Here is a 48,725-nt window from a genome sequence, read left to right on the forward strand (position 1 = left end):
GCGTTGTACTGCGACTCCATCCGGCTCAGCGCCTCCAGCTCGCCGTAGTCGAGGAAGATCCCACGACAGTTGTCGCACTGCTCGATGTGGACGCCGTTGCGCTCATAGGTCCGCATGTTCCCGCGGCACTTGGGGCACTGCATCGAAGTCGCTCTCCTTGACGTCGAGGTCTCAGGGTGAAACCTACCGCGCGCAACCCCGTCACGCCCGGACGATTCTGTTGCACGACTCGACCAACGAATACTCCACCTCATCCAGTTCCCGGCCCTCACCGTCGGCGTTGACCACGGCCACCGCCGCGAGCTGAACCGTCAGCGCGCGGGCGGGCGCGTCGAGCCGCGCCCACGGGTCGCCCTCCCCGAGCGCGGGCCCGCCGGAGGCGAGGTAGGCCCCCAGGAACCGCTCCCACACGGCCGGCTCGAGCAGTCCCGCCGCGTACCAGGCGGCCGGCCTGGCGAGGTCCCACGCCGGGTCGCCGACGCCCAGATCGTCGATGTCGATGAGCAGCCACCGGTCGCGGTGGACGAGCTGGCCCAGATGCCAGTCACCGTGCGTCAGCAGGCCCGGCAGCGGCGGCGCTGCCGGCAACTCCCCGAACGCCCGCCGGACGAGCTGCTCCACCGGCCCGTCGCCGGTCATGCGGCCCACCGCGCGGGCCGCCCTGGCGGGCCCACCGGCGACCGGCAGCCCCGGCACCACCGTGAGGGGGACGGCGTGCAGCCTGGCCAGCAGCCGCGCCCCCTCCTCCCAGGGCGCCGAGCCCGGGTCGTCGTGCGAGACCGGCCGGCCCGCCGGCCACACCGTCACCGCCCGCCCGCCGGCCGCCAGCACCTCGCGCTCCAGCGGGGCCAGCATCACGCCGCTCGCCGCCGCCGACGCCGCGGCCCGCAGCCTCGGCCGCAGCCCCTCGGGATCGTCACGCGCCGAATGAGCCTTGACCACGACCTCGCCCATGCGCAACACCACGACGTCCGTCCGCGTCGGATGTAAGACGGGCTCCCCCGCGCCGCCGTACGCCGCGGCGATCCCCTCCAGCTCACCTTCAAGACCCACTCGTACAGACTATCCGGCAGGTTTGTAGCCGATGCTCGCCGAACGCGGTCGCAGGACCATTCGGAATGGGCTTCGTGACCTGGGGTAACGGCGGGTCGCCTGCGTTCAGCGTGTGCCATCGTGTGCCGGTCCGTGTCGCTGAATGCCGCTGTCTGCGGAATGCACGCGGAATGATCTTCCCGTCTGCGACCCCACCGTCACCAGCCATGACGCCATGACGGCGGCGGCCACCGCGGGCCGCCCACGACAGCCCCAGCCCGGCACACCCTGGAGTGCCGTGCCTGTCGGAGCACGCCCGCAACAGCACCCGCTCAACCTCGCTGGTTCACCATCCAGAGCATTCATCGCCGCCGCGGTGCCCCGAGGCATGCGCCGGGCCGGCTCGCAGAAGGAGTGGCTGCGAACCCTGAAGGAGGACCTGGAGACCCTGGAACTCCGCTGCGACGGCTACGCGAACCTGACGCGGATCGCGAACCTGATCGCGTGGGCCGCCAACTGGTCCACGATGTGCTCCCGGCCGACGATCGCGCGACTGGTTGAGGTGACCGGCCTGTCACAGGCGACCGTGAAGCGGTGGGTCCGCTGGCTGCGCGTCCGGGGCTGGCTCGGCACGGTCGAGGAGGGCAGCACCTGCCAGTTCCGTAAGGGGACGGCGGCGGGCCTGCTCGATGACGGCCTCGGCAACCGTGCAGCCGTCTGGGTGCTGGCCGTGCCTCGCCGCTCACGCGCGGACCGTCTCCGTGATCATGATCCTCGCTGTGTTGACCTGCCTGAACGGACAAGTGAACCCCCTACTGGTTCTCTCCCTGAGAGAACCAGAGTTGATCCCACGCGCACGCGCGAGGAGAGATCACCAAGCAGGCCACGCGAACCACGCATCTCGCCGCACTGGCCACTGCACGCTACGGCGCGGACGAAACGCGACAAGATCGCCCTGTGCGAGCGGCTGCGCGCGGAAGCCCCGATCCTGCGCCGCGTCACGGCCTGGTACCTCCGGTGGTGGCTGAGCGCCTTCATCGACGAAGGGTGGACGGCTGCCGACGTGCTGCATGCGCTGGACTCGCGGGCCGACGACTCGCGGTGGACGTACACGTGGTCGAGCGTGTCGGAGATCAGGCATGTGCCAGGCTGGGTGCGGCATCGGCTCGCGGCGTGGCTGGACGGAGAGGGGCGGCCGGTGGCGTCGAGGTCGCAGCGGCGTGCGGCGGTGGACGCGGCCCGGCGTGCGGGGCAGGAGGCGCGGCGGCGAGAGTGGGCGGCGATGCGTGCCGCGGCCGGATGGGTGGAGGCGCCCGCGCCGGATGCCGTGACCGAGGACTGTCCCGTCGTTGCCGCCGTGCTCGGTGTCACGGAGGTGCCCGAGCAGCCGGCGGTCGGGCCTAATGCCGCGTTCGTGGCGGCGCGAGCAGAGATGGAGCGCCGCCGCCGGGAGAAGGAGGCGGCCGAGTTGGAGGCGCTGGCCGCCTGGCGGGCGCGGAGGTTGTCGTGATGGCGGATGCGAAGCAGTGGGCGGCGCTCGCGCGTGAGTGGCTGAAGGCGAGCTCGCCGCGGGTCGCCCGAGCGATGCGGGAGCGGGACCAGGACGCGGCCCGGCGTCGCCGAGAGCGGCGACCGGGGGAGGACCGGCGGGGGAAGCGCGCCGACGAGGAGGCCGCCCAGGAACTGGAGCGGATCCGGTGGGCGACGGAGCCCGAGGAGGTGGCCGGCCCCAGCGAGGAGGAGATCGAGCAGGCGCAGACTGCGCTGGCGCGGGAGAAGGCGCTGGCCAGGGCACGAGCGCGAGCCCGGCAGGAGCGAGATCACGAGATCGGTGGCTGAACTGGAGGCGCTCGCATCGGCGGGTGTGAGGGTGGTGGCCTGACTTCGTGTCGCTGCCGGGTCGGCGCGGTGCGCGGTGGCGCTAGAACGCGCGGAACGGTCTTTATGGTGGCCGCTCGCGGACGTTCGTGGTCGGTCTGGAGTTGACGGTACCGCCAACAATGATCTTGGCTCAGAATCGCGCACAGGCAAGATCATTAAGCGCCGACCTGCGGAGAAGTCTTACATATACATACGTGCGCGAAATGGTAGACTGGAACCAGTACCTAGCAAGATCAAAACAGGAAGTGACCAGCAGGAACACCCCAGGAGAAACGATGCACCAGCCCACCCCCGACCAGCGCATCCCCGCCGACCAGATCCACACCCTCACCCCCCGCGACCTTCTCTACGCCGCTGCCGAGCTCGACGTCAGCGAAGACCACCAGCGCGCCGCCGTCATTTGGGGCATCACCGCCGCACAGGTCGCCGCCGGGCTTGGCACCTTCAACGACCTCCACCCCGAGATCGCCGCCGAGTTCTGCGCGAACACCCTCGACCCCGAGACCGGCGACATCGACATGTGCGCCGTGGCCGCCGCCGCCTGCTACAACGAGACGTTCCCCCCGGCTGTCCCCGTCACCGCGATCCCCGCCAACGACATCGGCACCATCACCCCCTCCCAGGTCCTCGCCGACGCGCGGGCCGCCGGCGCCCGCCCCGACCACGCGCTCGACGCAGTTGCGGTTGCCATCGCCTCCGTCATGGAGCCGGTGACAGGCATCGACTTCCACCACCTGCTGCCCAGCTACGCCAACGACGTTCAGTCCTGGGCACACGGCTGGCTGCACCTCCACCACGGCTGCGACCCTCGCGTCGCGCCGATCGACTACGCCGTGCTGGACGACGATGTTGTGGCAGGGATGCTCGACCACATCGCCGAGCAGGCCCGCCGCTACGACCCCTTCGCCGATTAGCTCGTTGGCGGTACCGCCAACAGGCCCCCTCTGAAATGCGTTGAGCCGGACCCATCGCCACATGGGTCCGGCTCACCTGCTGACTTTGAACCCCCACCACCAAGAGGGAGTGCCTTGAACAGCGCTCCCAAGATAACGCACCGCGCGGGCCGAACCGCAACCCCCGATTCGATCACGATGCGATGGGAGATCAGCATGTCCTACTTCGCGGACGACTACGGCACCGACACGGAAGCCATCGAGACCCTCCAGCGGGACGCCGACCTGGAACAGACCGCGATGGAGCGGGAGGGCAACCGCCTCGCCGCTCTCCGCGCCAAAGGGATCTGCACGCACAGCTCCGGCGTCATGTACCGCGACCCGCCCGTCTACCCCGAGCAGGCCGGCCTCCGGCCGGGGCAAACGCGATGCACCGAGGGCACCGGCGGCTGCACCTTCGTCGCCAACTCCGACGAGGAGTGGAACGCCACGCAGGACGCACTGTGACCGCCCTGTTCGACCTCGGCGAGCCGTGCCCAAAGTGCCGCGCCGCCGCGGGCGTCGAGTGCGACCCCGGCTGCGTGCTCATGCAGGACCCCGCCGACTGGTTCGACGGCTTCGAGATTTCCGACGCCGACCCCGGCCTGTGACAGGGAGGACCGTGATGGACAAGCTGGTCGCAACCAGCAACCCGGACCTGGACGCCTACCTTCGCGCGTCGCGCGCCGTGCTGCCGCTCCAGCGGGGCCTTGACGACGCCGAGAAGCGGCTCGCGTCCGGCGCGTGGGACCGCAGCGTGTGGTGGGCGCCCTACTGGGACCCCGACCCGGACGCGCCGATGCCGTACGAGAAGGCCGACGTCATCACCGCCATCGCACCCGAGCTGATCGAGCAGGCGATGGACAAGGCCGAAGTGTTCTACAAGACCGGGGCCGCCATCTCGCCCCGGATCGCGGAGATCGCCGCTGACCAGATCGTCGTCATGTGGGAGTCGTGCGGCCCCCGCTACCGGGAGATCTGATGCCCGAGTGGATTCGCGACGAGCTCGTCAACCTGGCCGCCGTCATCGGGTCCGTCCTGGACGACCCGACCGCCGACCACACGTACATGCTGCGCCACGCCCACGAGGACCTGAGGCGCATCCTCGACGAGGACAAGCAGGACGGGCGATGACGGAGCTGGAGCCGCTCGCGCCGGGGGCCGTGGTCGTCTACTACGGCTCCCTGCCCGAGCAGTACGGCACGCACACCATCATCGGCCCGTGCCGCTACTGCGACCGCTGCGACGAAGTCTTCGACCAGATGTGGGACCAGTGGTACTGGAACCTGACCCGACGCGACCAAGAACGAGCGCGCGAACTGTTCGACCGTCAGTTCGGCCACCTGTTCCCCCGCTACGAGCTGGAGGGCGAGAACGGTGAGCGACTGCTGTGCGTCCGCCGTTCCAGCCTCACCCCCACCGACCCGATCGCGAACCGGAGTGACGCATGAACCTCACCTCGAAGATTGACGCGTGCGTGGCGCTCATTGAGCACCCCAACACCCCCGAAGAGGAGAAGGCGACCGCACAGCGTCTACTGGAACGGCTCCGGATCCGTGCCCAGCGGGAGGGCCAGGACATCAGCGAGAAGTCCGAGGAGTGGAGCGGCTACTACCGGCTGCCCCGGCGGCAGTACGGCTCCAAGTACGACGGTCGATACATCCCGTCCGCCGAGCTGACCAAGTTGGTCCGCAGCGACATCGCCCTCCTACGCAAGCTCGGGCGGCAGCCGGCCCGGCCGGGCGAGGTGAAGGTTCCAGAGCCAATCGGGGACGCGCCCGCGAGCATCAAGTTCTTCGTCCGGAAGGACGACAACACCTTCACCCGCTCGATCGACATCACGATCAAGGGTGTGCCTGCCGAGTGGTGGATCGACCGGGAGGACCCGTACGACCGGTCGAGGACGTGGCGGTCTGCCGGGCCGCAGCTCACCGCCTTGCGTGACGCCCTCAAGGAGATCACCTGGGCGTACAACTACGACGGCTCGGACCTGCTCACCGATTACCACGACCGCAACTTCTACGACCACTACCGGGCTGACGGCCACGGCGAGAGCGACTATCCGCGCGACATCTGACCTGCCGGTGCTGACGCGCCACCGTCAGCACGAGCACCCACCACCACCCCGAGCTCTGAGGGAGAGGGAGCATGAGCTACAAGCCAGATCTACTGACCACGCACGCGCTGCTGGCCCGCTGGGAATTCGCTCGCTGCGGAGAACGCGCCCACCTCGTATTCACGCTGAAGCGCGACGCCTGGACCATCCGCGTCACCTTCGAGGGAGACGAGCCGAAGACCGCCGAGCTGCTGCGGCCGGGCACCACCACGCCCGTAACCATCGACATGAGCGACGTCGGACGGTGGCTCAAGACCAGCCGCACCGAGGCGGCCCTGCACAAGGTGGGAGACCGGGTCACGGTCGCCGGCCGGGCCGGGACCATCGTCGGGTTCGAGCTGGAGGAGCGGCCCCCGGCCGCTGGTCCGTGGAAGTTCCGGCTGGCCGTCGTGTACGACGACGGTGTTAACGGCGACCCGTTCCCGGCCAGCGCGGCCACCCTCGACCCGGCCCCGGCCGAGGCGGGGGAGTGCAAGGGCTGGTTGTGCGGCGGCGTCGGCGCGGTGATGTGCCTGACCCGCGAGTACACCCGCGACGACAGCGCGCCGCTGGAGCGGAAAGTGCTGTGCGACTACCACGCCGAGTACGGGGACCGGCGGCTGGTCGTCGTCCGGGTCCTGCACGAGATCCCCGCCCCCGCCGCTTCGGCGGCCGTCGAGAAAGGCTGACCATGCCCAGCACCACGCGCAAGCCGGTCAAGTTCGGTATCCGGCTGCTGAACCACCCTGCCTACCAGGACCCGGACGGGTTCCACACCTACGTCACCACGTGGAACGACGGTCGGAGGGTGCTACACCTGCCCATCTGCCCCCTTGCCAAGGAAGCCGGGGCGAGCGACGAGCGGGAGACCACGTATCGGCGGGCAATGGACGCCGGGATGCGGCAGTGCCGACACTGCCTGCCCCACAGCATCCACCACGTCACCCTCCCGGACGGCACCAAGCGGTACCGGCCGATGAGCGTCATCTTCACCGGCGGCAACCTCGACGGTTACGAGTACGGCGAATACGCCCTGGTCGAGAAGACAAATGGCACCTGGCAGGTCCGCCGGTGGGCCGAGTCTGGCGAGGCAGCGGTCAAGCTGGCCGTCGAGCTCGGCGTGCCGTACATCCTCGGGCCGCGCCACGACTCGCTCGGGCTGCCCACGCCGATCCGCGAGGAGGACCTGTAACCGATGACCGACCTGCTTACCGCCCCGCCAGAGCCGACCCCGGCCGACCTGATCCGCGACGCCATCGACCTGATGCGCGCCACCTGGAGAGTGCGGGTGACTTCGTCATCGGCCGCCTCACCACCGGTCACGGCTTCTGCCCGGTCGGCGCGATCGGCGTGCTCGCCGGGGACGTGTTCGTCGCCGGGGCACCGCAGTGCCGGGTCCCGGTTGTCCAAGACACGTTGGCGTGGCTCGTGGATTTCCACCATCTGCCCCGCTCCAAGCCGGAGGTCGCGACGGGGCTGGACGACTCGCGCATGGCGTACGTGCGAGTCGCCAAATGGGCCGACACCTTCCCGGAGTCGGCCGAAGAGGAACTGTACGCCGCCCTGGAGGCCGCCGCAGCAGCGTGGCGGCCTCACCGCATGAAGTTGGCGGAACCGCCAACGAAGCCAAGGAGAAGATCATGACCGACAACAGCCGACCCGTCAACGCGCCCGCCACTCCGGCCCCGCCGTACTTCGGCTGGTTCGACTTCTACCAGCAGGGCTGGCAGACGGTCGTCGTCTACCAGCGCGACGAGAAGCCCATCGCGCACCGGCTCGGCGACGCGGTCCCCCTCGACCGGGCGACCGAGATGTGCCAGGTCCTCGCCGAGGTGACCGGCCTGCCGGTCGCGGGCGAGCTGAGCAAGCGCAGCTTCACTCCGATCGCCGACCAAGGCACCCCCGCCAACTGACCACTTCGGAGCTGGCCCGCAACGCCTGCGGGCCAGCTCCATCCCAACAGGAGGAACGATCATGACCAACTCGACCACCCACCTGCGCAACAGGTCGCTGCTCGCTGCCGTCATCGAGCGGATCGAGCACGACGGAACCCTCAGCCAGATCGAGAACGCCGAGGAGCCCGCCCCCAACGGGTTCACCTGCTGGAGCCAGGTCGGCTGGCAAAGCCTGATCCAGATGTCCGCCAACAGGTGCGGCACCTCGCTGTGCGCCGCCGGGTACACCGCTGAACTGGCCGATCGCAAGTGGCTGGTCACCATCAGCGCGGACGGCACCCCCCTCCTGGACGGCGAACCCACCAACTGGACCACCGCCTTCTACAACACGGGCTACGTGCTGGCCGACGAGTCCGACCCCGAGGGCGCGCTCGCGACCATATGCGGCCAGAAAGTCGTGCACGTTCGGGACGCCGCGCTGCGGCTCCTCGGGCTAGAGCCTCAGGCCGTGTTCAACGACAAAGGCAACCTGCTCGGTGTCCCGCATCCGCTGTTCGCGCCGGGCACCACGATCGCGGACCTGCGCGCGTGGCTGGACCGTCTCCCTGACTGACCCCCTGCTGGCTGGCCCGCGTCGTGCGGGCCAGCCACCTCACCACCAAGGAGGAACCACCGTGGCAAGAACCGACATGACCGAAGAAGAACTCGCCGCCTGGCGAGCCCGCAAGGACGCCGGCCGCGCCCGCGCATACGACGCCGAAGTGAAGACCGCGACCCTCCTCCGGGACCACCCCGAAGCGATCGACGGGTTCCGCGTCTTTTGCGCCCGAATGGGCGGCTTCTACTCGATCCGGAACTGCATGCGCATCTACGGCCAAAACCCGCACGTCGCCCACGTGCAGCCGCGGCGCTTCTGGGGCGGCTACGGATTTGGCCGCGAGGTGATCGACCCGAGCGCAGCGATCTGGATCCTCGCGCCGAAGGTCGAGCGGAAGTTCGTCAAGGAGGTCGAGAACACGCAGACGGGCAAGACGGAGGAGGTCGAGGACTCCTACCGGATCTGGCCGATCGAGGACATCTACCCGTCCGCGGCGACCGCGCCGAAGGACCGCCCCTGCGTGTTCTGCAACGGCCCCGCGGGCGACCCATGCCCCGACTCCTGCCCGATACGGCAGCCGCAGTCCGGTCCGCCACCCACGCGGGAAGACGTGGCCGAGGCGGTGGCCGCCGTCCTCAAGCAGCTCGGCGGGTTCGACACCACGGTGCTGTCCACGCTCGGGCCAGATCCGATGCAGGACGACTACGGCGACCCGTACGAGACGCCCGGCGTCCGCTGGGGGACCATCTCGGTCACGACGACCGCGACGAATCAGGGCGGCAAGCCGAAGAAGCGCAGCTACCGATACCTGCACACGGTAGACCTCGACCGGCCCGGCGTCCGGTACGCCATCGCCGGGCTCGGTGTCGTCTGGATCAGCCCGTACGAGCTGCGCAACGACGAGGGCGCGGGCTATGCGGCGGTCACCGTCCAGTACGGCGACGACGTGTCCGCTGCTGACCGGCACTGGGACAGCCGGTACTACCCCGCTGGGCCGCACGCCCTCATCCTCAACGGCATCACCTTCGCCGGAACGTCGCTCGTGTACCCGCACGAGGAGCGGTGGCGGTGGTTCTCCCCGCACCGGGCCGGCTACGGCGGCACCGTCACCGAGGGCGCGGCCGAGAAGATGGGCCAGATCCTCCGGCAGCTCCTCCCGCACTACCGCGGGCTCGTCGAGATCGACGCCATCGAGGAAGCCGGGTTCCGCAAGCGCGCCGCTCGCCGAGCGCGTGAGGCGGAGCATGAGGCCACGCGGCTGGCCGAGCGGGAGCGTGAACTGGCCGACCAGCGAGCCGACGCTGAGCGGCGGGCGGCCGAGCACCGCCACCAGGCCGTCAACCCGAACGAGCTGTAGAAGCGCGAGCCCGCGCCTATCGGGCTCGCGCCACCCCGATCGTACGGCCCGCCCGCCGGCGGGCGGGCCACCCTCCACCCCAAGGGAGCAATCATGAAACTCGCAGCAATCGCCATGGCGGCGGTCCTCCTCGCCGCCGAGCCCGCAGGATGCAGCGGGAGGGGCACCACCACCGACCCGTACAAGCCCGGCGCGCTGGGTTGCCAGCGGTACGTGCACATCGAGGCGGTCCGGATCGGGTCGGCTGAGCCGCGTGTCCGCGTCCTGGTCAACGAGGAATGCACGAAGCCATCCGGCGTGGCCACCCAGGTCCTGTCCATCAGCCTGGACTACCGGGAGACGCTGAGAGCGCCCCGGTTGACCGTCAACAGTGACAAGTTTTCAAGCATGACCCCGGATCACCGGTACGTGCTGACTCACTACCCGTGCCTGTCGGGCCGCTACTGGGCCGCGGTGGGGGTGGCGGGGACGTTCGACACCGGTAAGGAGTACCGGGCGAAAGTTGAGGAGACCAAGCGGATCAACTGCGACAAGCCTCGCGACATCTCCGCTTGGGACGCCGCCTAACACGGTTTCCACCAGCGAAAGCGGGCAGCTCGGGCGCGGAAGATCTTTTCGCCGTCCGGGTTGCCCCCATACGGGCAGCTCACCCGCAGCCTGGGGTGGGGCGGCACGACGCCGACTGCCCACCAGGACGCCGCATCGGGGGCGGCGTGGGTGATGTTGCTGGTGGTGTAGGCGGGCGCGCAGGTGCGATCCGGCTTCTCGCCTGGCCAGACGCCCCAGCCGTCGCCCCACCAGGCGACCGTCCACACCTGCTCATCTAGCGCATCCACGCATCTGATCGTACGCCCCGCCTCACGCTCCGGCGGGGGCGACAACCACCACCACCAGGAAGAACAGGAGGAGAACAGTGGCCAACGCTGCGATGCCCATCCACCTCATCCACGCGCCCACCCACAACGGGATGGTCATCCCGTACATCGCCCTTCGACACGCGGACAGCACCCCCGAGTTCGGGCAGGTCAGCCACGACCGGACCGCCAGGTGCTTCATCAAGCGGCGCTGCCAGCTCTGCGCCCGCGAACTCGGCGACGCCGCGGTGCTCATGGCCCGGCCGCAGGACTTCGGCCACGGCTACGGTCCCGAGCCCGCCCAGCATCCCGAGTGCGCCGCCTACTCGATCCGGGCCTGCCCGATGCTTGTGGGCCGGCTGCCTCGCCACCGTGACCGCACCCGGCCGCAGCGCCGCCAGTGCAGCCGCCCGGATGCCTGCTGGTGCGGTGAGCCGCCCGCGCCGCCGAGCGCGGACACCATCATCCGTTCAGGGCGGGCCGCGTCGCCGTGGTACTCGGTGCGCTTCTCAATGGCTGAGTACGAGGTGAACATGTCGGCGCGGAAGGGGCCCCGAGGGATCTCCCTGCGCGCCCTCACCCACCGCAAGGTGCGGCTGGTGACGTGGGGGCAACCGGAACAGGCCGACCTGGGCCGCGTTCTCATGTACGGCCTGCCCATGCCCACGGGCGGAGGCACCGGCTGATGTACGTCGTCTTCTCCTACGGGATGGGCGCCAACGGCACAGCGGCCCTTCTGCGTCTGCTGTTCGAGCCCGAGACTCGCCCGGCCGAACTGGTCGAGGACCTGTCCAACCTCATCGTCATCACCGCGCAGACAGGTGACGAGTTCCTGGACACCGCCGTCATGGTCGAGCAGCACATCTACCCCCTGCTCGCCAAGCGGCGGGTGCGTATGGTGCAGGTCGCCCGCGCGGGCCACTACGAGCGGGACGGCATCGTCGTCCTGGACGACACCCGCGAGCCGATCCTGTGCCTGACCAGCGGCGCGTACGCGCTGTTGGAGGAGCTGACGAGCAGCGCGACCGTAGCCCAGGCGAAGGATCGGAAACACAGCCAGAAGTTCAAGGGCTGGGTGATCGACCAGTGGTTCAAGACGAACATCGGCGACGAGCCGTACGTGCACATCATGGGCTACGACGTGAGCGAACCGGACCGGGTCGCCGGGGACCTGGCGCTCGGCCTCCCCAACAAGAGGCCCTGGTATCCGCTCGTGGACTGGGGCTGGGACTGGGGGGCCTGCGAGCGCTACATCTTCGCGCAGCTTGGGGTGCGATGGAAACGCAGCCACTGCTTCGAGTGCCCGTTCGCGTTCTCCGTCACCAAGGGCGGCCGGGAGCGCACCATCCCGCGCCTGCTCGCCCACCCCTACCAGGCCATGGGTGCGCTGACGATGGAGTACCTGGCCGTCGCCTGCAACCCCAAGCAGGGGCTGATCGCGGGCAAGCAGCTCTACGACCTGCTCGCCGACTGGCCGGGCGGCTTCGTCTTACTGGAGCTGTTCCACCACCACCTCGACGACGCCGAGTGGGCGGTGTACGACGTGCAGCGCGGCTTCGGCAGCAAGCCCGGCGACACGATGAAGCGCGGACGGCCGGCCCGGTCCATGCGCCCGCTCGTCACCGGCAGCCGCGCCGACATGCTCGCCCACCTGGAGCGCGCCGCCGGCCTGCTCGGGCGGCGGCTGGAGACGGACGGCCGCCACTGGCGGGTGTGGTGGCGGCGGCGCGGCATCTACTTCCCGACCGTCGAGCACCTGCTGACCGCCGCGCCCGCGCTGGCGCACGACAAGACAAATCCCGGATTCCCGAAGCTGTGGCGGGATGGCCTGAAGGCCACCCGGCAGCTCGAACTCGCCATCTGACCTGGAGAACCCCATGACATGCCACCACCTGTTCCACCACCCGCAGACCCCCAAGGAGCGTGACGCGGTCGTCAAGCAGTTGAACTACTGCCGCAGCATCGGCGACGACCAGGGCATGATGATCGTGCTCGTCCAGCTCACCGAGCCCTGCCTCGCGCCGGAGTCAAACGCTGGAGGGGCAGCATGAGCCGGCGCCCTACGCAGAAGAGCCGTACGGCGTCGCACCGCCCCGCGCTGCGCCGCCGCCGGTTCCGCTACGACGACTTCGTCGCGGTCGATCTCTTCTCTGGCTTCGGCGGGCTCACGCAGGGCATCGAGCGGGCCGGGTTCACCACGATCCTCGCGGCCAACCACGACGAGTACAAGGTCGAGGTCCACGAGAAGAACCACCCGAACGCCGAGCACTGGATCGCCGACCTGGTGGACACGGAGGCGTCCGACTACCACTCCGCCGCCGACCTTCCCCGCGCTGATCTGCTCGTCGCGGGCGTGAGCTGCACTAATCACTCGCAGGCGAACACGCAGAAGGCGTACCAGTTGGGCCTGGCGCTGTTCGAGCTGGACGACCCCGAGTATCAGGAGCGCGCCACTCGATCGGAGAAGGACAGGGCGACTGCGACGTGCGCGCTGCAATACGCGGCCAAGCACCACCCGTGGATGGCACTCATCGAGTGCACCACGGAACTGTACTCGTGGGGGCCTCGGGTACCAGGCAAGAAGTACGGCGACGGCACCACCTTCAGGTGGTGGCTCAAGCAGTGGGGCATCGAGCGCTACAAGCACCGCATCCTGTACCTGAACAGCATGTTCTTCGGGGTACCGCAGTCCCGTGACCGGCTCTACATCATCTTCTGGGACGAGAAGCTGCCCGCGCCGGACCTCGACCACCGGCCCGAGTCGTGGTGCGGCTTCTGCGGCACGATCGTCCAGGCGGTATGGACCTGGAGGACCGGGGTACCGGCCACGGGCAGCGTCCGCTACGGCAAGCAGTACGAGTACCGGTGTCCCTCCTGCCGCCGGGTGGTTATCCCGCCGTTCGCGCCATCGCTGAACGCGCTGGACCTGTCCGACCTCGGCCCCAAGATTGGCGACAGGCCGCTCAAGGAGTTCACGGATAAGAAGACGGGCGAGACCGTCCTTAGCCCGCTTGCGCCCTCCACGATGGCCAGGGCCGAGCGGTGCAGGCAGAAGTTCGCCGACTTCCCCGCCGTGCTCATGCCGGCCAAGGCCGCGCACGGGTCCGAACGCCACCCCTGGCAGCCCCTCTCCACGCAGACCAGCCAGCAGGAGACGGCGATCCTCTCGACCGGGGCGCTCGTCGCCGCCGCGGGCAACACCTTCGAGCGGCCCGGTTCCGACTGCCGCACCCGCACGCTGGACGAGCCGCTGCCCTCTCAGACCGCGACCAATACGCAGGCGCTGATCACGCCGCCGGTCTCCCTGGTGACCGGACAGGTGATGGCTGCCCACCGCCACAATGGCGATGGCCAGCACATCACGGAGCCGATGGACACGGTCACGACCACGCACGAGAAGGCGGTCCTGCTCGCGGTCAACAACTTCCAGGGCTCCCCCCGTGGTGTCGATGAGGTGCTGCCCACGCAAGGCGGCTCGGAGACACTGGGGCTGCTGTCCGCTGGCGTCGTGCCGTTCCGGAAGAACACCGTGCCAACCTCGCATTCTGAGGCGATGCCGACCGTCACGTCCGACCAGATCCCTGGGCTACTCACGGCGGCCGGGCTCGTCCAGTTCAACCAGGGGACAGACCGGCGGGTGTCCGGGGTTGACCAGCCGCTCAAGACCGTCATCGCGGACAACACGATGGCCCTGATGTTCTCCGGTTGGTACAAGCAGAACGGTTCCGAGGCCGACGCGACCGCTCCGCATCCTGCGAGCGACCCGCTCGGCACGCTGACGGCGCGCGACACCACGGCACTACTCCACGCCCAGTGGCGCGATGCCCTTGCGGATCTGAAATTGGAGGACTGCCACTTCCGCATGATGGCCCCTCACGAAGTCGGCGTTGGCTGCGGCTTCGATGTCGATTTCGGCAACCACAAGGGCGCGTTCATCGTCTGGGGCTCCGCGAGAGACCAGATTGACGGCTTCGGCAACGCCGTCAGCCCTCCCGTTGGAGAGTGGATCGGCAGACGCCTTCGCGCAGCCCTTCACGGAGAACAGCTCGACGAATCGTAGTTGGCGGTTCCGCCAACAAGCCATCCAGGCCCCGCCGGCCGTCGGGTCGGCGGGGCTCCCCACCACAAGAAGGCGAGGCCCGACATGGGCAAGTACGACCAGCAGAACGAAGACCTCCACACCACCCTCACCCAAGCCGGAATCGCAGCACGCATCGACTACGACGGCGACGAACACGAGGTCACCGTCGAAACCGCCGCTGGGCGGCTCATCTTCGACCCGACCGACGACGGTGCCTGGCGACTCGACATCGAAAACGACTCCCACGACGGCTGGGTCGCTCGGGAGAACGTGCTGACCGGGATCGGCGTCGAGTACGCCGCCCCGGTCGTGGAGGGCCTGCGGCGCTGGTTTGAGCAGGGCCAGATGGGCGTCCACTCGTGACCGACAACACCGTCATGCTCGATTGGCAGAAGCGCCCGCTCATCCACCACACGATCGGGTGCATTCTCTGCTGCGATATCCGCGTCCAGGCCAGCGTCGGTTCTTCGTTTCGACACCCGAAGAACTGCACCAACTGCGTGGCCTACAGCGGGCCGCGTCCAGACCCGTGCTGGTCGTGCGGTGTGACAGCTCATTTCCGCGACAACGACGGGCGGGCCACGCACAAGGTCTGCCTGGAGATCGCTATCGCTGACACTGCTCGCGCGCAGACGGGAAGGCGAACATCCCGATGAGTCGCCAACTGGCCCTGCGGATGTCCCCTGTAGTCGCGTTCTACCAGGTGGATCTGCCCGAGGTCGTGGAGTTGCTGATCGCCTGGCGGCACCCGCTGCACCTGCCCGACGACGAACACCCGGACGGCCGGCCCTACACGCGTCCGTTCGGCAGCCTGGCGTTCGTCATGGAGGACCGTGGCCGGGTGGCCGCCGCCGTGGTGCTGGCCAGCACCATCAACGCCAGCGTCAGCAAGACGGACGGGCTGCACCGGTACAACACGGTGGACCTGGCTCGGATCGCCCGCTCGCCGGACCGCCGTGACGAGCGCTGCCTGCGGGCGGTGCTGCGTATCGCCCGCATGTACCTCGTGCCGATGTGGCTGGGCGCCTACGCCCGCTGGGACGCGCGCAGCGCCGAGCTGTGCGGCGGGCAGCCGCAGATCGAGGCGCTGTCGTCCACGAGCCTGCCGGGCACGCCTGGCCAGCTCTACCGCTTCGACGGCTTCGAGCGCATCCGCGTCTCGAAGGGCCCCAAGGGCGGCTCCCGCCAGAAGCCGAGCGCCGCGAACGAGATCGCTGACGGGGCGCGCGGCCTGTGGGTCTATCGCTACCCCGAACCGATCACCACCACCACGAAGGAGATCGCCCATGTCGGATAACAGCACGATCGAGTGGCTGAACAAGCCCGGCTACCAGCCCGCCACCTGGAACCCCACCATCGGCTGCAAGCGAGTGTCGCCAGGCTGCGACAACTGCTACCCCATCCCGCTCGCCCGCATCCGGGAAGCCAACCCGAACCCGAAGATCGCCGCCGCGTTCGCGGGCGTGGTCGAGCACACCGGCGACCGTCTCGACTGGACCGGCCAGGTCAACCTGCTGCCCGACCGGCTCGATATGCCGCTTAAGTGGCGCCAGCCCCGCATGGTGTTCGTCAACTCCCTGTCCGACCTGTTCCACGACGCGATCCCGGACCAGTTCATCACCCAGGTCTTCGCCATGATGGCGTCCGCGCCGCAGCACGCGTTCCAGATCCTCACCAAACGCCACGGGCGGATGCGCTCTCTGCTGTCGTCGGAAGTGTTCCGAACCGAGGTTGCCTACTGGGCCGGGCAGATGTGCGAGAACGGCGACGTCATGCACGACTCCGTGATGTTCGGTGAGTGGCCGAGGCGAAACATCTGGTTGGGCGTCTCGGTCGAGAACCAGCAGTGGGCCGACATCCGCATCCCCGCCCTCCTGGAGACTCCGGTCGCCGTCCGGTGGATCTCGGCTGAGCCGCTGCTCGGGCCAGTGACCCTGTGCCGAATCAACTGGATCGGCCGCGACCCGCTCCAGCGCAACGAGCCCCGCCTCGACTGGGTCGTCGCCGGCGGCGAGTCCGGGCCTGGCGCGAGGCCGATGCACCCGGACTGGCCGCGCCGTCTCCGCGACCAATGCGTCAAGACAGGAGTCCCCTTCTTCATGAAGCAGGCCGGCGCCGTGCTCGCGAAGGAGTGGGGCTGCTCCGACTCGAAGGGCCACAACCCGGCCGAGTGGCCCGAGCGGTTCCCGAGGGAGTACCCCGATGCCTGACCTGACCCTCTGGGAAGAACTGGAGATGGCGGCCAACCTCTGCCGCGAGATCGCCGCGCAGACGAGCGGCGCCCCGTGGCGGGCCAACGGCCACAACGTGGACGGCCCGGCCGGGCCGGTCGCCACCGCGTACCAGTGCTACGCCGATGCCGCTTGGATCGCCATCTGCGATCCCGGCCTGGCTGTACCGCTCGCGGACATCCTGGAGCGGGCTCTCCTCATCCGGGAGCGTGAGGTCCGAGCCCAAGACGCCGGCGACTACCACGCTGGCTGCGACGGCATCGTCGGTGAGGATTGCGACTGTTTCGAGCCCGCGGTGGCGGCGGCGCAGTACGTCCTGAAGAAGGCGACCGGCCGTGGGTAGGCGGGTCAAGGTCGCTGGGGATCTGTTCCACGGCCAGGTCCCCGCCGGAGCCGTCTACATCGGCCGCGCCGCGCCGGGCCTGCCTAGGTCGCCATTCGCGAACCCGTTCCCCGTCAAGGTCTACGGGCGGAAGAACTCCGAGATCATGTACCGCCAGTACCTCTGCGACAACCCGGACCTCATCGATCGGGCCATCCAGGAGATCGGCGACGCGGACGTGGCCTGCTGGTGCAAGCCAACCGACTGGTGCCACGGCGACGTGCTGCTCCCCGCGATGGCGGCCAGGCGGTGACCCGATGCGATTCTTCCTCGGGACGAGCGCGTCTTCCTGGCTCAGGCGAGAGGACGTCGGCGTGCCTCTCTGCGTCGCCTACCCGCGCCTGGCCACGATCAAGGGCGAGCTGCCGCGCGCTGTGGTGCCGTGGATTCTCGACTCGGGCGGCTTCAATCAGGTCACGCAGCGGGGCGAGTACACGGTCACGGCGATCGACTACGTGCGAGCAGTACGCCGGTACGCCGACGAGATCGGCAACCTGCGGTGGGCGGCGTGCCAGGACTGGATGTGCGAGCCGCCCGCGCTCGCCAGGTCGGGCCGGTCGGTGAACGGCCACCAACATCTGTCGATCGACAACTACATCACCCTGCGCGGGCAGTGGGGGCCGGACAGCCCGTTCGTGCCGCCGCTCCAGGGCGACAGCCGCGACGCCTTCCTACGCCACGTCGATATGTACGCGCGGCGTGGCATCGACCTGACGGGGGCTCCGCTCGTCAGCGTCGGATCGGTGTGCCGGATGCAGAGCACGCCCGAGATCGGGCGCGTGCTCGGCGCGCTGGCCGGCCTGGGCCTGCGGATGCACGGGTTCGGCGTGAAGACGCTCGGTCTGCGCCGGTTCTGGCCTCTCCTCTTCTCGGCTGACTCCCAGGCGTGGTCGAAGAATGCCCGCGAGAACGCCGACGACATCTATATTGACGTCCCCGAACACACCCATCCCCGCGGCGGCAAGACCTGTTCGAGCTGCCCCGTGTACGCGCTGGCCTGGCGGAAGCGGATGCTGGCCAGCCTCCCGGTCGCCCCCTCGCACACGGTGATGGAACTGCCCGGCATTTACGGGGAGGGGCTGTCGGCCCTGACCAGGGCAGAGCCGCCGCGCGTGCGATACAGGCCGGGCATCCCCATCTACGACAGGAGAAGATCATGACCCAGGTCAAGGGCCCTGCGCTGAACACGAGGCAGACTGAACGCCCCCATCTCACGCTCGTCGTCTCCCAACCCTCCGAGCAGACCACCAGCCCGTCCGCGCCGGCCAGGATCGCGATCCCGTACGAGATGCGCGACCATCTCGCCCAAACGGTGGCCGCAGCGCTGGAAGGGCTCGCTCTAGCAGAGGCGGACGGTGTGCCGGAGGTCACCGCCGCTGCTGCTGAGGACGCGGCGTACCCGCTGAACCGGCTGATCGACCTTTTCACCGTGCGCTACCGGACCAGCCCAGGTCGGGCACGAAGCCACGCGATGCGAATGGTTCGCGCCCGGATGGGGATTACGCCCGGACGATGCTGGGAGCAGGTGTCGGCGCGTGACCGCGGGGAGGAGATCAAGTCTCTCGTCCAGGAGGGGCTGTCAGACGAGGCCATCGCCCAGCGGCTGAGACTGACTGTGCGTACGGTGCAGCGGCACAAGCAGGCAGCCGGGCTGACGTTCCGGAGGTGCCTGTACGACGAGTGGGCGCCCCGCATCCTCGCCCATCTCGGGCGGTTCCCGGGTACGGAGTTCAGCAGCACCGATCTCGCCCGCGTGCTGCTGGGGGAACCCAGCGGCCGGTTCAGTTCGGCGCTGCGCCGCCTGGAGCGGGAGGGACGAACCATCGCGGTGGCGGGTATCCGCGACTCTGGTTCGCCCACGGTGAGGACGACGCGGTGGCGGATCGCCTCTGGTCGAGAGGAGGGCGGGCAGTAGTGGCGGCGCGGAAATGTAGGAGCTGCCGGAAGCGGCCCGCCGCTCGGAAAGCGAGCGGCTGGTGTCGGGCCTGCGGCGACCGGTGGAAGCGAGCAGGGAAGCCCAAGGAAGGCCCGCCGCCGCCGGGTAAGGGCGGCCGGCCCCGCGAGGCCGGCACCGAGAAGCGGGTGCAGCGGACGCGGGACCTGTTGGCCGAGGGCAAGGGCACGATGGAGATCGCTCGCCTGCTCGGCGTGCCCGGATCCACGGTGACGTACTATAAGCACCGGCTGGCCGAACGCGGTGAACTGCCGGTTGCTGCGTGACGTTGGCGGTTGCGCCAACTATCTGGGCGCGGTCCCAGGCGGGGCCGCGCCCTCCGTGCTTCACTGGGGATCGATGAACGACAACCCCGAGACCGGCAACCCGCTGAACCGCCCCTCCTGGTACACCACGGCCGAGCTGGACGCTGTGCAGCTCGTGCCGACCGGGCTGGAGGACGGCCGATACCTCGTGCTCGTCGCCGGTGACCTGCTCGGCACAGTCGGCCCCGCACGGTCCGGGTGGCCAGCCCGGCGCCGCTCTGGCACGACGATCGAGCGGGCGACCACGCTCCGGCACACGCGGGCGGTGGCCGTGGCGGAACTTCTCGCCGATGTTGAGCGATTGTGGCACGCTTGCCGAGATGTCGTGTAAATTCCGAAATGGCTGACGCTCCAGCCCACCTTTGGAGTCCGGTACCCCGCCCACGCAGGGGCCAGGCGATCGACCGGGGAAGTGTCGAAGGGACAGCGAGCGACCCCCTCATTTGCGACGCGCGCCGATGGCTGCGCTTCTCGACCATGCAGGGGGTGGGCGTGGGACACCTCCGGACGGGCGAGAGATGTCAAACGATCTAGGCCGCGCCACGCGGGAGCTGATGCATCATCGGCCCGGCAAGAAGTACACCGAGGTCCGCGACGAGCTCCTCGACTGGCTCGACGGCCGCGAGGAGACGCCGGGCGAGGCCGTCGCCATCATGACCGACCCCGCGAACGAGATTCTGTGCGAGGACTGCGGCTGGACGGTCGGGATGGTCTGCCCCGAATGCTCGAAGGGCTGCGGCTGCGAGACCGACTGCACCGGGTGGCGGCACCGTGAGTACATGCACCCCGACGACCTCGCCTAGCTGGAGGAGGCTGAGGCCGCGTGCCCCGAGTGTGGCGGTGACACCCGCACAGGTTACGACTGCCACTGTGACGACTAGGAGGCGCGGTGATTCCCAACCCGTTCGTTGCCGCCGCGCATGGCCTGGCAGTGTTCGGACTGGAGCCCGGCAGCAAGCTGGTTCGCGGGCCCGGTTGGCAGCACGCGGCGACCAGCGACCCTGACGTTCTGGCGTCGATCTGGAGGCCGGGAGACAACGTCGGCGTGGGCTGCTGGCGCTCCGGCGTGCTCGGCCTCGACCTCGACGTTAAGGACGGTGTGGACGGCATTGCCCGCTTCGCTGTGTTGTGCGACCAGCATGGCGAGACATGGCCGGACACGATGACCGTCCGCACGCCCTCAGGCGGGCAACATCTCTACTTTGCGGTGCCTGTCGGTGTCGTCGTCGGCTCGACCGCAGGCCGTAACCCAGGCTCGCCGCTCGGGCCGGGCATCGACACTCGCGGCCCCGGCCGGGGCGGGCGTGGCGGTTACCTGGTTGGCCCCAGCTCCGTCATCGGCGGCCACGCCTACATGATCGAGCGCGACCTGCCGATCGTGACCTGCCCTGGCTGGCTTACCGGCCTGCTCAACATCGGGAGAGTGTGATGGTACAGATCCGCGTCATGGACGACGATGGCGAACTGGCGGCCGAGGTCGTCGCCCGCCTGGTTCGGCTCCTGGCGAGCGAGGAGTCCGACCTGCGGGCCGGGAGTGTGAACCGGGCCAGCCACCGCGGTGGGGGCGGGCGGTTCTTCATCGACGCGATGCCCGACGATTGGGAGCCGGCCTGGCCGATTCGGGTGCCGTCTGAGCGTGTCGAGCGTGCTCCCGCGCGGAGGCCAACGCGGCGACGAGCGTTGCCACCCACATGAGCGCGCGGCGTCCGGAAGCCTTAGAGCTGGCCGGTCTCGTCCAGGTGGTCGAACCACGCGTTCAACGCGGCCGGGATGAACTCCTGCCCACCCAGCCCTTCCAGGTGGCAGCCGGCGCTCAGGCGGGCGCGGGTGTTCGGCTTGATTCGCGCAGTGATGAGCGTGAGCGAGTCCGGATCAGCCGCCGGGGTACTCGGGCGCGGGATGGGGTTCTTCTCGCTGCCCTCGGGCATCTGAGCGGGGATGCCGAGATGGTCGCAGTAGTAAGTGATCGCGGCTTCCCAGACGCCTTGGAGGCCCAGGCCGGTGTGCTCGATGGCGTTGTTCATGCGGTCGATGGTGTCTTCGTCGAGGCGGGTGCCGGTGTTGACGAGGTCGGTCCACCCGACGGCTTTGGTGCGCGCGGTTCGCGGTTTCGCCAACGAGGCGGAGTCATCGGACTGCTGGGTTCGTTGGCGGCGGGCCACGTGGTGCTCCTGGCGGTGTGCGGCTGGGTGTGATCCCTACCGTAGACCGTGGCGTGTCTCGCGACAAAAGCACGTCCGTTATGTCCGTTTCTTCGAGGCGCTGTAAGCATCGCCGCACCTATGCAATGGTGCTCTAAGAGATAGGCTCGGAAGACATCCAATCAAGCCTCTCTGGCCGCCATGGCCGCGCGGAGAGGCATCTCGTAAATGTTGGCGGAACCGCCAACGAAAGGATGATCATGGACGCTGCCACGACCACCGCACTCGCCAGCAGGCTCAACGACGAGACGTACCCCGAGTTCTACGAGCACCCCGGCGAGCTCATCGAGGAGCACGACCCCGACGCGGACCGCCGCGCTGCCCAGGAGATCATCGCCATGCTCACGGAGGCGTACGGGCTATGAGCGGCCAACTCGACCGGCATAGCTATCACGGTCGCCTCACGGGAGACAACATCGACGGGGTCGCCGACCGGCTCCGCGCTACCCTCCTCGGCCGCCCGTTCATCCTCGTGCGCAGCTCTCCCAGCAGCAACGACGGCACTCCCCGATCCAGGTCGTCGTCCTCGGCGACGCGAGCCGGGGCCTGGAGTTCAGCGGCGGCGGCGTCCTTCTGCTTCGCCGCCAGGGAAGGATCTCGGATCGCGTTCGAGGGCCACGTGTTCACCATCTCCGAGTACTCACCGAGCGGTCACCTGCATCACTGGGTGTTCGCCCCGGAAGGCAGCGGCGAATGACCACGACGACGTGGGACGGGCACTGCCCCGAGGAGCCCAACCGCGAGTGGTGCGCACACGCCATCAGCCACTGGCCGCCGGCCCAGCCCGGTACGCAGGAGGTAGCGCCCTGGCGAGGAGGGCCAGACAACACACGTGACAGGGCCAGATACCTGGCTCTGTCGGCCGAGGACCGGCACCGGGCGTCCCTGCTCGCCCAGAGGTGGGACGACGGCTTTCGCTCCACCACCACCTGCTGGGAAGAGGCCCTGGACCAGATCACGGAAAGTGGCGGCGAGTGAAGGCCATAACGATCTGGCAGCCCTGGTCCTGGGCCATCGCCGCCAACCTCAAGCCCGTCGAGAACCGCACCCGCGCCACCCAGCACCGAGGCGAGATCGCCATCCACGCTGGGAAGCACTGGGACGAGATCGGGGCGGCTGACTGGCGCATCATGGGGGCAGCCCGGTCGGAGGTGCCGCTCGCGGCCGACGACCCGCGGTTCGTGTTCGGCGCGATCATCGCGGTCGCCGAGCTGGTGGACGTGACCCGCGCCGGCCCGGCGCCGTGGGCGGAACCGGGCCAGGTGCACTGGCTGCTCGCCGGCGTGCGCCCTCTCGCCGAGCCGGTGCCGTGCCGGGGCCGGCAAAGCCTGTGGGAGGTGCCGCCGGACGTGGAGGCAGCCGTGCTCGACCACCTCAACCGAGCAGAGAAGTCCCACGATGGCCCGTGACCGCCGCCACCCGGCCGAGGTGACCGCTGACCGCCTGGCCAACGCCCTGGAACGCTGGCCGGACGCGTTCGACGGCGTGGCCCGAGACAAGGTCGCCTCCATCCGTACGATCCTGCTGGACATCGCTGAGAGCGCCGAATCGTCTGGTCAGGCGGGCGGATGACCGCATAGAGTGCGCCGTACCGCGTGAGATCTGCAAATCCACGCACCGAAGGCCCCGTCAGGCATCCACCTGCCTGCCGGGGCCTTCGCGTATCTATACACACGTGTGCTATCCGGTACGGTAGCCACATGATCCAACGCCGGGCACGCACCCACCGCGACGCCGTCTACATGAAGGTCGCAGCCGACCTCGCCGCCGACATCAAGGCAGGACGGCTCAAGCCCGGCGACCGGCTTCCCACCGAAGTAGAACTCGGCGCCCGCTTCCAGATCGGCCGCACCACCGTGCGGGCCGCCGTCGAGCAGCTACGCGGCCAGGGCCTCGTCCAGACCGTCCCCGCCAAGGGCACGTACGTCACCGGCGAGAAGACCACCGCGCCCGTCCCCGCGTCCCGCCGCCTGGTCGAGGACCTGCGCGACGCCATCACCTCCGGCCACCTCAAGCCGGGCGACCCGCTCCCACCGGAGCAGGAGCTGATGGACACGTACGGGCTGGCCGCCATCACCATCACCATCGCGCTCCGGAAACTCCGCCAGGAAGGGCTCATTCACCACATCCCCGGCCGCGGCCGGTTCGCCGGCCCTGGGCCGGCGAGAGAGGCTACCGGTTCACGGCAAACCGGCCACTGACGCGTTCGTAGCTACGCTCGTACGCTTCGTCGATCGGCTCCCGTCGCGCAGGGCGGATGATGGCATGCACAGTGGTGGCCGCCGCGAGGAGCACGAGTCCGATGGCCGCCGCGAGCGCGACGGGGTCGAGATGGCCAGCCTGGCTGACCAGCAGAGCGGTAAACGCTGTAGCGACGGCGGCGGTGGTCAGGATGCGTGCTGGCCGGTGCATGAGAACCCCCGAGGGTGGCAGCGCGGAGAGCGGGTGTGGATCCGGTTCGATGCTGTGCGGGGTGCCACGATACGGGGTCCACGTGCCGGATGCTAGATCGTTATGGCCTCATGGACCGTTGTCCCGATTCCGTCTCGCTGGTTAGCTGGCCCCGTCCTGCTATCTCGTCCTGATGGGAGCCTGGTGAGCGACGTGACGCTGACCTACAACCCGTACGACTACGCCATGCACGAGGACCCGTATCCGACGTACGCGCGTCTGCGGGAGAAGGCACCGATCTACCGCAACGACGAGTTCGACTTCTGGGCTCTGACCCGGCACGCGGACGTGTACGCCGCCGGCCGGGACTATGCCACGTACAGCAACCGGTACGGGGTCAACCTGGAATTATGGTCGGAAGACCTGGCCAAACGCCAGTCGTTCATCGCCATGGACCCACCCGAACACACCCAGTTCCGCCGACTCGTCAGCGCGGGCTTCACCCCCCGGCGAGTCGCCGAGTTGGAGCCGCGTATCCGCCGGATCACCCACGACTATCTTGACGTGGTGCTTGACGCGGGCGGCGAGTTCGACTTCATCACCGACCTGGCGCAGAACATCCCCGCCGACGTCATCAGCGAGCTGGTCGGAGTGCCCACGGCCGACCGCACGCAGATCCTGGCCTGGTCGAACGAGAGCCTGCTCCGCGACCCCGTCACCGGCGCGGTCACGGCGGCTTCCGTCGATGCCACCCGGAAACTCGTGGGCTACTACAGAGAGCTGATCGCCGACCGGCGTGCTCACCTGGGCGATGACATGGTGTCCGCGCTCATCGAGGCTGAGATAGACGGGCAGCGGCTGTCGGACCAGGACATCGGCGCGGTGCTGCTGCTGCTCGGCGTCGCAGGCAACGAGTCCACGACGAAAATCTTGGGGAACGCCTGGTACAAGGCCGCCTGCCACCCCCGCCAGCGCTCCATCGCCTTCCAGACAGGCCGGATCGAAGACTGGGTGGAGGAGACCCTCCGGCACAGCTCCTCCGGCCAGATGACCGCGCGCCATGTCGCCCGCGACGTCGAATGGCACGGCGTCACCGTCCCGGCCGGAGCGCGGCTGCTGCTCATCGTCGCCGCTGCCAACCGCGACCCGCGCGTGTTCGACCGCCCGGACGTGTTCGACCTCGACCGCGACCACTCCAAGGCGCTGGCGTTCGGGACAGGCCCGCACTTCTGCCTGGGTGCGAGCCTGGCCCGCTTGGAGACGCGGGTGGTGCTGGACGAGCTCGTCGTTGCGGTGCACGAGAACTACGCCGTGGGTACGCCGGTGCGGGTGCATCACCCGAACATCCACGGGCTGTCCAGTCTGCCCACTGCGGTCAAGGCCCGCTAGGGTACGACGCCGACTCCGGCTAACAGTCCGATCTTGTCGCCGGGAACTCCCTCGGTGACGCCATCAGGGCGCCAGTCGGTGGCGGGGACGAGGCCGGGCTCGACCATGTCGAGCCCGGTGAAGAAGCGGCTGATCTGCGCTCGGGTGCGCATCTGGTAGGACATGGCGTTCTCGTACACGAGGCGCACGTCAGCGACCAATCGCGTGTCGAACCCGTCCAGAGTGCCGTGGCTGATGGCTAGGTAGCTGCCGGGAACCAGCGGGCGGACGAACTCCGACACCACGTCGCCCGCGCCCTCCTGGTCCCGGATGAAGTGCAAAAGCCCGAGCATCAGGACGCCCAGTGGCCGGTCGAAGTCGAGGTGACGCACCACCTGCGGGTGGTCGAGGATCGTGTGGGGTTCACGAGCGTCGCCTTCGATGATTCGCACGCGGTGCTCGTCCCCGCCGATCATCAGCGCATGCGCGTGAGCGATCACCATGGGGTCATGGTCCACGTAGACGACTCGTGCGCCGGTCGCGATCTCATGCACGGTGCCCTGGGTGGGCAGCCCGGTGCCGAGGTCGAGGAACTGGTCGATGCCGAGCTCAGCGAGATAGCGCACTGCACGGCGGAGGAAGTAGCGGTTTTCGCGGGAGGCAGCCCGGATGATGGGTTGCCTGTCCTGGACCTTCCGGGCGGCGGCGACATCGGCCGGGAAAGAGTCCTTTCCGCCGAGGAAGTAATCGTACATTCGGGCAGAATTGGGAACGGTTGGGTCAACCCCCGCCCGCCAGTCTAAGGAGGAATCCTCGTCTTTCATAAAGATCACCATATTGAGGTTGAGGACACGACGCGCTTCGCGCTCGGGATAACTCGAAAACTCAACTTGATCTGGACCCGTCTGTCAATGTTCGGCGTGAGATGCTCTCCCGCGTCACCCGCTCCCGGATCATCGCCAGTTCCTCAAGCGCGCGAGCCGGCTTCGACGCCGACAACGCGAGCCGCCCGTGCGCCATGGAGTAAGCCAGCACACCAGGCGCGTCCGACACCATCCGGTCGTCGCTGAGCTGCGGAATCCACACCACATCCAGCACCCCGTCATCCGGCAGCCGGATGAGTGAGAACGCTCCGCCCCGCGGTCGATACCGGTCAGGGCCGCCGCGGTTGATCTGAATGGTGATATGCGGCCGGGCTGCCAGCTCCATCAAATGATCGATCTGCCGAAGCTGTACTTCTGTACCTCCAAGGTCGTCCAGCAGCACGGATTCCTGGAGCACGGCCCAGAGTTTCACGGGGCGCTCATCGAGCAATCGCTGTTGCCGCTCCCTTAAGATCTCGATTCCTAGCTCGATTTGGTCAGCCGGAATCTCGGGGAAATGGGCTGAGCGCCGCATCGCCACGGCGTAATCCTCATGCTGGAGCAGCGCCGGGATGGTCGCGTCCGAATACATGCGGACCTGCGTCGCGCTGTCCTCCATCTCGAGATACGTCACCAGCCACAAGGGCAACCGCTGGAAGTACGGGAACCACCATCGCGTGTCCAGCTTGCCTGCTGCGGCCGACACGAACAGCTCCTGCTGGTGGGAGTCTCCTACTCCATAACGGGTCAGAAGCGTGCGCAGCATCGCCGTGGACGGTGTCGTGCTGCCCGCCTCGATGTCCTCCACCAGGCCCGGTTCGCCACCTACGACCAGGTCCGCCTCGGCTGCGGACAGGCCGGCCACCTTGCGGAGGTCCCGCAACCGGCCGCCCACCCGGTTTGGCGGCGTGCGGTCGATACTGGAGGCGAAAGCCTGCTGGACCTGTTCGAGCGTGAAGGGATGGTGGATGCCCTGGGACGCTGACGGCTCCGCGATGGCGGGCCGGGGCATTGTCGGCTCGCCGGGGCCGTTCCAATTCACCGGCGGCAGCCGGTCCGCGCGCCGCGCGAGCTCCAGCACGTACCGCAGAGCGTTGCGCGACTCGTTGGACAAGCTGGCGAAGGGCGCGTCGTCGGCGGGGTCGGCCTCGCCCAGCAGGTAGGACGGCCGGACTTCGAGGACCTGGGCGAGGGCCTTCAGGCGCGCGACCGTGGGATTCTTCTGCTTACCGCTCCGCAGGAGCGAGATGTAGACGCGGGTCATCGTCATGCCGGTCTGCTCCGTGACCATGTCGGCGACCTGCTGATCTGACAATCCCCGGCGCTCCATGACCTCTCGCAGCCGCGCGGTGAACACTTCCACCCGAGATCCCTCCTACTGGGGCCTGGCGTAGCGGAACAGGCTACTTCGACGCCGGTCGGCGAGCACAGGTGTTGACATGGTCGGCCCGTACCGGCGACCATCGAACGCCTTGCCACGTAACTGGCGACGCAAGAACCGTAACTGGCGACGCAAGCTGCTGGCCAGTGCCCACCGACGACACACTCTCCACCGTTGGGAGTACCGCCTTGAACAGCCACGGCCTAGGGAACGCAGGGAGACGACGGAACCAGCGGACAGTGACCAGGCGACCGCACGACACCCGCTGGCCGGCGAACATGGCCTCGATGATGGCGGGGCTGGGCGCACCCGCCATCATGCTGGCCGCCGCCCCGAAGGTGACGCTGGGGATGCTGCTGCTGCTCCTGGCGTGGTCGGTCGTACCGCTGTACGCCGGGGTGCGCGTGATCACGGACGTGCGGTACGGGCTGAGATGGTGGTCAGCGTCGCGGGCGGGGGCACGGCACGCCCGTCGTCTTGGTCGGCTCGAAAACCAAACAATTTTTCAGGAACGTGCCAACCCCCGCCGCCCCACAGGCGTCACACAGGGCGGCATTCATCACAGAGCGAGCTAGGAACGGGGGCGGGATGAACCACGTCAGGCTGACCTTGCAGGCCGCGATGGACGCGTGGCTCGCCGCCGTGAGTTTGGGCATGGAGGTGCCCGCGTCGGCGCTCGCCGGGACGGCAGCGCAGGGTCAGTGCCGGTCCAGCGTCGTGGTGACCTGCTCGCGGTCGAGGACCTGGCGGGCGCGCTCCAGCAGATACCGCTTCATGCGGTCCTTCTCCGGGCCGCTGGCGTTCAGAGCGTCGATCTCGGCGTACGCGTCCCGAAGGAAGCTCTCCACGGCGCCGGCCGCGCGGTCGGCCGCCCGTTCCGCCGCGGCACCCTTGGCTTCCTGGTCGGCGAGGATCTGCCGCAGGAATTCGGCGGCTTCGGTACGGCCGGTGGCGGCGAGTTCGTCGGCAGGAGCGTCTACGCCCCACGCCCACCAGGCGAGGTCCTTGTCCGAGATGTCGGTGACCATGCCCGACTCTCGGCGTCGCCAGAACTGTTCATTGAACCGATGCCCGGACGCCTCGGAAATCTTGCGGGCGAGGGGGCGGACGCCGAGTTCGGGTTCGGGGCTGCCCTCGCGTTTGCGGTAACGCACAAGAAGTGCCATTTCGGGGCTGAGCTGGGCGGTTCTGGTGGTGGGTGTCATGGTGCTGGTATCCCCTCGTGGCGTGCCGTGGCGGGCTCGGGATCGACGCGAGCGTATCACTCGGGGTGGCGTCGGTCGCGTCTTGACTTCGCCTATCAAGATCAACAGTCGGCTTTGTTGATCACGACGACCAGACGGCACTTCGACGCATGCGACGCGCTAAAGACGTGACATGCGCGTCGCAAGCACGTAGGCTGGATGTGTCGCGAGACATGCCTGACCAAGATCAACAAGTCTCGTGATGGATACCACCACCAGCGGAAACGCCACATTCCGCGCTCAGTTGACTGGTTGGCGGTTCCGCCAACCTAGACCTCCGGGAGACAAGCAGTGACCAGCAACCCTCACACGAACCGCGCCGCCCGCCGGGCAGCCGACCTCGCACTCATCGCCGCCACCGATCACGACCCGGTGTGCCCCGTCGCCGGTGTCGCCCGCACCCTCCTCGTCCAGCAGATCGGCGAGGAGGACGCCGCCCAGCACATCGACGCGGCCCGCGGCGTCCTCGCCGACCAGGAGGGCTGACCGCGATGGGTACCTACTACGACACCGGCCGCCGCTACAACATCCTCCTGGAGAACGCACTCGTCGTCGGAACCCGCTCCGAGCGAGGCGGCACCACCGACCTCACCGTGAAGCTCACGGGCCCGAACGGCTCGCAGACCAGCACCATCCTGCACATCCCCCTCGACCATGCCGGCGTGACCGTCACGCCCGTCCCGCCGCCGAACTGGCCCCCGGAGCCAGGAGACGTCTGGGAAGCCGACGACAAGCGGTGGTTCGCCCTCGCCAGCAGAGACGGCGAAGGCGAGATCAGGAGCGTCGTCTTCGTCAACGAGGACGGCCGCTATGCCCACAGCTACTTCGCCGACCCCATCCCGTGGGACGACCCGACCACCCTGCTCAACAACTCGACCAAGGTCCTCCTGATTTCCCGCAAGAGTCAGCCACCGGAGCAGTCCACGCAGGCGGGGGACTACCCGGACTTCAACGACGAGCCGCCGTTCTAATGGCCGCCATCACCGAGATCCCCATCGGCCTTGACGGCTGGGCCGCCGCCGCGAAAGTAGCAGCCACCGCCGAGCAGCCCGAGGTTGCCACCTGCCCCGGTTGCGGCTTCGACCGCAAGGTCAACCAGACCGGCACCATCCGCAAGCACAAGGCAGCCAAGGGCGACGTTCTCCCGTGTACTGGCTCCGGCGCGCCGGTCGGGCTCGCCCGCATCCCCACGAGATCACAGCGCGGCTACTACCGCGACCGTGAAACCGGCGAGCAGCTTCCCGCCGTCACGTCGCTGCTGAACAAGGGCATGTCCAAGGAAGCGATCAGCTTCTGGTCGGCGAAGGTCGTGGCTGAGACCGCGATGGACAACGTGGGCGAGATGCTCCGGGCCTCCCGTACACCCGAGGACCGGGAGGAGTTCATCAAGTGGCTCAAGCAGGAGCCACTCCGCCGCCGTGATGACCGGGGCGACATCGGCCGAGCCGTGCACCGGCTCATCGAGGCCCACATCCTCAGCGAGCCGGCTCCGGCCCACATCGCCGCCAACCCGGAGTTCCGGCCGTACCTGGCGCACTTCGCCGAATGCGTCGAGGTGTGGCAGCTCAACTTCATCGCCTCGGAGATGGTGGTCGCCCACTACGAGGACGAGTACGCGGGCACGCTCGACTACCTGTTCAGGTCGCCACTCGTCGCTGCCGTCGTTGGGCTTCCGGCCGACACCATCTTCGCGGGCGACACCAAGACTGGTGGCGAGCTGGACCGGATCACGTTCTCTGGTCACCGTCACGGTGTCTACCCGAGCGCGGGCGCGCAGATGGCCGCCTACAGGGCCGCGCCATGGGGCTGGCTCCGCGACGGCACGAAGATCCGCCTCCCGGAGCGGGCGCCCATCGGTGTCATCATGCATCTCCGCCCCGAGGGCTGGCGGCTGTACCCGGCCCGCTGCGGCGACGACATGTATGCCACATTCCGGCACGCCAAGGCCATGGCCGAGTTCGAGACTCGCCACTCCAAGAACGTCATCGGCGAGGCCCTGACCCTCCCCGACCCCACCACCAGCGCCACGACCAGCAGGAAGGCAGTTGCCTAGCCATGACCACCACCATTGACCTAGACACGATCCGCGCCCACGTGGAACGCGGCGCCGCGGTCATGGACGCGCAGAGGCCCGGGTGGGCCGAGCTGATCGACAAGGACACGTTCAACATCGGCGACTGCGCGGCGTGCGTGCTCGGCCAGTCCTACGAGAACGACACCGCCTACGACGAGGGGTTCGACAACCCATTCGAGGCGGGCGCCTTCGAGTTGTTCGGCGACGCCTACGGCTTCGACAACAACGCCCCCGTCCTGATCGAGCACGGGTTCTCCGCGCCGGCGGGCGCCGAAGAGGTGTTCGCGGCGCTCGACGACGAATGGCTGCGGGTCATCAACGAGAGAAGGACGGTCCGATGACACTCATGGACGAGGATGGCCTGATCCTGGACCTCCAGCACCGCAACCGCACCCTCGGCAAGATCCGGTCCGGCACCTACGGCGTGAACCCCGCCACAGGCAAGAGCAGCCCCCAGCGGTCCGAGACGTTCATCGTCACCAGCGACTTCCAGCACTTCGTGCAGTCGGCCGAGGACACCTACGGCGGAATCATGGAGGAGTGGCAGCCGCAAGGCAACGGCGCCGCCCAGTGGCGGGTTGTCACGGACGAGGTCGCGCTTGACGCGATCCTGCCGCCTGGCCCCAAGTCGCCGTTGAGCCAGGCGTACGAGAAGTGGACCCGGGGCGGTATCCAGCGCCGCTGCAACGGTGTGCTGGAGCGCAAGTCTGGCCAGCCGTGCCTGTGCAAGCAGCAGTACGGAGAGGACAGTTGGTGGGAGCGCGCCCCTGTTGGCCAGGCATGCAAGGTCACGACCCGCCTGAACGTGATCCTCCCAGACGTGCCGGATATCGGGGTGTGGCTGTTCGAGACGCACTCCTACCACGCGGCACTGGAACTGCCCGCGCACGTGGCCACGATGCGGCGCATCTTCGGCACCGAGATCCCCATCCCGATCCGGCTGTTCCTCACCCAGCGGCGCGTCACCCGCAACGGTGAGACGAAGCACTTCCCCGTCCCCGCGATCGAGCTGCGCGGACTCACCGCCGGTCAGGCGATGGCCGCCCTCCTGCCGGGCGCGGCCGGACAGCAGGCCATGGCTGCCGCACAAGGCCAGCAGGCGCTTGAGGCTGGGCCGCCCCCGAACTATCTGGTCGAGATCGAGCAGGCCCGCACCCGCAACGAGGTCGTGGCTATCTGGCGCCAGGCCAAGCAGTCTCCGTCCACGACCGTGTCGGGCAAGGAGATCGAGGTCGCGGCCAAGGCCCGCGTGCAAGCGATCGATCAGGCCAGCCAGGCATGGCAGGCCCTCGTTGAGGTGTGGACGGGCACGCTTCCCGAACTGGAGGAGGCGTTCCGGGCGGCGAACGACGGACTGGACCCGCAGGCCGCGTCCGCTGATCAACTGAGGGCATTCTGCGCCTCCGTCGAGGCAGAGGCCCCGCAGACTCCGCCCGCAGCGTCGGAACCTGCTGGTGCCGCAGCGGAGGAGCCGGTAGAGGCGGACATCGTGCCGGACAAGCCGGAACGCCAGATGGACCCGGCGCCTGCCCCTCCTGCGCCAGCACAGTCCGCTCCCGAGCAGCCACAGGGGCGGCCAGTGGGTGCCGCCAACCGGCAGACGCTCACCAAACTGAACACCCTGTTCGGGGAAGCGGGCATCAGCGGCGACGCCCGTTTCCTGTGGCTGCTGAACACCTGCAACGTCAAGGTGACCTCGACCGCCCAGCTCACCGCAGCGAAGGCCGACGAGGCCATCGCCAAGCTCGAACCCGAGACGCAGGCCCACCGCGAAGACCTCAAGATGCGGGTCTGGCAGGTCTGGTCCGACCTGGGCGGCACTCGTGACGAGCTGACCCCCGCCGTGTGCCTGTGGGTCAACACCAACACCAAGCGCCGCAGCAAGCAGCCCGTGACCAGGCTGGACGAGGTGTCGAACGTCCATCTGGACGCCTTCCTCAACGCGCTCAGCGCGGACCCCGGCAAGGGCCAGATCACGCCGGACGCTTACCGGCAGGCCGTCGCCGCGCAGAACGCCTCCTAAAGCCCCGGCCGGGCGCCCTGAGCACGTACGAGGCGGGGGCGCTCGGCCGGCTCCAACACCCCCCAACCCCTGAGAAAGGACACGAGATGTCGATCGACACTCTCGCCGACCACACCGAGCAGCCCCGCATCCTCGACGCCACCACACCTGCCGTCCGCTCCTATCTCCAGCAGGGCATCGAGCAGGTGAGCGGCTCCATCACGGTCGCCGAGCAGCGCCTCAACGAACTCGACCGCCGCCGCGCCGACGTGGACCGGCAGTTCGCTGAGGCCCGAGCCGACACGGAGAAGCACCTCGCGGGCCTGATGGCCAGCCGGACGCAACTGGTCGCGTTCCTCGGCGGCGAGGAGCAGATGAAGGCCGTCACCGACGAGCCGCCCACGTTCGTGTGCCCATGCGGCCGGATCGCGGTCGTGGACCAGGCGCGCGGCCCTGTCCATGACGCGAACGGCACGCACGTGCCCGCCGGGGAGGAGTGCCGGATGCCGATCCTCGGCGACGTGACCGGTCTGCTGAACCGGGCCGCCGGCGAGGAGGGTCCGGCCGCGTGAACATGCTGACTGCCCCCGCCGCGGCGGCGATCGACTCCAGTTGGAAGTCCGGCCCGTTCTGGCTCGTGTTCGTCAACGGCGTCGCGCTCGATCCGGAGCACCCGCTGCCGCTCCTCGGTGCGGCGGCGGCGTTCGTGAAGGCCGGACTCGACCACCCCGGCCAGGAGATCGGCATCGCCCCGTGTACGTCCGAGGACCTGGCCAACGCAGGAATCATCAACTGAGGGAACCAAACATGACCGTCACCATCACCCCCGGCACGATCCGCCCGGCCGCCACCGCCGTCCTGCACCGCGACGGCTGGATCCAGGGCAACTACACCAGCGACCGACGCGGTAGGACCGGCTGCTGCCTGGTCGAAGCGATCGGCCGTGGCACGGGGCTCCCGCCGCTCGCCCTGGCCCGCAAGAAGCCCCGCCACGGCGACGCCGACTTCATCGCCAAGTGGGACGCGGCGCACAACCTCATGGACGAGATCGCCACCAGCCTGGGCCGCAACCCCGAGGACGACGAGCTCAGCCCGAAGTGGTGGCTGACGAACTGGAACGATCGCAAGGGTCGCACCCTCGACCAGGTCCTGGAAGCGCTGGAGCCCGCCCAGGAGAACGCGTGAGGGTCACCATATGGCAGCTCGCCGTCGTCGCTGGCGTCATGCTGGCGATGACGGCGCTGTCGTTCATCAACGCGGGCCTGTTCGCGTTCATCGCCGCCCTGCTCGCATGGTTCGCCGGCGCCGGGCTCGGCATCCTCGTCGGTGCGGAGGGCGGCCGACGCGACAACGCCGCTCAGGTCCGGCGGCTGGAGGAGTCGTACGCCAGCGCCCAACAGGTCGCCCACGCCTCGCTCATCGCCCAAGCAACGGCGAAGGGCAAGCTGGCCCAGGCAGAGGAGAACCTGCGGCGAGCCGACGCCGAGCGGCTCGCCCTGCGCGCCCAGCTCGAAGCCGAGCAGGCGGTGCAGCCGTGATCGACCTGCTGTGGACCGCGTGGGGAGTGGTCTGCAACATCGCCACTGTGATCGGGTTCGCCTCCATCGCGGTTGTCGTCGGCGCCCTGCTCGCGCACAGCCACGCGGTACACCGAGCTGCCGCCGCCCAGCGGGCCAACGAGCAGCAATGGCGTGACTTCGCCCACCGCGGCCTACACACGATCGACACCCCGCGAGACTCGAAGGAGTAGTAGTGACCATCACGTCGCCAGCCGGGCAGCCACCGCGGGTGTCCGGGCTCGACCAGGCCGCCGAGAAGACCGGTCTGGCCCTACCGGACGGCACCACCCGTCTCATCACCGCGCCCAAGGTCAGGGTGAAGAAGGGGGAGAGGCGGACGTTCGCCGACAACATGCGGCGGATGGACCACGTCGATGCCGAGTGCATGCGCCTGATCCTCGCCGCGGGCGTGGAAGCGATCGGGATCGAGGACTACGCCTTCCAGAAGCGTTCGTCGGGGACGCACCGGCTCGCCGAGATCGGCGGGGCGGTGCGTCTCGCCTGCTGGAGGGCCGGGGTCGCCATCGCGGTCATTAACGTCAAGCACCTGAAGATGTACGCCACCGGCGACGGCGACGCCTCCAAGCTCCATATGGGCGCCGCGGCCTTCCAGTTCGCGGGCACCGTGTTCGCCAGCGAGGACGAGTGCGACGCGGCCTGGGCGCGCTGGCTCATCCTCGACCTCCTCGGCCACCCCGAGGTCCATGTCCCGGCCGAGCACCGCCACGTGCTCACCCACATCACCATGCACAGGAAGGAAGCAGCGTGAAGACGCCATCCGACGTCGCAGACGAGCGACGTTGGCGGAACCGCCAGCGACCCAATATGCCTGACCGGCCCCGCGCCGCCATTTGGAACGCCGACCGCATCCGGCCGGTCGCGGTCGTCGAGGGCCACAACCTCACCGCCGCCGACATCGACGCCGCCCGGCGGCTGGCTGGCCACCCGAACATCCACCACCGCCACACCACCTTCCAGGAGTAGGAGATGACCACCACATCTGCGGCGGCCGTCCTCACCAGAGAACTGGCCCGCCACCCCGACCCCACCGCGCGCAGACTCCTGCGGGCGCTACGTACGGCCGGGTTCGAGGTCAAGCCCGCGGCCCGCGGCCCAGCATGGATGCCGACCACACCCGACGCGTACGCGCTCGTCAAGCAGGCCGCTGACCTGGACGTCGCGGGCCTGAACCGGCACGAGATCGCGGGCCGGATGAGCAAGGACAAGCGGACCATCGACCGCTACCTGGCCGCCGCCCGCGAGATGACCCTCCTCGCCCCGACCGCGCCGGAGCAGCCGTGATGAGCCCCTACCGCCCCTCGCGTGAGCTGCGCCTGATCGGCTCCATCGACGTCCCGCAGGAACCGGAGTGGTTCCGGCGCGGAGCCTGCTACCGGATCGGGCACGAACTGTTCTTCGGCCCGTCCTCGGACGGCGGGCACCGGGAGACGCCGCGAGAGAAGGAGGAACGCGAGAACCGCGCCCGCGCCCTCTGCGACGAGTGCCCCGTCCTCGCCCAGTGCAAGGACTACGCGACCAGCTTCTCGAACGGCCTTCAGGTCGGCGTCTGGCACGGCGGCAACGACCACCAGCGGAAGCTCGACCGGCGCAAGGAACAACGCCGAACTGCTGACCAGAGCAGGCGGGAGAGGCAGACATCGTGAGCGCCCAAGCCGACCACCAACGGCAGGCGATCATCGAAGCCGTCGAGGTCCTGACCAAACGCCTCATCGAATGGGCCGCCACCCAGCCCTCCCAGCGCGAGCCCGCCGACATATTCGCCCGCCGCTTCATCACCGACATGAACGGGCGCGGCTGGCGACTCACTCCCGCCGGCCGTGCCAACCCGCTCGCGCGTAGGCCGCCGCCAGACGACCCCACCGCAGTGACCCAGCGGGGCGCCGCGCTCGCCTATGCCGAGCTCGCGAAGGTCATGGAGAAGCGAGCCGGTATCAACCAGGACGAGGGAGACGAAGCATGAGCCCGGCCCGGCCCGCGCATGAGCAGCCCGGCGCCATCCCCGCCCGCGTACCGTTCGACGAGTACGGCAACCTTCTCCCCAGCACCGCCAGCGTGCACCTGGACCGGATCGAGTGGCGGCCCTCGAAGCCGTTCACGCGGGCGCTCCAGCTTCACGACACGCACGGGCTCCGAGGCATCACGCGGCCGATCACGTGGAAGGACCCGCACGGCCCCGCCACGTTCCCGATGTTCCCGGACGACCTGGCCCGCACGGTCAAGAGCACGATCATCGACCACGGGCTCGTCATCGGCGCGACCTGGGTACCGCTCGTCCGCCGCGACCGGTACGGCATCGCCCTCAAGAGCTTCCATGAGCAGGAAGACGCCGCCCCCGAGGCCGCGCCGGCGAGCCCGGCCGAGGAGGCCGCGGCCCGCTTCATCGACCGTGAGCACGCCGTCCGGCTCGTGCTCGCCACCTTTGCCATGGGCCGTGAGGAGGGCCTGCCGCCGGACCTGACCAACCTGATTCGCCATATCAGAGAGGACTAACCAGCATGACCAGCAATCCCACCACCACGCGCCTGCCCCAGCTTGGGCAGGCCGTCGCCCGGCTGCTCGACGCCATCGCCACCAGCGCCGACTACCAGCGGTACGGCCACGTCATCTACGCCACCACCAAGCAGGGCGGCCGATGGGTGAACGACGACGGCCACCACTGTGGCGGCGGCACCCTCACCACCGCCGAATCCAACCGGCTCCTCGCCGTCGAGGTGGTCAGCCCCTCCACGAAGAAGGTCAGCCTGACCGAGGCCGGGCGCCGCTACGTCCATGTCCGGCAGGCCCGCAAGCTGCACGAGGTCCTGGAGGGCGAGCACACCACCCTCGCCGACCTCCACCAGAACCCCGACCAGCCCCACGGCCGGAACTTCACCTTCCCCGCCACGCTCATCGGCTGGATCGAGGGGGCCAGCAAGACGAACGCGCTGTTCGCCCGGCTCACCCTGGAGCACCAGGGAGCGGCGTGCGACGCCTGGGTGACGCCCAGGGGATACGCGAAGATCCGCAACCAGCTCACCGCGGGCGCACAGGTGCGCGTCGTTGCCCGCGGCGCTCACCGCGGGGACAGCGACGGGCGGCTCATCCTGCACCTGGTTGCCATCCGGTTCGACATCGACGCCGCAGAGGGTGAGGTGCGATGACCGGCCGCATCCCCGACCCGTTCAACTCGAACGCCGTCATGTACGCCAAGGCCGCGCTCAACGCCGCCACCCACCACAACCCGGACGCCGCCGCGAAGATGATCCGCCTCCTGCTGGGCGAGCACGGCATGCCCGGCGCCTACGACGCCATCTTCACGTGGTGCGCCGCGATCCGAGCCCACCTCCGGGTGCCACTCGGTACCGACGTGGCCGTCGTCTACGTCAACGACGACGGCCAGACCGTCCAGCCGCCGAAGGACACGAACCCCGAGTACGTGTGGGTCAACCGCGTCGTGCAGGCGTACATCGCCCACGACAAGCCCGGCCTGAACGCCGTGGTCGCGGAGATGGGCGACGAACCGGCCCAGGTGAAGACCCACCTGGCGCATCTGGTCGCGCACGCCGCCGAAGTGGCGTGGGCCGCGGCCAGACGGGCGGAGCTGTCATGACCCGGCACGTGATCCAGATGAGCGGCGGCCTCGGCTCGTTCTGGGTCGCCGACCTCGTACGACAGCGCCACGGCAACAAGGACATGGTCCTCCTGTTCGCCGACACGCTGTGGGAGCACCCCGACCTGTACCGGTTCCTCGGGCAGGCCAGCGACCACCTGGACGTGACCCCGACCATCGTGTGCGACGGCCGGAACCCGTTCCAGGTGTATTTCGACCAGCACTTCCTCGGCAACAGCCGGCTCGCCCCGTGCACGAAGGAGCTCAAGCAGAAGCCCTGCCGGAAGTGGCTGGAGGAGCACTGCGACCCGGCCGACACCATCTTGTACGTCGGCCTCGACGCGGCCGAGGAGCGCCGCCAGCCCGGCGTCGTGAAGGGCTGGGCGCCGTGGCGGGTCGAGTTCCCGCTGATGGACGACGAGAGCTGGGACAAGAAGCGGATGAAGGCCGAGTGCGTCAACCTCGGCATCGCCATCCCCCGCATGTACGAGCTGGGATTCTCGCACAACAACTGCCAGGGCAGTTGCGTCCGCGCGGGCCAGGCTCAGTGGCTTCTTACCCTGCGGGAGTTCCCGGAGCGGTACGCCCTCGCGGAGGCCGAGGAGCAGCGGTTCCGGGAGGAGCACGGCAAGGACGTGTCGATCCTCACCGAGACCGTGAACGGCGAGAAGCGCACGCTCACGCTCAGGACGCTGCGGCTTCGAGCGGAGGCGGGCCTGGTTCGTCGCCGCTCGCCTCAACCTGCCCGGTCACGTCGTCGCAAGGCCGTGCAGACGGAGCCGCTGTTCGAGATGGGGTGCCCAGCATGAAGAAGATCGCTAAGTGGCTGGGTCACCTGAACCAGTACCGTCTCCGCTTCGGGCGCATCGCGATCTACATCGAACCGCGAGACCTGTGGGTCGGCGGCTACATCGCGCCGGACGCGGTCTACGTACTGCCCTTCCCCACGATCGTCTTCCGCTGGACCAGGAGGCCCCGGTGACCACGGTTGAGAACTGCTGGGTGCTCGCCCGCCCAGACGGCACCCACATCGACAACGGCGACTACGTTGTGCACTTCGCGGACAAGACCAGAGCCGTTCAGGTAATCGCCGACGACCAGTCCGAGGACACCCTCGCCCCTGGCTGCTACCGCAACGCCACACCGCGTCAACTCGACCACCCGTGCATCAACGTCTCCTGCGGCTGTTGCGGTGAGACGTTCGACGAGTCCGGGGAGGGCTACACCGTCCACTTCGCGCCTGGAGAAGAGTCACTCGTCACCGAGGCCGAGTGGGCTGTCCGAAAGGACGGCACCTACCGATGCATCGAGTGCGGCCCCGAAGGCGACTGCGAAGACTGCCAGTCCGAGCGGGAGGCGGTGGCGAGCGATGCCTGAACTGGACGTGATCGGCCCCCTGCTCAGGGAACACCTCATCAGCTACTACGCGACCCAGATGGTTCTCACCGGCGGGGTGGGCGCTCTCGACGCGCGTGATGCCGCCGCCGAACTGGTGGACAACTCGGACCTGGGCGCCCTGCTGGCCGTCGAGGCGGTGGTGGGCGATGGAGGGGCGTGAACTCCGGCGTGTCCTTGACGCCCACCAGCTCATCGCCCGCGCCTACAAAGACGACCGTTTCCCCACCACCGGCCGGGGCGGTGACTTCCGCATGTTCGTCATCACCTGGATCTGGGTCATCCAGATCGAACGCTGCCCGAAAGACGACCGATGGGCTCGCATCACGAACGTGCTGGGGATACGGAACAACTTCCAGCTCCGCGAGCTGATCGCCTCCGACGCGCCCCGGTACGAGCCCGAAGACCGCGGCGCATGGCACGCGCCATGCCCGGCGCCGATGATCCGCCGTGACGGGCTATGCGAGCGGCGCGGCTCCATCCGTGTCCGCGTCACCAACCCGGAGGACGGCACCTGGCGGCCGGATTGGTATTGCTCCCGCCACCGCAAGGAAGCCCACCAGGCGCAGGAGCACGAGCGGGCGCTGCTCGCGTCCGGGAAGGTGCCGGAGCCGCTGCCGAACCGTGGCGGACTCGGCCCCTCCTACCTGCGGTGGAAGTGGGCCAACGTGTACCGGTGGGCGGCCGGTGCGATCTGGGAGCCGCCCGCCGTGGGCCTGTGCGCGGACAACTGGCCCGTCATGGCGAAGGTCATTGGCCAGGAGCCGCCCGCGCTGGAGTTGCTCGAAGGCGACGGTGAGGCGAGCGGCTGGCCGGGCGGTGCTCCAGGTCTACGTCTCGTTGAAGGGAGCGGAGGCCGTGGCTGACGCACAGAGGCAGCTCACCCGCGAGCAGGCCCGAGTCCTCTACCCGTTCCTGGAGGCGGGCCGACGCGGGCTCGCCGCGGCGAAGTGGCGGGTCGGTATGGACGCCGACGACCTGCTGGCACCCATCGTGCTCGCGGTCATCGGCGAGGTGAACCGGCGGGTCGTGGAGGGCGGGAAGCTCGATGAACGAGTGTCGGCTGCCGCGGGCCTGATGGTCGTCCCGGTCGCACTCCTCGAAGCCCTCACCGATTCCGAGGAGTGCGATTTCGACCATCACGGAGGCTGCCAAGCCCACGGATACCTGTCGCTCGAACCTGGCGAGCGCTGCCCGCAGGCCGAGCTCCGTGAGCTGCTGGCCACGGTGACCACCGACGAGGAGGACGGGGGCGACGACCGTGGCTGAGATCCCCCAGGAGGCCGTGCAAGACCTGTGCTGCCACGTGATCAACGAATTCAGCCGCCGCCGATGCACGGACGACCCCGCCGTTCGTCTCACCGCAGGGTGCGTTCACGAGCACGTCGGCTCCATCGTGGTGTGCCAGCATCACGCGGAAGGGCTGGCCACTGGCGAGGTGGGCTGCTGGCAGTGCGTCGAGGTGGACGGCCACTTCTGTGCCAGCGCCATCATCGGGAAGGAGCCGATCCATGGGTGACCGCAAGCCGTACGTGGTGCTCGTCACCGGGTCCCGCACCTTCAAGGACTGGCGCACCATGCGCGACGTCATGGCCGCGATCGTCACCGAGCACGGCCCCGACAGGGTGACGTTCCGGCACGGCCGGTGCAGCCGGGGTGCTGACATGATGGCAGATCGGCTCGCCCGCCAGCTCGGCGCGCACGTCGAGCAGCGACCCGCCGACTGGGACGTGTGCGCCGGCCCGAACTGCACGCCCCCGCACCGCAAGCAGCGGGGGGACGGGTCCACGTACTGCCCCGGCGCCGGGCTCCATCGAGACGCTGCCATGGTGGACGACGGTGCGCACGAGTGCCTGGCCTTCATCGACCCGTGCGCAGAACCCCGTTGCCGGGGCAAGAAGCCGCACGGCTCCCACGGCGCGACCGAAACGGCCCGGATGGCGGACGAGGCGGGCATCCACGTCCGCCGCTTCCCCGAGCCACAGCCGGTGATCGACCGGTTCGCGGGTCCGTACGAGGCGCTGTCGAACTTCGCCCGCATCCCCGTCACCATCTACTCCCAGCTCGAACAGCGAGAGATCACCTACCCGACCTCCGAGCATGCCTTCCAGGCCGCCAAGACCCTGGACGTGAACGAACGGGCGAAGATCCTGGCCGAGCCGGAACCGAAGGACGCGAAAATCCTCGGAGGCCAGGTGACGCGTCGTCCCGGCTGGGACGAGGTGATCCGGTACAAGGCGATGCGAGCCATCATCGTCGCCAAGTTCACCCACGACAGCCCGGCCGGCCGGGTGCTGCTCGGCACCGCGGACGCGTTCCTGATCGAGGGCAACCGGTGGCACGACAACCACTGGGGCGACTGCCGGTGCGGCCGGGCACGGTGCGCGCCGCCGGGCGCGAACTGGCTGGGCCGGATGCTCATGGAGCGCCGCGCCGAACTCACCACCTCCCTCCACCACCACTCACAGAAGGACGATCGCCATGCCTGAGACTCGGGACTTCCACATCGGAGACATCCTGTCGGTCACCACAGGCCGCCTCGTCTCCCCGACCCACATGGATGGCATCTACGCCATCCTCAACTGGATGACGGGAGACAACCTCTACACTCACCAGCTCCCCAGAGCCAAGAACGAATGCGAAGGGCCGCTCCTCGCCCAGCATCCCGACCTCTCCGCAGTCACCGTGCCCGACGAATTCGATGACGAGCTGCACGTCAAACAGTGGCTGGCCGAGCAGGTGGAACGTTTCGGGGAGTTCCGTCCAGTGACTCCGATCGACGCCGAACTGCACCAGCGCATCGACCCGTTCAGCGAACTCGGCATGATGATGGGCGGGGATGAAGGGGCGCCGCTGAGCGGCCAGTGACGTTCGTTGGCGGTTCCGCTTACGGTGGGGGCTCGACCACTTCCCTCGGTGGACGAGCCCCCACTTCGCGTGTGAAAGGGAAGGGCGGCTTGCATGCCGTGGGTTCGTGTCGATGACCAGTTCCCGGTCAACCGGAAGGTCCGGCCGCTGTCGGATCGGGCGTTCCGCCTGTATGTGAGCGCGTTGTGCTGGTGCAACGCGAACCTCACCGATGGGGTGATCGGGGCTCGTGAGCTGATGTACGTGAGTGACGTGTCGTCGCCGCGAAGGTACGCCGATGAGCTGGTGAACGCTGGTCTGTGGTCTAAAACAAACGACGGTTGGCAGATTCACGACTACCTCGAATACCAGCATTCAGCGATCAAGGTTCGTGAGGGGCGCGAGGCTAAAAAGGCACGTCAGGAGCGGTGGCTGGAGTCGCAGAGGCAGACGCGGGAGGCACAGCAAGACGCGTCTCAAGGCGCGTCGCAAGACGTGTCTGGAGACGACCCCCCATCCCATCCCACTCCCATCCCATCCCAACAGACGTTCTCTAATCACTCATCTGACGGACCGTATGCAGGTGATCAAGGACGGACGGATGGACAAGATTTCTTGATCGTGGACGAGATGATCCGCAGCGAACTCGCCGCACTCACCCCCCACCCGATCACCCCCGAGCACGCCGCCCACGTGCGGCAGCTCATCCTCAGTCGAGCCCGCACCCTCGTGAAGAACCCCCACCGGTACATCCAGCGCGCACTCCGCCGCGACCCGCACGCCTACCTCCCCGAGCAGCCCGCCGGCTACCGCGGTGTCGGCCGCATGTGCGGCAAGCATCCGTTCATGGCCGAACCGTGCCGGGCCTGCGCCGCCGATCGCATCGCCAAACCCTGACCACACCCCCGCGCTCGCTCGAAAGATCTCACCCAGGGACCACCCGCAGGCACCACGCGGCCGAGCGCTCACCTCCTCGTCGCTGACGGGGTTGACCTCACACCAGCCGAGAGAGCGACGCGAACGACGCGAGAGCGACGCGCCGCAACACCGCCGGAACAGTCTTCATAGTGGCGCGAGAGACGCGATCAGGCGCGGCCTGGCAGTGAGAGACCATGCCATGATCACAAACGCTCAGAGATGCACACAGACAAGATCCACAAGACGGAGTGGGGCCACAACGGCCCCAGGCATGCCGTTGGGGTCGGTGGGGTGCGAACCTGGCGTGTCAGCTTTGGTTGACGTCTAGAGGTTTGGTCGCGTCCGGAACGCAAGGTGGATTGCGGTGTTTCTGCTGGTGGCGTGAGTGTGCGTTTGTCCTGGTGGGCAACTTGGAGCACCAGCTTGACAACGATTTGATCTCGCTATGGTCCGAAATCTGGACAGCTTGTCATGCGCATCACAAGCTCTGAGCCATGCAGATCACACGCACGGCCACAGCGATCGGGAGGGCGGTCACGACCGCCGCTCTCGCATCCGCCATGGTCATCACAGCAGGCCACATCGCGCCCGGTCTCATGCCGGGCACGACCATGGCCAACATGGTCACCCAGGGTGGACGGGTGGCCATGGACCCCACCGTCATGCCGACGTGCCCCGACCAAGACCCCCCGGTCGTGTGCATCGTCGGCCCGCAGGGTCCCGCCGGACCTCAGGGTGAGACCGGACCTCAGGGACCTCAGGGACCTGCCGGACCGACCGGACCCGTAGGCCCGACTGGCGAGCCCGGACCGACCGGACCCGCCGGAAGCACCGGACCCACCGGACCGCGCGGCGAGCAGGGCCCACAAGGGCAGCAAGGGCCCGCCGGGCAGGCTGGCGCATCCGGCAAGCCCGGAAGCGCCGGACCGACCGGGGAAGCCGGGAAGCCTGGCAGTACCGGACCCATCGGACCGCAGGGACAACCCGGACAGACCGGCATCGACGGCACCACCGCGCAGAACATCCCCACGGATGTGGAGATGCCAACCCCGCGCATCGCATCCCCCACGGACGAGACCACGCCCACCCCCACGGGCAGCGTGTTCCTGAGCGGCCCAAGCCTGCCCTCCGCCACGACGACACGCGCCAACGACACTGACAACTGGTTCGCCCCCGTCGCATGGCTCGCGGTGATCCTCACCGGCATCGCCGCAACCTGTTACGTGGTCTGGCGTCGCCGCCACCGCGAAGCGCAGTTCGTTGACGGTTCCGCCAACGACTAACCAACCCCCCGCCCCCTCCCACCAGGGGAGGGGGCACCTACCCCGAAAGGGACCAGCAATGACCAGCACCAACACCCCCGCGTTCCAGATCACCGAAGACCTCCGCGCCGCCGTCCGCGCCGCCCTCACCGATCTGAACAAGGCCCTTGAAGGGCACACCGGCAACAACCCGATGCTCAACGCGTACCGTCTCCCCGCCGCCCGCGCGCCGCTGGCCGAGGTGATCGCCATCGTGGACAACGGGGGCACCCTGTACGACGGCCCCGCCCCGACCGCGTACGCGGCGATGGACAAGGTCAGCGAGGCGGACCGCGCCGGGTGGTACGTGATGCCCGACCGCGCCGGAGCCGCCGCGCGCATCGCCGCCACGTGCGGCAAGTACGGCATCCCCGCCGACCACCTGATCGCAACGCATGCGCCGTCTCAGGCGGAGGTCAAGGCCATGCTCGGCAGCGCCGACCCGCTGGCCAAGATGGCGGAGATCCACGCCGAAGCGGCCAAGCGCGACGCCGAGCGGATCAAGGCCGAGCGCACGAAGCGGATCAAGGACGCGGTTGCCGCCGCCAAGTCCCTGGCCAAGTTCAAGGGTGACCCCGCCCTGCCGTTCGCGCAGGCGATCGAGGAAGGGGCGGACCGCGCCGAACTGGCGCAGGCATTCACCAGCGCCGGACTCCCCGTGCCGCCGGAGGAGCCCGCCAAGCCCAAGCCCGCGCCGAAGAAGTAGCACCACCCCGCGCGCTCCCCGCGCCACCGGGGAGCGCGCACCCCACCACCAACCAGCCACGACCCACAAGGGGAGATCATGACCAGCTTGCAGGCCCTAGCGGTCAACACCGCCGCCGCCGTCCGGCTCAGCATCGCCGACCGTCACCAGCACCGGGAAGAGTGCGCCATGTGCCGCCCCGACCAGGAATGCCCCCGCGCAATGGCGATGTTCGCCGACCACCAAGCGCGCGTGCAGCGCGCCCGCTCCAACCTGCTCACCTACCTGCCGCACGGATCGGTGATCACCTACGCCGGAGCGCTTACCCGGATGCACGGCGAATGGTGGATCAACGACACGTGCGCCGACTGCGACCACACCGCGCTACGCCTCGTGCGGGGACGCGGCATGACGCTCTCCCACGTACTGCTCTCCGAGATCACCAGCACGCCCATCCTGCAACCCCGCGCGGGGGAGACGCTGCCCGCCGCGCGGGAAGCCGCACGAGAGCTGGCCGTGATCCTCACCATGGGCAACGTCACCCTTCCGATGATCGTGGACATCAACGGCCTAGGCGTGTGTACGCTCGCCTACCCGCGCGGCACCTACGACCACGAGATCAGCGTCGCAGAGTCCACGCGGACCGCCGAAGCGTCCTACACGCTGGCCGCGTTGCGCGCGGTTCCCGTGCTGGCCAGCGCCATGGCCAACGGCAACGCCGCAGGCGTCTCGGGGATCACGGAGCGCCTGCTCAAGCTGCGTGAAGCGGCGGCAGACGTGCGCCGCAAGAGCCGCTGAGCCGACCAGCGAAGCCCCCGCGCGAACCGCCGCGCGGGGGCTTCCGCACGTCCAAGATCACCCCCCGTGCCCCCCGCCGACCGGGCCGGCGGACGTACCTTGGTTTCGTTCATGCTGAGGGGTTTTGATCTTGCCCGGTGGGTTGTGAGTGTCCTGCGGTCTGCTCGGGGGCGGCGGCCGGGGTGGTCGCGGTGCGTTCAGGAGGCGAGCAGGTCGAGGTGGAACCCGGCGGCGATGAGGGCAAAGGCGAGCAGCCGTATCCAGTTCAGAGCTCGTCCGCCGCGTTGGAGGAAGTCGGCGATCTTTGGGAGCCAGATCCACGTCATGATGGGAAGGGTCAAGAGCCACATGCCGAAGAGGGCTCTCACGGCGAATTCCCAGGGGCCCATTGGCGCCCCCGTAAGGATCAACGCAATGGCGGAGATTCCGAGAATCAGCGTGGCAGGGACGGCAAAGTACACAATGATCCCCACCCCGTCCGCACGGCGGCGTACCACTCGCCCAAGAGCGCGGATGCGTTCGGGGCCGAGGATCTCCAGCAGGATGGTGCAGCCGCCGGTGAACTGGGCGATTTTCCCGATCCGGCCCCACCAGATCATGGGTAGGCCGAGCAGGTCGTTGCCGAGCGTGGATTGGCCGTCCAACCACATCTGCCATGCCTGTAAGTAGCTGATGTCCCCCATGATCGGAGTCTAGGTCTCGCGCGGCCCCGGCGAAGGGCTGTCGCCACGTGGAGGAGCATGGCCGAGCGTGCGGTTTGAGCCTGTGTGTGTAGGGTGTCCGCGTTCGAGGCGGCGCGCAGGGAGGGACTGGGATGTCGAAGGTGTGCCAGGGTCCGTGCAATCGGGAAGCTCGCGCAGTGTGGGCCGTCTTCCTGCGGGAGCGGGAGGCGCACGCGGACGCGGTCGATCGGTGGCTGGCCGAGGGCGGCGAGGGGGAGCCGCCGCGCGAGCCCGTCATGCCGGTGGTGGAGTGGCGGCCGGGGGAGTCGCTGCACTGCGGCCGGTGCCGGGCGACGGCGCGGCGTGCGCTGCTGGTGGTGGACGAGTTGGCCGCGGCGTTGGCGGCGCGGCCGGGCGTGGTGAAGGCCCAGTCGAAGTGGTCAAGGGTGCGCGGCACCAGGCCGCACGGCAGCATGTCGGGGGAGGCCGACGTCGTCCACACGGTGACGGGGGAGCTGCTCCGGCTGCGGCGAGACGTCGGCGAGCGCCTGGAGTTGGCCGACCAGGTGCCCGCCGGCCGGTCCGGGGTGGTGAGGTCTCGGTCGGTGACGTGGCTGGTGGACAAGCTCGACGCGGTGCTCGGCCTGGAGCAGTTGACCGTGGTGTCGGCGGTGCGCGATCCAGACGATCCGGTGGAGCTCGGCGTGGTCGAGTGGGCGCTCGCCTGGGAATCGAAGCTGCGGCGTCTGGTGGACGACGAGCCCGGCCACACGGTCGCGCGCTGCCCAGGCTGCGAGATGCGGAGCCTGGAGTGGAGGCAGCGGGCCGGCTACTACGTGTGCGAGAACTGCGGGCGCCACGTCAGCGAGGCGGACGCGATGGACCTGGTGTCTGAGGAGGCGGGAGCGTGATCACATGGCCGCGCGGCAGTTATGACGGGCTTATGACGGTCCCATGGTTGCCTATCAGGACGAGGGAGACCTAGGCGCAACACATCCAAGGACGATGGGGAAGGCAAACATGAGATCGCTACTAAGGCTGGCGGCCACGGCTGCGCTTGTTGCCGCGGGCACTGCTGGCATGGCCACGCCTGCCGAGGCCGTCTATGAGCCCTGGATTCCCGGAGAGTGGGGGACGCATGTTGCGACAACGCCCTACTTCAACGACGCGCGGAACTGCACCTGGGATCTGACGAATCGTGCCGCCCGAGCCTGCGCCACGAAGACTGCCGTCTACGTCGGCGACGGTGCGTCGGACAGTCGGTCCGCGGTGGGTGAGATGGTGGTCCACTGGCCTGGCTCCACCTCTAGGGTTGTGTGCCGCAACGGCGCCGGCTACGGCAAATGGGTCAAGTGCCCGATCGACGCAGACAGCGGTTACGTGCAGAAGATCGAGGTCGGCGCAGGAACGTACGGCAACGACGGCTACCACAACTTCAGGGCTCCAAGAGGGGTTTACCCGGCCTGAGTCGGGTGTGGAGATCGACGTCAACCTGTCGCCTCCTGGGCCAGCGGAACCCTCTCTGCGCGGTGGCGCGTCCTGATGGGTTCATGCGCGCCAGCCCTACTCCTTACCCCACACCGTGACGGGGGAGTGCCGTACCGGTACCGGGAGTTCCGGCCGGAGTGGCGAGCGACCTGAACCGCTGGCGGGCCGCCCCTCCAGGGCGGCCCGCAGCTCTAGCGGACAGGAACTTGCGCTACTTCAGCAGGGGCCGCGCGAGAACCTCGCTACCCCATCAGCTATACGCAGGTTCAGCCGGACCTGGTGGTGGAAGTCCTGGTAGACACCGCCCTGGAGGGGCACCGCCACCGACACCCCGTGAGGTA

At 68.6% G+C, this 48,725-nt stretch carries 80 protein-coding genes; 71 read left to right on the forward strand and 9 right to left on the reverse strand.

Annotation, left to right across the window (positions count from 1 at the left end):
- Both FAF44_RS02590 and FAF44_RS02595 read right to left on the reverse strand, forming a co-directional pair.
- A partial coding sequence (locus FAF44_RS02590) for a zf-TFIIB domain-containing protein (RefSeq protein ID WP_237101503.1) occupies nucleotides 1-143 on the reverse strand: 143 nt, incomplete at its 3' end.
- A 58-nt stretch (nucleotides 144-201) separates the two neighbouring features.
- Nucleotides 202-1,053 carry a phosphotransferase gene (locus FAF44_RS02595; RefSeq protein WP_237101341.1) on the reverse strand — a complete coding sequence of 284 codons (852 nt, stop codon included), beginning with the start codon at nucleotides 1,051-1,053 and terminating at the stop codon, nucleotides 202-204.
- A gap of 355 nt (nucleotides 1,054-1,408) precedes the next feature.
- Between FAF44_RS02595 and FAF44_RS02600 the strand changes: the two genes are divergently transcribed.
- The 15 genes from FAF44_RS02600 (at nucleotide 1,409) to FAF44_RS02670 (ending at nucleotide 10,357) form a co-directional block, all read left to right on the forward strand.
- Complete coding sequence (locus FAF44_RS02600; protein ID WP_237101505.1) at nucleotides 1,409-2,542, forward strand: hypothetical protein; 1,134 nt, start codon at nucleotides 1,409-1,411, stop codon at nucleotides 2,540-2,542.
- Complete coding sequence (locus tag FAF44_RS02605) at nucleotides 2,542-2,871, forward strand: hypothetical protein (RefSeq protein WP_237101506.1); 330 nt, start codon at nucleotides 2,542-2,544, stop codon at nucleotides 2,869-2,871. The genes FAF44_RS02600 and FAF44_RS02605 overlap by 1 nt, the downstream gene beginning before the upstream one ends.
- Nucleotides 2,872-3,188: 317 nt before the next feature.
- Nucleotides 3,189-3,827 (forward strand): hypothetical protein, encoded by a 639-nt coding sequence (locus tag FAF44_RS02610; protein WP_237101342.1) that lies wholly within the window; start codon nucleotides 3,189-3,191, stop codon nucleotides 3,825-3,827.
- A gap of 195 nt (nucleotides 3,828-4,022) precedes the next feature.
- Entirely contained in the window at nucleotides 4,023-4,313 is a 291-nt protein-coding gene (locus FAF44_RS02615) for a hypothetical protein (protein ID WP_237101343.1), read from the forward strand.
- Complete coding sequence (locus tag FAF44_RS02620) at nucleotides 4,310-4,456, forward strand: hypothetical protein (RefSeq protein ID WP_237101344.1); 147 nt, start codon at nucleotides 4,310-4,312, stop codon at nucleotides 4,454-4,456. Before FAF44_RS02615 ends, FAF44_RS02620 begins: the two co-directional genes overlap by 4 nt.
- A gap of 14 nt (nucleotides 4,457-4,470) precedes the next feature.
- Entirely contained in the window at nucleotides 4,471-4,827 is a 357-nt protein-coding gene (locus FAF44_RS02625; RefSeq protein ID WP_237101345.1) for a hypothetical protein, read from the forward strand.
- A complete protein-coding gene (locus FAF44_RS02630) occupies nucleotides 4,827-4,979 on the forward strand; it encodes a hypothetical protein (RefSeq protein WP_237101346.1) in 153 nt (50 codons plus the stop codon). Before FAF44_RS02625 ends, FAF44_RS02630 begins: the two co-directional genes overlap by 1 nt.
- Nucleotides 4,976-5,296: a hypothetical protein gene (locus FAF44_RS02635; protein WP_237101347.1), complete on the forward strand. Its 321-nt coding sequence runs from the start codon at nucleotides 4,976-4,978 to the stop codon at nucleotides 5,294-5,296. The genes FAF44_RS02630 and FAF44_RS02635 overlap by 4 nt, the downstream gene beginning before the upstream one ends.
- Nucleotides 5,293-5,922: a hypothetical protein gene (locus FAF44_RS02640; RefSeq protein WP_237101348.1), complete on the forward strand. Its 630-nt coding sequence runs from the start codon at nucleotides 5,293-5,295 to the stop codon at nucleotides 5,920-5,922. Before FAF44_RS02635 ends, FAF44_RS02640 begins: the two co-directional genes overlap by 4 nt.
- A 71-nt stretch (nucleotides 5,923-5,993) precedes the next feature.
- Nucleotides 5,994-6,629 (forward strand): hypothetical protein, encoded by a 636-nt coding sequence (locus FAF44_RS02645; RefSeq protein ID WP_237101349.1) that lies wholly within the window; start codon nucleotides 5,994-5,996, stop codon nucleotides 6,627-6,629.
- A 2-nt stretch (nucleotides 6,630-6,631) separates the two neighbouring features.
- Complete coding sequence (locus FAF44_RS02650; protein ID WP_237101350.1) at nucleotides 6,632-7,132, forward strand: hypothetical protein; 501 nt, start codon at nucleotides 6,632-6,634, stop codon at nucleotides 7,130-7,132.
- A gap of 448 nt (nucleotides 7,133-7,580) precedes the next feature.
- A complete protein-coding gene (locus tag FAF44_RS02655; protein ID WP_237101351.1) occupies nucleotides 7,581-7,853 on the forward strand; it encodes a hypothetical protein in 273 nt (90 codons plus the stop codon).
- A gap of 61 nt (nucleotides 7,854-7,914) precedes the next feature.
- Nucleotides 7,915-8,448 (forward strand): hypothetical protein, encoded by a 534-nt coding sequence (locus FAF44_RS02660; RefSeq protein ID WP_237101352.1) that lies wholly within the window; start codon nucleotides 7,915-7,917, stop codon nucleotides 8,446-8,448.
- 61 nt (nucleotides 8,449-8,509) lie between these two features.
- Entirely contained in the window at nucleotides 8,510-9,790 is a 1,281-nt protein-coding gene (locus FAF44_RS02665) for a hypothetical protein (RefSeq protein WP_237101353.1), read from the forward strand.
- A gap of 93 nt (nucleotides 9,791-9,883) precedes the next feature.
- Entirely contained in the window at nucleotides 9,884-10,357 is a 474-nt protein-coding gene (locus FAF44_RS02670; RefSeq protein ID WP_237101354.1) for a hypothetical protein, read from the forward strand.
- Here FAF44_RS02670 and FAF44_RS02675 read toward each other — a convergent pair.
- The gene (locus FAF44_RS02675) at nucleotides 10,354-10,626 is read right to left on the reverse strand and encodes a hypothetical protein (protein ID WP_237101355.1); all 273 of its coding nucleotides are present in this window, start codon (nucleotides 10,624-10,626) and stop codon (nucleotides 10,354-10,356) included. The two genes, FAF44_RS02670 and FAF44_RS02675, sit on opposite strands and share 4 nt — an antisense overlap.
- Nucleotides 10,627-10,703: 77 nt before the next feature.
- Here FAF44_RS02675 and FAF44_RS02680 point away from each other — a divergent pair, with 77 nt between their 5' ends.
- From FAF44_RS02680 to FAF44_RS02750, 15 genes are all read left to right on the forward strand, one after another.
- Nucleotides 10,704-11,330, forward strand: coding sequence for a hypothetical protein (locus FAF44_RS02680; protein ID WP_237101356.1), 627 nt, complete (start codon nucleotides 10,704-10,706; stop codon nucleotides 11,328-11,330).
- Complete coding sequence (locus tag FAF44_RS02685) at nucleotides 11,330-12,508, forward strand: hypothetical protein (RefSeq protein ID WP_237101357.1); 1,179 nt, start codon at nucleotides 11,330-11,332, stop codon at nucleotides 12,506-12,508. Before FAF44_RS02680 ends, FAF44_RS02685 begins: the two co-directional genes overlap by 1 nt.
- Nucleotides 12,509-12,521: 13 nt before the next feature.
- Nucleotides 12,522-12,695 (forward strand): hypothetical protein, encoded by a 174-nt coding sequence (locus FAF44_RS02690; protein ID WP_237101358.1) that lies wholly within the window; start codon nucleotides 12,522-12,524, stop codon nucleotides 12,693-12,695.
- Nucleotides 12,692-14,704 (forward strand): DNA cytosine methyltransferase, encoded by a 2,013-nt coding sequence (locus FAF44_RS02695; RefSeq protein WP_237101359.1) that lies wholly within the window; start codon nucleotides 12,692-12,694, stop codon nucleotides 14,702-14,704. Before FAF44_RS02690 ends, FAF44_RS02695 begins: the two co-directional genes overlap by 4 nt.
- A gap of 84 nt (nucleotides 14,705-14,788) precedes the next feature.
- Nucleotides 14,789-15,088, forward strand: coding sequence for a hypothetical protein (locus tag FAF44_RS02700; RefSeq protein ID WP_237101360.1), 300 nt, complete (start codon nucleotides 14,789-14,791; stop codon nucleotides 15,086-15,088).
- Entirely contained in the window at nucleotides 15,085-15,381 is a 297-nt protein-coding gene (locus tag FAF44_RS02705) for a hypothetical protein (protein ID WP_237101361.1), read from the forward strand. Before FAF44_RS02700 ends, FAF44_RS02705 begins: the two co-directional genes overlap by 4 nt.
- The gene (locus FAF44_RS02710) at nucleotides 15,378-16,022 is read left to right on the forward strand and encodes a hypothetical protein (protein WP_237101362.1); all 645 of its coding nucleotides are present in this window, start codon (nucleotides 15,378-15,380) and stop codon (nucleotides 16,020-16,022) included. Before FAF44_RS02705 ends, FAF44_RS02710 begins: the two co-directional genes overlap by 4 nt.
- Nucleotides 16,012-16,935 (forward strand): DUF5131 family protein, encoded by a 924-nt coding sequence (locus FAF44_RS02715; RefSeq protein ID WP_237101363.1) that lies wholly within the window; start codon nucleotides 16,012-16,014, stop codon nucleotides 16,933-16,935. The genes FAF44_RS02710 and FAF44_RS02715 overlap by 11 nt, the downstream gene beginning before the upstream one ends.
- Nucleotides 16,928-17,299 carry a hypothetical protein gene (locus tag FAF44_RS02720; RefSeq protein ID WP_237101364.1) on the forward strand — a complete coding sequence of 124 codons (372 nt, stop codon included), beginning with the start codon at nucleotides 16,928-16,930 and terminating at the stop codon, nucleotides 17,297-17,299. The genes FAF44_RS02715 and FAF44_RS02720 overlap by 8 nt, the downstream gene beginning before the upstream one ends.
- Nucleotides 17,292-17,591, forward strand: a complete 300-nt coding sequence (locus FAF44_RS02725; protein ID WP_237101365.1) for a DUF4326 domain-containing protein — start codon at nucleotides 17,292-17,294, stop codon at nucleotides 17,589-17,591. The genes FAF44_RS02720 and FAF44_RS02725 overlap by 8 nt, the downstream gene beginning before the upstream one ends.
- A 61-nt stretch (nucleotides 17,592-17,652) precedes the next feature.
- Nucleotides 17,653-18,498 carry a hypothetical protein gene (locus FAF44_RS02730; protein ID WP_237101366.1) on the forward strand — a complete coding sequence of 282 codons (846 nt, stop codon included), beginning with the start codon at nucleotides 17,653-17,655 and terminating at the stop codon, nucleotides 18,496-18,498.
- Complete coding sequence (locus tag FAF44_RS02735; protein WP_237101367.1) at nucleotides 18,495-19,253, forward strand: hypothetical protein; 759 nt, start codon at nucleotides 18,495-18,497, stop codon at nucleotides 19,251-19,253. Before FAF44_RS02730 ends, FAF44_RS02735 begins: the two co-directional genes overlap by 4 nt.
- Nucleotides 19,254-19,631: 378 nt before the next feature.
- The gene (locus FAF44_RS02740; protein WP_237101368.1) at nucleotides 19,632-19,928 is read left to right on the forward strand and encodes a hypothetical protein; all 297 of its coding nucleotides are present in this window, start codon (nucleotides 19,632-19,634) and stop codon (nucleotides 19,926-19,928) included.
- A 187-nt stretch (nucleotides 19,929-20,115) separates the two neighbouring features.
- On the forward strand, nucleotides 20,116-20,400 hold the full coding sequence (locus FAF44_RS02745; protein ID WP_237101369.1) for a hypothetical protein: 285 nt from the start codon (nucleotides 20,116-20,118) through the stop codon (nucleotides 20,398-20,400).
- Between the two features lie 86 nt (nucleotides 20,401-20,486).
- Nucleotides 20,487-21,026 (forward strand): bifunctional DNA primase/polymerase, encoded by a 540-nt coding sequence (locus FAF44_RS02750; protein ID WP_237101370.1) that lies wholly within the window; start codon nucleotides 20,487-20,489, stop codon nucleotides 21,024-21,026.
- A 286-nt stretch (nucleotides 21,027-21,312) separates the two neighbouring features.
- On the opposite strand, the gene FAF44_RS02755 is transcribed toward FAF44_RS02750, so the two are convergent.
- Nucleotides 21,313-21,759, reverse strand: a complete 447-nt coding sequence (locus tag FAF44_RS02755; protein ID WP_237101371.1) for a hypothetical protein — start codon at nucleotides 21,757-21,759, stop codon at nucleotides 21,313-21,315.
- 239 nt (nucleotides 21,760-21,998) lie between these two features.
- Here FAF44_RS02755 and FAF44_RS02760 point away from each other — a divergent pair, with 239 nt between their 5' ends.
- The 6 genes from FAF44_RS02760 to FAF44_RS02785 all read left to right on the forward strand — a co-directional run bounded on the left by FAF44_RS02760 (nucleotide 21,999) and on the right by FAF44_RS02785 (nucleotide 23,999).
- Nucleotides 21,999-22,163 carry a hypothetical protein gene (locus tag FAF44_RS02760; RefSeq protein ID WP_237101372.1) on the forward strand — a complete coding sequence of 55 codons (165 nt, stop codon included), beginning with the start codon at nucleotides 21,999-22,001 and terminating at the stop codon, nucleotides 22,161-22,163.
- Nucleotides 22,160-22,495, forward strand: coding sequence for a hypothetical protein (locus tag FAF44_RS02765; protein WP_237101373.1), 336 nt, complete (start codon nucleotides 22,160-22,162; stop codon nucleotides 22,493-22,495). The genes FAF44_RS02760 and FAF44_RS02765 overlap by 4 nt, the downstream gene beginning before the upstream one ends.
- Entirely contained in the window at nucleotides 22,492-22,776 is a 285-nt protein-coding gene (locus FAF44_RS02770) for a hypothetical protein (protein WP_237101374.1), read from the forward strand. The genes FAF44_RS02765 and FAF44_RS02770 overlap by 4 nt, the downstream gene beginning before the upstream one ends.
- The gene (locus tag FAF44_RS02775; RefSeq protein ID WP_237101375.1) at nucleotides 22,773-23,207 is read left to right on the forward strand and encodes a hypothetical protein; all 435 of its coding nucleotides are present in this window, start codon (nucleotides 22,773-22,775) and stop codon (nucleotides 23,205-23,207) included. The genes FAF44_RS02770 and FAF44_RS02775 overlap by 4 nt, the downstream gene beginning before the upstream one ends.
- On the forward strand, nucleotides 23,197-23,370 hold the full coding sequence (locus FAF44_RS02780; protein ID WP_237101376.1) for a hypothetical protein: 174 nt from the start codon (nucleotides 23,197-23,199) through the stop codon (nucleotides 23,368-23,370). Before FAF44_RS02775 ends, FAF44_RS02780 begins: the two co-directional genes overlap by 11 nt.
- A gap of 128 nt (nucleotides 23,371-23,498) precedes the next feature.
- Nucleotides 23,499-23,999: a winged helix-turn-helix domain-containing protein gene (locus tag FAF44_RS02785; protein WP_237101377.1), complete on the forward strand. Its 501-nt coding sequence runs from the start codon at nucleotides 23,499-23,501 to the stop codon at nucleotides 23,997-23,999.
- Here FAF44_RS02785 and FAF44_RS02790 read toward each other — a convergent pair.
- Nucleotides 23,971-24,210: a hypothetical protein gene (locus FAF44_RS02790; protein WP_237101378.1), complete on the reverse strand. Its 240-nt coding sequence runs from the start codon at nucleotides 24,208-24,210 to the stop codon at nucleotides 23,971-23,973. The two genes, FAF44_RS02785 and FAF44_RS02790, sit on opposite strands and share 29 nt — an antisense overlap.
- Before the next feature lie 183 nt (nucleotides 24,211-24,393).
- Here FAF44_RS02790 and FAF44_RS02795 point away from each other — a divergent pair, with 183 nt between their 5' ends.
- Nucleotides 24,394-25,578, forward strand: a complete 1,185-nt coding sequence (locus FAF44_RS02795) for a cytochrome P450 (protein WP_237101379.1) — start codon at nucleotides 24,394-24,396, stop codon at nucleotides 25,576-25,578.
- On the opposite strand, the gene FAF44_RS02800 is transcribed toward FAF44_RS02795, so the two are convergent.
- Both FAF44_RS02800 and FAF44_RS02805 read right to left on the reverse strand, forming a co-directional pair.
- Nucleotides 25,575-26,393 carry an SAM-dependent methyltransferase gene (locus FAF44_RS02800; RefSeq protein ID WP_308193272.1) on the reverse strand — a complete coding sequence of 273 codons (819 nt, stop codon included), beginning with the start codon at nucleotides 26,391-26,393 and terminating at the stop codon, nucleotides 25,575-25,577. The two genes, FAF44_RS02795 and FAF44_RS02800, sit on opposite strands and share 4 nt — an antisense overlap.
- Nucleotides 26,394-26,442: 49 nt before the next feature.
- Nucleotides 26,443-27,783: a helix-turn-helix transcriptional regulator gene (locus FAF44_RS02805; RefSeq protein WP_237101381.1), complete on the reverse strand. Its 1,341-nt coding sequence runs from the start codon at nucleotides 27,781-27,783 to the stop codon at nucleotides 26,443-26,445.
- A 305-nt stretch (nucleotides 27,784-28,088) separates the two neighbouring features.
- Here FAF44_RS02805 and FAF44_RS02810 point away from each other — a divergent pair, with 305 nt between their 5' ends.
- A complete protein-coding gene (locus FAF44_RS02810) occupies nucleotides 28,089-28,376 on the forward strand; it encodes a hypothetical protein (protein ID WP_237101382.1) in 288 nt (95 codons plus the stop codon).
- A 123-nt stretch (nucleotides 28,377-28,499) separates the two neighbouring features.
- On the opposite strand, the gene FAF44_RS02815 is transcribed toward FAF44_RS02810, so the two are convergent.
- Nucleotides 28,500-29,006 (reverse strand): hypothetical protein, encoded by a 507-nt coding sequence (locus FAF44_RS02815; RefSeq protein WP_237101383.1) that lies wholly within the window; start codon nucleotides 29,004-29,006, stop codon nucleotides 28,500-28,502.
- A 330-nt stretch (nucleotides 29,007-29,336) separates the two neighbouring features.
- Here FAF44_RS02815 and FAF44_RS02820 point away from each other — a divergent pair, with 330 nt between their 5' ends.
- The 31 genes from FAF44_RS02820 (at nucleotide 29,337) to FAF44_RS02975 (ending at nucleotide 46,234) form a co-directional block, all read left to right on the forward strand.
- Nucleotides 29,337-29,531, forward strand: coding sequence for a hypothetical protein (locus FAF44_RS02820; RefSeq protein WP_237101384.1), 195 nt, complete (start codon nucleotides 29,337-29,339; stop codon nucleotides 29,529-29,531).
- Nucleotides 29,532-29,536: 5 nt separating this feature from the next.
- Complete coding sequence (locus FAF44_RS02825) at nucleotides 29,537-30,016, forward strand: hypothetical protein (RefSeq protein ID WP_237101385.1); 480 nt, start codon at nucleotides 29,537-29,539, stop codon at nucleotides 30,014-30,016.
- On the forward strand, nucleotides 30,016-31,098 hold the full coding sequence (locus FAF44_RS02830; RefSeq protein WP_237101386.1) for a hypothetical protein: 1,083 nt from the start codon (nucleotides 30,016-30,018) through the stop codon (nucleotides 31,096-31,098). The genes FAF44_RS02825 and FAF44_RS02830 overlap by 1 nt, the downstream gene beginning before the upstream one ends.
- 2 nt (nucleotides 31,099-31,100) lie before the next feature.
- Entirely contained in the window at nucleotides 31,101-31,460 is a 360-nt protein-coding gene (locus FAF44_RS02835) for a hypothetical protein (RefSeq protein WP_237101387.1), read from the forward strand.
- Entirely contained in the window at nucleotides 31,457-33,142 is a 1,686-nt protein-coding gene (locus tag FAF44_RS02840) for a hypothetical protein (RefSeq protein WP_237101388.1), read from the forward strand. Before FAF44_RS02835 ends, FAF44_RS02840 begins: the two co-directional genes overlap by 4 nt.
- Nucleotides 33,143-33,228: 86 nt before the next feature.
- Nucleotides 33,229-33,693 carry a hypothetical protein gene (locus tag FAF44_RS02845; protein WP_237101389.1) on the forward strand — a complete coding sequence of 155 codons (465 nt, stop codon included), beginning with the start codon at nucleotides 33,229-33,231 and terminating at the stop codon, nucleotides 33,691-33,693.
- On the forward strand, nucleotides 33,690-33,917 hold the full coding sequence (locus FAF44_RS02850; protein WP_237101390.1) for a hypothetical protein: 228 nt from the start codon (nucleotides 33,690-33,692) through the stop codon (nucleotides 33,915-33,917). The genes FAF44_RS02845 and FAF44_RS02850 overlap by 4 nt, the downstream gene beginning before the upstream one ends.
- Nucleotides 33,918-33,928: 11 nt before the next feature.
- Nucleotides 33,929-34,306, forward strand: a complete 378-nt coding sequence (locus FAF44_RS02855; RefSeq protein WP_237101391.1) for a hypothetical protein — start codon at nucleotides 33,929-33,931, stop codon at nucleotides 34,304-34,306.
- Complete coding sequence (locus FAF44_RS02860) at nucleotides 34,303-34,659, forward strand: hypothetical protein (protein WP_237101392.1); 357 nt, start codon at nucleotides 34,303-34,305, stop codon at nucleotides 34,657-34,659. Before FAF44_RS02855 ends, FAF44_RS02860 begins: the two co-directional genes overlap by 4 nt.
- Nucleotides 34,656-34,871, forward strand: a complete 216-nt coding sequence (locus tag FAF44_RS02865; RefSeq protein ID WP_237101393.1) for a hypothetical protein — start codon at nucleotides 34,656-34,658, stop codon at nucleotides 34,869-34,871. The genes FAF44_RS02860 and FAF44_RS02865 overlap by 4 nt, the downstream gene beginning before the upstream one ends.
- 2 nt (nucleotides 34,872-34,873) lie before the next feature.
- Nucleotides 34,874-35,449: a crossover junction endodeoxyribonuclease RuvC gene (locus FAF44_RS02870; protein ID WP_237101394.1), complete on the forward strand. Its 576-nt coding sequence runs from the start codon at nucleotides 34,874-34,876 to the stop codon at nucleotides 35,447-35,449.
- A 56-nt stretch (nucleotides 35,450-35,505) separates the two neighbouring features.
- On the forward strand, nucleotides 35,506-35,664 hold the full coding sequence (locus FAF44_RS02875; RefSeq protein ID WP_237101395.1) for a hypothetical protein: 159 nt from the start codon (nucleotides 35,506-35,508) through the stop codon (nucleotides 35,662-35,664).
- A 3-nt stretch (nucleotides 35,665-35,667) separates the two neighbouring features.
- Complete coding sequence (locus FAF44_RS02880; RefSeq protein ID WP_237101396.1) at nucleotides 35,668-35,982, forward strand: hypothetical protein; 315 nt, start codon at nucleotides 35,668-35,670, stop codon at nucleotides 35,980-35,982.
- Nucleotides 35,982-36,344, forward strand: coding sequence for a WhiB family transcriptional regulator (locus tag FAF44_RS02885; protein ID WP_237101397.1), 363 nt, complete (start codon nucleotides 35,982-35,984; stop codon nucleotides 36,342-36,344). The genes FAF44_RS02880 and FAF44_RS02885 overlap by 1 nt, the downstream gene beginning before the upstream one ends.
- A complete protein-coding gene (locus FAF44_RS02890; protein WP_237101398.1) occupies nucleotides 36,341-36,661 on the forward strand; it encodes a hypothetical protein in 321 nt (106 codons plus the stop codon). The genes FAF44_RS02885 and FAF44_RS02890 overlap by 4 nt, the downstream gene beginning before the upstream one ends.
- Complete coding sequence (locus tag FAF44_RS02895) at nucleotides 36,658-37,191, forward strand: hypothetical protein (protein ID WP_237101399.1); 534 nt, start codon at nucleotides 36,658-36,660, stop codon at nucleotides 37,189-37,191. The genes FAF44_RS02890 and FAF44_RS02895 overlap by 4 nt, the downstream gene beginning before the upstream one ends.
- A gap of 5 nt (nucleotides 37,192-37,196) precedes the next feature.
- Nucleotides 37,197-37,841: a hypothetical protein gene (locus FAF44_RS02900; RefSeq protein WP_237101400.1), complete on the forward strand. Its 645-nt coding sequence runs from the start codon at nucleotides 37,197-37,199 to the stop codon at nucleotides 37,839-37,841.
- On the forward strand, nucleotides 37,838-38,290 hold the full coding sequence (locus FAF44_RS02905; protein ID WP_237101401.1) for a hypothetical protein: 453 nt from the start codon (nucleotides 37,838-37,840) through the stop codon (nucleotides 38,288-38,290). Before FAF44_RS02900 ends, FAF44_RS02905 begins: the two co-directional genes overlap by 4 nt.
- Entirely contained in the window at nucleotides 38,287-39,099 is an 813-nt protein-coding gene (locus FAF44_RS02910; RefSeq protein ID WP_237101402.1) for a phosphoadenosine phosphosulfate reductase family protein, read from the forward strand. Before FAF44_RS02905 ends, FAF44_RS02910 begins: the two co-directional genes overlap by 4 nt.
- Nucleotides 39,096-39,272 (forward strand): hypothetical protein, encoded by a 177-nt coding sequence (locus FAF44_RS02915; protein ID WP_237101403.1) that lies wholly within the window; start codon nucleotides 39,096-39,098, stop codon nucleotides 39,270-39,272. Before FAF44_RS02910 ends, FAF44_RS02915 begins: the two co-directional genes overlap by 4 nt.
- Nucleotides 39,269-39,667 (forward strand): hypothetical protein, encoded by a 399-nt coding sequence (locus FAF44_RS02920; RefSeq protein ID WP_237101404.1) that lies wholly within the window; start codon nucleotides 39,269-39,271, stop codon nucleotides 39,665-39,667. Before FAF44_RS02915 ends, FAF44_RS02920 begins: the two co-directional genes overlap by 4 nt.
- On the forward strand, nucleotides 39,660-39,848 hold the full coding sequence (locus tag FAF44_RS02925; RefSeq protein ID WP_237101405.1) for a hypothetical protein: 189 nt from the start codon (nucleotides 39,660-39,662) through the stop codon (nucleotides 39,846-39,848). The genes FAF44_RS02920 and FAF44_RS02925 overlap by 8 nt, the downstream gene beginning before the upstream one ends.
- On the forward strand, nucleotides 39,835-40,551 hold the full coding sequence (locus FAF44_RS02930) for a hypothetical protein (RefSeq protein WP_237101406.1): 717 nt from the start codon (nucleotides 39,835-39,837) through the stop codon (nucleotides 40,549-40,551). Before FAF44_RS02925 ends, FAF44_RS02930 begins: the two co-directional genes overlap by 14 nt.
- Complete coding sequence (locus FAF44_RS02935) at nucleotides 40,544-40,954, forward strand: hypothetical protein (protein WP_237101407.1); 411 nt, start codon at nucleotides 40,544-40,546, stop codon at nucleotides 40,952-40,954. The genes FAF44_RS02930 and FAF44_RS02935 overlap by 8 nt, the downstream gene beginning before the upstream one ends.
- Nucleotides 40,947-41,204 (forward strand): hypothetical protein, encoded by a 258-nt coding sequence (locus tag FAF44_RS02940; protein ID WP_237101408.1) that lies wholly within the window; start codon nucleotides 40,947-40,949, stop codon nucleotides 41,202-41,204. The genes FAF44_RS02935 and FAF44_RS02940 overlap by 8 nt, the downstream gene beginning before the upstream one ends.
- The gene (locus tag FAF44_RS02945; RefSeq protein ID WP_237101409.1) at nucleotides 41,197-42,174 is read left to right on the forward strand and encodes an NADAR domain-containing protein; all 978 of its coding nucleotides are present in this window, start codon (nucleotides 41,197-41,199) and stop codon (nucleotides 42,172-42,174) included. The genes FAF44_RS02940 and FAF44_RS02945 overlap by 8 nt, the downstream gene beginning before the upstream one ends.
- Nucleotides 42,167-42,553 (forward strand): hypothetical protein, encoded by a 387-nt coding sequence (locus tag FAF44_RS02950; RefSeq protein ID WP_237101410.1) that lies wholly within the window; start codon nucleotides 42,167-42,169, stop codon nucleotides 42,551-42,553. The genes FAF44_RS02945 and FAF44_RS02950 overlap by 8 nt, the downstream gene beginning before the upstream one ends.
- Before the next feature lie 93 nt (nucleotides 42,554-42,646).
- Nucleotides 42,647-43,429, forward strand: a complete 783-nt coding sequence (locus FAF44_RS02955) for a hypothetical protein (RefSeq protein WP_237101411.1) — start codon at nucleotides 42,647-42,649, stop codon at nucleotides 43,427-43,429.
- A gap of 1,061 nt (nucleotides 43,430-44,490) precedes the next feature.
- Nucleotides 44,491-44,733: a hypothetical protein gene (locus FAF44_RS02965; RefSeq protein ID WP_237101507.1), complete on the forward strand. Its 243-nt coding sequence runs from the start codon at nucleotides 44,491-44,493 to the stop codon at nucleotides 44,731-44,733.
- A gap of 58 nt (nucleotides 44,734-44,791) precedes the next feature.
- Nucleotides 44,792-45,457: a hypothetical protein gene (locus FAF44_RS02970; protein WP_237101412.1), complete on the forward strand. Its 666-nt coding sequence runs from the start codon at nucleotides 44,792-44,794 to the stop codon at nucleotides 45,455-45,457.
- A 78-nt stretch (nucleotides 45,458-45,535) separates the two neighbouring features.
- Complete coding sequence (locus FAF44_RS02975) at nucleotides 45,536-46,234, forward strand: hypothetical protein (RefSeq protein WP_237101413.1); 699 nt, start codon at nucleotides 45,536-45,538, stop codon at nucleotides 46,232-46,234.
- Nucleotides 46,235-46,431: 197 nt separating this feature from the next.
- On the opposite strand, the gene FAF44_RS02980 is transcribed toward FAF44_RS02975, so the two are convergent.
- Nucleotides 46,432-46,917, reverse strand: coding sequence for a hypothetical protein (locus FAF44_RS02980; protein ID WP_237101414.1), 486 nt, complete (start codon nucleotides 46,915-46,917; stop codon nucleotides 46,432-46,434).
- A 176-nt stretch (nucleotides 46,918-47,093) separates the two neighbouring features.
- Between FAF44_RS02980 and FAF44_RS02985 the strand changes: the two genes are divergently transcribed.
- Both FAF44_RS02985 and FAF44_RS02990 read left to right on the forward strand, forming a co-directional pair.
- Nucleotides 47,094-47,807, forward strand: coding sequence for a TFIIB-type zinc ribbon-containing protein (locus FAF44_RS02985; RefSeq protein ID WP_237101415.1), 714 nt, complete (start codon nucleotides 47,094-47,096; stop codon nucleotides 47,805-47,807).
- 43 nt (nucleotides 47,808-47,850) lie between these two features.
- Nucleotides 47,851-48,363 carry a hypothetical protein gene (locus tag FAF44_RS02990; RefSeq protein ID WP_237101416.1) on the forward strand — a complete coding sequence of 171 codons (513 nt, stop codon included), beginning with the start codon at nucleotides 47,851-47,853 and terminating at the stop codon, nucleotides 48,361-48,363.
- Nucleotides 48,364-48,725: the final 362 nt, after the last annotated feature.

The sequence above is a fragment of the Nonomuraea sp. MG754425 genome (assembly GCF_021699195.1).
Taxonomy (GTDB): domain Bacteria; phylum Actinomycetota; class Actinomycetes; order Streptosporangiales; family Streptosporangiaceae; genus Nonomuraea.

What these genes read in the sequence shown, in the direction of transcription:
- FAF44_RS02800 (WP_308193272.1), bottom strand. Translation starts at nt 26,393, where the DNA reads ATGGTGATCTTTATGAAAGACGAGGATTCCTCCTTAGACTGGCGGGCG.
- FAF44_RS02895 (WP_237101399.1), top strand. Translation starts at nt 36,658, where the DNA reads ATGAGCCCGGCCCGGCCCGCGCATGAGCAGCCCGGCGCCATCCCCGCC.
- FAF44_RS02880 (WP_237101396.1), top strand. Translation starts at nt 35,668, where the DNA reads ATGACCACCACATCTGCGGCGGCCGTCCTCACCAGAGAACTGGCCCGC.
- FAF44_RS02825 (WP_237101385.1), top strand. Translation starts at nt 29,537, where the DNA reads ATGGGTACCTACTACGACACCGGCCGCCGCTACAACATCCTCCTGGAG.
- FAF44_RS02610 (WP_237101342.1), top strand. Translation starts at nt 3,189, where the DNA reads ATGCACCAGCCCACCCCCGACCAGCGCATCCCCGCCGACCAGATCCAC.
- FAF44_RS02760 (WP_237101372.1), top strand. Translation starts at nt 21,999, where the DNA reads ATGGACGCTGCCACGACCACCGCACTCGCCAGCAGGCTCAACGACGAG.
- FAF44_RS02900 (WP_237101400.1), top strand. Translation starts at nt 37,197, where the DNA reads ATGACCAGCAATCCCACCACCACGCGCCTGCCCCAGCTTGGGCAGGCC.
- FAF44_RS02735 (WP_237101367.1), top strand. Translation starts at nt 18,495, where the DNA reads ATGACCCAGGTCAAGGGCCCTGCGCTGAACACGAGGCAGACTGAACGC.
- FAF44_RS02910 (WP_237101402.1), top strand. Translation starts at nt 38,287, where the DNA reads ATGACCCGGCACGTGATCCAGATGAGCGGCGGCCTCGGCTCGTTCTGG.
- FAF44_RS02720 (WP_237101364.1), top strand. Translation starts at nt 16,928, where the DNA reads ATGCCTGACCTGACCCTCTGGGAAGAACTGGAGATGGCGGCCAACCTC.
- FAF44_RS02845 (WP_237101389.1), top strand. Translation starts at nt 33,229, where the DNA reads ATGTCGATCGACACTCTCGCCGACCACACCGAGCAGCCCCGCATCCTC.
- FAF44_RS02745 (WP_237101369.1), top strand. Translation starts at nt 20,116, where the DNA reads ATGTCAAACGATCTAGGCCGCGCCACGCGGGAGCTGATGCATCATCGG.
- FAF44_RS02780 (WP_237101376.1), top strand. Translation starts at nt 23,197, where the DNA reads ATGGCCCGTGACCGCCGCCACCCGGCCGAGGTGACCGCTGACCGCCTG.
- FAF44_RS02975 (WP_237101413.1), top strand. Translation starts at nt 45,536, where the DNA reads ATGACCAGCTTGCAGGCCCTAGCGGTCAACACCGCCGCCGCCGTCCGG.
- FAF44_RS02740 (WP_237101368.1), top strand. Translation starts at nt 19,632, where the DNA reads ATGAACGACAACCCCGAGACCGGCAACCCGCTGAACCGCCCCTCCTGG.
- FAF44_RS02945 (WP_237101409.1), top strand. Translation starts at nt 41,197, where the DNA reads ATGGGTGACCGCAAGCCGTACGTGGTGCTCGTCACCGGGTCCCGCACC.
- FAF44_RS02950 (WP_237101410.1), top strand. Translation starts at nt 42,167, where the DNA reads ATGCCTGAGACTCGGGACTTCCACATCGGAGACATCCTGTCGGTCACC.
- FAF44_RS02990 (WP_237101416.1), top strand. Translation starts at nt 47,851, where the DNA reads ATGGTTGCCTATCAGGACGAGGGAGACCTAGGCGCAACACATCCAAGG.
- FAF44_RS02810 (WP_237101382.1), top strand. Translation starts at nt 28,089, where the DNA reads ATGATGGCGGGGCTGGGCGCACCCGCCATCATGCTGGCCGCCGCCCCG.
- FAF44_RS02770 (WP_237101374.1), top strand. Translation starts at nt 22,492, where the DNA reads ATGACCACGACGACGTGGGACGGGCACTGCCCCGAGGAGCCCAACCGC.
- FAF44_RS02875 (WP_237101395.1), top strand. Translation starts at nt 35,506, where the DNA reads ATGCCTGACCGGCCCCGCGCCGCCATTTGGAACGCCGACCGCATCCGG.
- FAF44_RS02640 (WP_237101348.1), top strand. Translation starts at nt 5,293, where the DNA reads ATGAACCTCACCTCGAAGATTGACGCGTGCGTGGCGCTCATTGAGCAC.
- FAF44_RS02835 (WP_237101387.1), top strand. Translation starts at nt 31,101, where the DNA reads ATGACCACCACCATTGACCTAGACACGATCCGCGCCCACGTGGAACGC.
- FAF44_RS02930 (WP_237101406.1), top strand. Translation starts at nt 39,835, where the DNA reads ATGGAGGGGCGTGAACTCCGGCGTGTCCTTGACGCCCACCAGCTCATC.
- FAF44_RS02635 (WP_237101347.1), top strand. Translation starts at nt 4,976, where the DNA reads ATGACGGAGCTGGAGCCGCTCGCGCCGGGGGCCGTGGTCGTCTACTAC.
- FAF44_RS02625 (WP_237101345.1), top strand. Translation starts at nt 4,471, where the DNA reads ATGGACAAGCTGGTCGCAACCAGCAACCCGGACCTGGACGCCTACCTT.
- FAF44_RS02840 (WP_237101388.1), top strand. Translation starts at nt 31,457, where the DNA reads ATGACACTCATGGACGAGGATGGCCTGATCCTGGACCTCCAGCACCGC.
- FAF44_RS02905 (WP_237101401.1), top strand. Translation starts at nt 37,838, where the DNA reads ATGACCGGCCGCATCCCCGACCCGTTCAACTCGAACGCCGTCATGTAC.
- FAF44_RS02650 (WP_237101350.1), top strand. Translation starts at nt 6,632, where the DNA reads ATGCCCAGCACCACGCGCAAGCCGGTCAAGTTCGGTATCCGGCTGCTG.
- FAF44_RS02700 (WP_237101360.1), top strand. Translation starts at nt 14,789, where the DNA reads ATGGGCAAGTACGACCAGCAGAACGAAGACCTCCACACCACCCTCACC.
- FAF44_RS02660 (WP_237101352.1), top strand. Translation starts at nt 7,915, where the DNA reads ATGACCAACTCGACCACCCACCTGCGCAACAGGTCGCTGCTCGCTGCC.
- FAF44_RS02925 (WP_237101405.1), top strand. Translation starts at nt 39,660, where the DNA reads ATGCCTGAACTGGACGTGATCGGCCCCCTGCTCAGGGAACACCTCATC.
- FAF44_RS02815 (WP_237101383.1), bottom strand. Translation starts at nt 29,006, where the DNA reads ATGACACCCACCACCAGAACCGCCCAGCTCAGCCCCGAAATGGCACTT.
- FAF44_RS02785 (WP_237101377.1), top strand. Translation starts at nt 23,499, where the DNA reads ATGATCCAACGCCGGGCACGCACCCACCGCGACGCCGTCTACATGAAG.
- FAF44_RS02615 (WP_237101343.1), top strand. Translation starts at nt 4,023, where the DNA reads ATGTCCTACTTCGCGGACGACTACGGCACCGACACGGAAGCCATCGAG.
- FAF44_RS02885 (WP_237101397.1), top strand. Translation starts at nt 35,982, where the DNA reads ATGAGCCCCTACCGCCCCTCGCGTGAGCTGCGCCTGATCGGCTCCATC.
- FAF44_RS02970 (WP_237101412.1), top strand. Translation starts at nt 44,792, where the DNA reads ATGACCAGCACCAACACCCCCGCGTTCCAGATCACCGAAGACCTCCGC.
- FAF44_RS02605 (WP_237101506.1), top strand. Translation starts at nt 2,542, where the DNA reads ATGGCGGATGCGAAGCAGTGGGCGGCGCTCGCGCGTGAGTGGCTGAAG.
- FAF44_RS02655 (WP_237101351.1), top strand. Translation starts at nt 7,581, where the DNA reads ATGACCGACAACAGCCGACCCGTCAACGCGCCCGCCACTCCGGCCCCG.
- FAF44_RS02685 (WP_237101357.1), top strand. Translation starts at nt 11,330, where the DNA reads ATGTACGTCGTCTTCTCCTACGGGATGGGCGCCAACGGCACAGCGGCC.
- FAF44_RS02765 (WP_237101373.1), top strand. Translation starts at nt 22,160, where the DNA reads ATGAGCGGCCAACTCGACCGGCATAGCTATCACGGTCGCCTCACGGGA.
- FAF44_RS02980 (WP_237101414.1), bottom strand. Translation starts at nt 46,917, where the DNA reads ATGGGGGACATCAGCTACTTACAGGCATGGCAGATGTGGTTGGACGGC.
- FAF44_RS02915 (WP_237101403.1), top strand. Translation starts at nt 39,096, where the DNA reads ATGAAGAAGATCGCTAAGTGGCTGGGTCACCTGAACCAGTACCGTCTC.
- FAF44_RS02630 (WP_237101346.1), top strand. Translation starts at nt 4,827, where the DNA reads ATGCCCGAGTGGATTCGCGACGAGCTCGTCAACCTGGCCGCCGTCATC.
- FAF44_RS02955 (WP_237101411.1), top strand. Translation starts at nt 42,647, where the DNA reads ATGCCGTGGGTTCGTGTCGATGACCAGTTCCCGGTCAACCGGAAGGTC.
- FAF44_RS02965 (WP_237101507.1), top strand. Translation starts at nt 44,491, where the DNA reads ATGCCAACCCCGCGCATCGCATCCCCCACGGACGAGACCACGCCCACC.
- FAF44_RS02790 (WP_237101378.1), bottom strand. Translation starts at nt 24,210, where the DNA reads ATGCACCGGCCAGCACGCATCCTGACCACCGCCGCCGTCGCTACAGCG.
- FAF44_RS02690 (WP_237101358.1), top strand. Translation starts at nt 12,522, where the DNA reads ATGACATGCCACCACCTGTTCCACCACCCGCAGACCCCCAAGGAGCGT.
- FAF44_RS02855 (WP_237101391.1), top strand. Translation starts at nt 33,929, where the DNA reads ATGACCGTCACCATCACCCCCGGCACGATCCGCCCGGCCGCCACCGCC.
- FAF44_RS02645 (WP_237101349.1), top strand. Translation starts at nt 5,994, where the DNA reads ATGAGCTACAAGCCAGATCTACTGACCACGCACGCGCTGCTGGCCCGC.
- FAF44_RS02830 (WP_237101386.1), top strand. Translation starts at nt 30,016, where the DNA reads ATGGCCGCCATCACCGAGATCCCCATCGGCCTTGACGGCTGGGCCGCC.
- FAF44_RS02670 (WP_237101354.1), top strand. Translation starts at nt 9,884, where the DNA reads ATGAAACTCGCAGCAATCGCCATGGCGGCGGTCCTCCTCGCCGCCGAG.
- FAF44_RS02715 (WP_237101363.1), top strand. Translation starts at nt 16,012, where the DNA reads ATGTCGGATAACAGCACGATCGAGTGGCTGAACAAGCCCGGCTACCAG.
- FAF44_RS02710 (WP_237101362.1), top strand. Translation starts at nt 15,378, where the DNA reads ATGAGTCGCCAACTGGCCCTGCGGATGTCCCCTGTAGTCGCGTTCTAC.
- FAF44_RS02695 (WP_237101359.1), top strand. Translation starts at nt 12,692, where the DNA reads ATGAGCCGGCGCCCTACGCAGAAGAGCCGTACGGCGTCGCACCGCCCC.